The following is a 57,671-nucleotide window of genomic DNA, read 5'->3' as shown; positions in this document are numbered from 1 at the left end:
AGTTGCACATCGAGGTTGCCACTGGTGTGGGATCGATGTGTCGTCCTCCTCGCCAGTCAGTCCTGAACAAGCGACTATACTGCATTGTGACGTACGATCTGGAGTGCCTCAGCGGGTCTTCTGCAAGCTAAACGAATACCTAAAGTAGACCAGTATGAGCGGCTTCGATATGCGACTATCGGATGAAACAAACACCATACTTTACCTTTACGTAAACTTCACTTATATTGGATAAATCAGTTTTGATGTAAGTGCGTAAACGATGCAAGACAACCAAGAACCAACTTATTCAATCAGCGAACTCGCCAAGGAGTTTGATATTACCACCCGAAGTATTCGGTTTTATGAAGATCAGGGATTACTTTCACCTGATCGTCACGGCCAGACCCGCATCTATTCAAAGCGTGACAAAGTCCGCCTCAAACTGATCCTGCGCGGCAAGCGTTTAGGCTTTACTCTGGCAGAAACCGGTCGCTTGTTTGAGCTCTACGACGCTGACAAATCAAGCGCCAAACAGCTTCATACTATGCTGCAACTGATCGAAGAAAAAAAGGCCGATCTGAGTCAGCAAATGGACGACATTAAAGTTGTCCTGATGGAGCTGGTGACAGCAGAACGCCGCTGCCTGGATACTTTAAAGAATTTAGACGAATAGTGATTGAGCAATGTAGCACTTAATGCGAGTCGCGGCGAGTGCTTAATCAAGAATAACTCTCACACAGGATAACTACAGATGAGCACAGTATCACTTTATAAAGAACTTAACTTTGGCCTGGGCGAAACGGCGGACATGATCCGTGACCACGTGAACAGCTTTGCCAGCAGTGAAATTGCCCCACTGGCAGAAAAAACCGACGAAGAAAATGCGTTCCCCAATGAAATGTGGCCAAAGTTTGGTGACATGGGCCTGTTGGGCATCACAGTACCGGAAGAATTTGGTGGTGCAAACATGGGCTATCTGGAACACGTTATCGCGATGGAAGAGATCAGCCGTGCCAGCGCCTCAATCGGATTAAGCTATGGCGCCCATTCAAACTTGTGCGTAAACCAAATCAATCGCAATGGTAATCAGGCACAAAAAGAAAAATATCTGCCTAAACTCATCTCAGGTGAACACATAGGTGCACTGGCGATGAGTGAACCCAACTCAGGCTCAGATGTGGTTTCCATGAAACTCAAAGCGGAGAAAAAAGGCGATAAGTTCATCCTGAACGGTAATAAGATGTGGATCACCAATGGTCCCGACGCCGATGTATTCGTCATCTATGCAAAAACAGACTTAGACGCAGGTCCACGCGGTATCACGGCGTTTATTGTTGAGCGTGACTTCCCGGGGTTCTCTACCGCACAGAAACTCGACAAACTGGGCATGCGTGGTTCAAACACCTGTGAACTGGTATTCGAAGACTGTGAAGTGCCAGAAGAAAACATTCTTGGTAACTATAATGAAGGTGTTAAGGTCCTGATGAGCGGCCTGGATTATGAACGCGTTGTACTGGCCGGTGGCCCACTGGGAATAATGCAGGCCTGTATGGATGTAGTTGTGCCTTATATCCACGAGCGGAAGCAGTTCAATCAGTCTATCGGTGAGTTCCAGCTTGTACAGGGCAAAATCGCTGACATGTACACACAAATGAATGCGGCTCGCTCATACGTATATACCGTTGCCAAAGCCTGCGACCGCGGCGAAACAACCCGTAAAGATGCAGCTGGCGTTATCCTTTATGCCGCAGAGCTGGCAACCAAGATGGCACTTGATGCAATCCAGTTACTTGGCGGCAACGGCTACATCAACGAATATCCGACCGGACGTTTATTGCGTGATGCCAAACTGTATGAAATTGGTGCCGGTACTTCTGAGATCCGCCGTATGCTGATCGGTCGCGAGCTGTTCACCGAGAGCCGCTAAGGAGGCAGCATGACAGTACTAAACTCAAATGTTAATAGTCATGACCCGCAGTTTAAGGCAAACCAGGACGCCATGGCGTCTCTGGTTGCCGATCTTAATGATAAGGTCGCAACATTATCAATGGGCGGCGGCGAAGCCCTGATCGCCCGTCATCAGAGTCGCGGCAAACTCTTTGTTCGCGACAGAATCGAGCATTTGCTCGATGAAGGCTCTCCCTTTTTAGAAATTTCTCAATTCGCAGCCTACGGCGTATATGAACAAGACATCCCTTGTGCTGGCGTGGTTGCTGGCATTGGCCGGGTGAAAGGCATTGAGTGCATGATTGTCGCAAACGATGCGACAGTCAAAGGCGGCACCTATTTCCCACTCACAGTGAAAAAGCACCTTCGCGCACAAGAAATCGCGGAACGTTGTCACCTACCCTGCATCTATTTAGTAGACTCAGGCGGTGCGAACCTGCCAGAGCAGGATGAAGTGTTCCCGGACAAGCTGCATTTTGGCCGTATTTTCTATAACCAGGCACGTATGTCTGCTAAGGGCATCCCACAAATTGCCGTCGTTATGGGCTTGTGTACCGCCGGTGGTGCCTATGTGCCCGCCATGGCCGATGAAAGTATCATAGTCAAGGAACAAGGGACGATTTTCCTCGCAGGTCCCCCGCTCGTAAAAGCGGCAACCGGTGAAGAAGTGAGTGCTGAGGACCTGGGTGGTGCCGATGTACACTGTAAAGTGTCTGGTGTTGCTGACCATTACGCAGAAAACGACGAACACGCGCTGTCTATCGCTCGCCAGTGTGTTTCTCGCCTCAACCACCAACGTCCTGTCCGCCCCGTGTTAAAAGATTTTAAAGCACCAAGATACGATATTGGTGAAATCTACGGCATCGTGGGCACTGACTTAAAGAAACCGTTTGACGTACGAGAAGTCATTGCCCGTATTGTTGACGACTCACAATTTGATGAATTCAAACGTTACTTTGGTGAAACCCTGGTGACCGGCTTTGCAGAGATTTATGGTCACCCGGTTGGTATCGTCGCCAACAACGGCATTTTATTCTCTGAGTCTGCACAAAAAGGCGCACATTTTATACAGCTTTGTGCTCAGCGCAATATCCCGCTGCTATTCTTGCAAAACATCACCGGCTTTATGGTCGGTCAGAAGTATGAAGCTGAAGGCATCGCCAAACACGGTGCCAAGATGGTTACGGCCGTGTCTTGTGCTGACGTACCGAAATTTACTGTTCTGATCGGCGGCTCTTATGGCGCGGGTAACTACGGCATGTGCGGCCGCGCTTATGAACCCACTATGATGTGGATGTGGCCAAACGCCCGTATCTCAGTCATGGGTGGTGAGCAGGCTGCGGGCGTACTGACTCAGGTTCGTCAGGATGGTCTGGCACGTAAAGGCCAGTCAATGAGCGACGAAGAAGTCGCCGAGTTCAAAAAACCCATTGTTGAGCAATATGAAAAACAAGGTCACCCCTACTACGCCAGCGCGCGCTTGTGGGATGATGGCATCATAGATCCTGCTGATACACGCACTGTACTTGGTCTGGCACTTGAAGCGGCCGCCAACGCACCTGAGCAGGATTCAAAATTCGGCATTTTCCGGATGTAAGGAGGCCCTATGACAGTAACCTTAAATATCACTAAAAGTAAGGTGGCCGTGCTGGAACTCAGCCGCCCGGAAAAACACAATGCCTTCAATGCCGAAGTCATTGCTGAATTAATCAAAAGCATTGAGTATGCCAACGAATTGGATATTCGTGCACTTATACTTAAAACCAACGGAAAACACTTCTCTGCTGGTGCCGATCTGGCCTGGATGAAGTCTATGGCTGGCAATAACTACGACGAGAATGTTGCAGACTCCATGGAGCTGGCCAAACTGATGAAGGTGCTGGCAAACAGTCCACACCCCACAGTTTGCCTTGTTCAGGGCGCCGCATTCGGTGGTGCGCTGGGTTTAATCGCATGCTGTGACATCGCCGTTGCGACGCCAGATGCTAAATTCTGCCTGAGCGAAGTGAAACTTGGCCTTATCCCGGCTGTTATTAGCCCTTATGTGATCCGAGCCATTGGTGAGCGTCAGGCGCGCCGTTATTTCCTCAGTGCAGAAATCTTTACTGCAGACAAAGCGCTGAGCATGGGCCTCATCCATGAAGTTGCCGAAGATTTAGCCGGTGCTGAATCTCACTTCATTGAAACCCTGTTGAACAATGGTCCTGTGGCGGTGAAAAGCGCTAAGGCATTGATCGATGAAGTCGCAGGCCACACCATCGATGACACGCTGATAGCCCACACCGCAAAGCGGATCGCAGAAATCCGGGTAAGCGAAGAAGGACAGGAAGGTCTGAGTGCCTTTTTTGAAAAACGTGCCCCCGGCTGGCAAAACGCGGCCAGCAAGTAAGGAGTACACTATGTTAAAGAAAATTCTGATAGCCAACCGAGGCGAAATCGCCTGCCGCGTCATGCGCAGCGCCAAACGCCTGGGTCTGAGCACCGTTGCCGTATACTCCGATGCCGATGCCAATGCGATGCACGTCCAACAGGCTGACGAGGCCTATCACATCGGTCCGGCGCCAAGTAAAGACTCTTACCTGGTGGCCGAACGCATTCTGGACGTTGCCAAGCGCGCCGGCGCGGACTGTATTCATCCGGGTTACGGATTCTTATCTGAAAACGAAGCCTTTGCCAACGCCTGTGAACAGGCCAATATTGCCTTTGTTGGCCCTCTGGCCTCTTCAATAGAAGCCATGGGATCAAAAACCCGCGCCAAAGAGATTATGGCCGAGGCCAATGTGCCGCTGGTGCCAGGCTATTATGGCAAGCAGCAAGATACTGATTTTCTCGCTCAGGAAGCCGAGAAAGTCGGCTACCCAGTGCTGATTAAAGCCGCTTACGGTGGAGGCGGTAAAGGTATGCGCGTGGTGCGTGAGACAGGCGAGTTTATTAGCTCTCTTGAAGGCGCAAAACGTGAAGCCGCAGCCAGCTTTGGTAACGATCTGGTGCTGTTAGAGCGATTTGTTGATAAACCGCGTCATGTTGAAGTCCAAGTTTTCGCAGACAGCCACGGTAACTGCGTGTATCTGGGTGATCGCGACTGTTCATTGCAGCGTCGCCATCAGAAAGTTATCGAAGAAGCCCCAGCGCCGGATCTCAGCGCAGAGCTGCGTCGCGAAATGGGTGAAGCCGCAGTTCGCTGTGCTCAGGCAATTAACTACCGAGGTGCCGGAACTGTCGAATTTTTGTTATGTGGTGATGAGTTCTTCTTTATGGAGATGAACACACGACTTCAAGTGGAACACCCGGTGACCGAAATGGTGACTGGTCAGGATTTGGTTGAATGGCAAATTCGTGTCGCCAACAATGAAGTACTGCCACTGACTCAGGATGAAATTCGCCTCAGTGGGCACAGCTTCGAAGCGCGTATTTATGCCGAAGACCCGCAGGAGAACTTTATGCCTTGCTCAGGCGTATTGTCACACCTGGGTTTCCCCGTAGCGAAAGATGGCGTGCGTATTGACACCGGCGTACAGCAAGGTGACGAGATCAGCCCGTTTTATGACCCAATGATCGCAAAACTGATTGTCCACGGCCGGGACCGTCGCACTGCGTTGTTAAAATTGCGCAGCGCACTGGCTGAAGTGCATCTGGCTGGTCTGAAGAGCAATATTGCCTTCCTACACCACCTCGCAGGTCATCCAGCATTCAGCACTACCGCACCAGATACCCACTTTATTGATACTCAAACCGATACGCTAACGGCATCTCAGGCGCCTAATGGTCTGTTGGTTTGCCTGGCCAGTGCAGCCTACTTGGCACATCAACAAGCGGAAAAAGTGACCTCACCGTGGCAACTGTCAGGCTTTAAGCTCAATCAGCCGCGCCGTCAGGTCTTGCCATTTACTGACCACCTGGTCATCGCTGAAGCCAAGGGCGAGCAGTGGCAGGTCTTTTATCAGGACCTGGATCACACCATGGATGTGCGCCTTGATGGCCACAGCCTGGTTGCCAACCTAGATGGTAAGCGTCTGCTTGCTGATGTGGTGATCACCGAAGATCTCATCACTGTCATGTTTGGTCCTTATCAGTTTGATGTAGCACTTAAATCTAAGCACTACGTCAGTGAGCATGAACACCAGGAAGCGCCTCTGGCTGCACCACTCAATGGTACAGTTGTGAAGCACCTGCAAAGCGTTGGTGCTCATGTGAACAAGGGCGATCCAGTTGTCGTTATCGAGGCGATGAAAATGGAATACACCCTGAATGCGCCATTTGATGGCACACTGACAAGCTACTGCTTTGACGAGGGTGAGCTGGTCAGCCACGGCGCAATGCTCGCCATTGTTGAGGAGGCCTGAAATGGCGAATTACCCTGCTCAGGTTAAAATTGTCGAGGTCGGTGCACGTGATGGTCTGCAAAATGAGTCCAGTGTATCGACCGAAGCCAAAATCACGCTGGTCAATGCATTAGCAGAGGCCGGTTTGAAACACATCGAGACTGGTGCATTTGTGTCACCCAAATGGGTGCCACAAATGGCAGATTCCAGTGACGTGATCCAGGGGTTTGTGCGCCGTGAAGGGGTGGAGATCAGCGCTCTCACACCCAACCTGAAAGGAGCGGAACTGGCACTTACCAATCAGGTCGACGAATTCGCGATTTTCACTGCGGCCAGTGAGGCCTTTACACAAAAAAACATCAACTGTTCGATTGAAGAAAGTATCGAGCGCTTCCGCCCGGTCGTTGAACTTGCGCAAAAAAACAACATCAAAGTCAGAGGCTATGTAAGCTGTGTGGTTGGCTGCCCGTATCAGGGAGAGGTCGAACCAGAACAGGTGCTCGAGGTGTGTAAACAATTATTGGCATTGGGCTGCTATGAGATTAGCCTGGGCGACACCATTGGCGTGGGAACTGCCAATCAGGTCAGGCAACTGCTCACTCTGTTGCTGTCACACATCCCGGCTGAGCGTCTTGCCGTGCACTTTCATGATACCTATGGCCAGGCATTAGCCAACATCCATACGGCACTAGAAATGGGCATTGCCACCATAGATTCGGCCGTCGCCGGCTTGGGTGGTTGTCCCTATGCTAAGGGCGCGTCAGGAAATGTTGCCACTGAGGATGTTGTTTACTTGCTGCAAGGACTTGGCATTGATAGTGGAATTGATTTAGAAAGACTGGCAAAAGCAGGCTGGCAGATTTGTGAGGCGCTTGATAAAGCACCAGTAAGCAAGGTGTCACTGGCGTTGAAAAACAGCTGTCAGTCATAACAACCGAGAACAACGAACAACTAGGAGTGGGCTAATGGCCGGTTTCGATAAAGTAGTTTCAAGCTATGAAGCAGCAATGGAGGGCCTCAAAGACGGCGATACCATTATTGCCGGTGGCTTTGGATTATGTGGTATTCCTGAGGGCTTGATTGCTGAAATTAAACGCAAACAAACTAAAGAACTGACTGTCGTATCTAATAACTGCGGCGTAGACGACTTTGGTCTGGGCATTTTGCTACACGACCGTCAGATCAAAAAAATCATCGCCTCTTATGTGGGCGAAAATGCCCTGTTTGAGCAACAGCTATTAGACGGTATTATCGACGTTGAATTGACGCCTCAGGGCACGCTAGCAGAGAAGATGCGTGCCGGTGGTGCAGGTATCCCAGGTTTTTACACCGCAACGGGTTACGGTACACCGATTGCCGAGGGTAAAGAAGTTAAAGAGTTTGATGGCCGCCCTTACATCCTGGAAGAGTCCATTACCGGTGAATTTGCTATCGTGAAAGCGTGGAAAGCAGATCGCTACGGTAATCTGGTATTCCGCCACACCGCGATGAACTTTAACCCTATGGCCGCAACAGCAGGTAAAATTACCGTTGCCGAGGTGGAAGAAATCGTAGAGCCGGGCGAGCTGGCGCCGAGTGAGATCCACACACCGGGGATCTATGTTAATCGCGTGATTCAGGGTAGCTTTGAAAAACGCATCGAACGTGTCACAACCCGTAAGTAAGGAGATCACCATGGCTTTAACTCGTGAACAAATTGCAATGCGCGTGGCGCAGGAGCTTCAGGACGGATACTACGTGAATCTGGGCATTGGCATCCCTACCCTGGTTGCTAACTACGTACCTCAGGGTATCGAAGTGATGCTGCAATCAGAAAACGGTCTTTTGGGTATGGGTCCTTACCCAACAGAGGACCAGGTTGACGCAGATATGATCAATGCGGGTAAAGAAACCGTGACAGCAGCCACAGGTGCGGCTATTTTTAATAGCGCCGAAAGCTTTGCCATGATCCGCGGTGGTCATGTAGACTTGACGGTACTGGGTGCATTTGAAGTGGATCAGAACGGCAATATTGCCTCGTGGATGATCCCGAAGAAATTAATCAAAGGCATGGGTGGCGCAATGGACTTAGTTGCAGGTGCACAGAATATTGTTGTCACCATGACTCATGCCAGCAAGCACGGCGATTCAAAGTTACTGGAGTCTTGTACTCTGCCGCTTACGGGCGTTAACTGTGTGAAGAAAATCGTCACAGACTTAGCGGTGCTTGAAGTGAAAGACGGTGCGTTTCATTTGCTAGAGCGCGCACCGGGTGTTAGTGTAGACGAAATTATCAGCAAAACGGCCGGTAAGCTTATTGTGAATGGCGACATTCCTGAGATGCAGTTTGCCAGCTAAACAAACACAGTCTGACACGCAAACACCAAACATGTACCGACCTCATTCCCAGTGCCAAAGGCGCTGAGTTACCCAAAATCCCTCGCAAGAGGGATTTTTTTTATCTTTTTCACTCACATTGGTGTGATTTTATTCAGTTAAGCGCGCATTCGTTTACTTTTATATTCTAGCGCTTACACTAATAGACGAAGATCTTTCTTGGCAAGGTGGCCAGAGGACCTCGTTTTGGTTGGTTTATCTTAATTACATCGAAACGGCTTTTTTGATACTAAAAAGGCGATTGTAGTGGCAAGCGATAGGCATCCATTACCGCTGTAACTAACATAAGCCCATCGCATGCAGTTCGCATCAAAGCCAGGTGTTACTACCTTGCCATTTCACTTCTCAACCATGAGGTAACAATGGCAGACAATCACGACAAGTACAGTATTGATAATACTGACTACACAGTGGGCCAGGACAACGTCCAAAAATGGGGATTTGATGTTCATAACCCGGTTTTTGGCGTCAGTGCCGGCCTGATCTTATTATTCCTTATTGCAATCCTGGTAAGCGATGCTGAGTCAGCAAAGGCAACATTAGACGGCCTGAAGTGGAAAATTATCGGCGCATTCGATGCCGTTTTTATGTGGTCGGGCAACTTTTTTGTGCTGTTTTGTCTTGCGCTGGTGCTCTCTCCCTACGGTAAAATCCGCCTTGGTGGCGACTCAGCCAAACCGCAGTACACCACCCTTTCCTGGCTTGCTATGCTGTTCGCTGCTGGTATGGGGATAGGGCTAATGTTCTGGGGTGTTGCCGAGCCGGTGGCCTATTACACAGGCTGGTTTAAAACCCCACTCAATGTGGCCGCAAACACACCCGAAGCGGCAGAGCTTGCCATGGGCGCGACTATGTACCATTGGGGCTTACACCCCTGGGCTATCTATGCCGTTGTGGCACTCTCGTTAGCCTTCTTCGCCTATAACAAGGGTCTCCCGCTGTCTATTCGCTCTATATTCTATCCGCTGCTAGGCGACAGAGCCTGGGGATGGCCGGGTCATGTGATAGACATTCTGGCGGTGCTGGCGACTTTGTTTGGTCTGGCAACATCGCTCGGTTTGGGCGCGCAGCAGGCAAGCGCCGGGATCCAGCACGTATTCGGGATAGAGGCCGGCCTGGGCTTGCAAATCACTGTCATCGCCGGCGTCACTTTGCTGGCTATCATTTCGGTCGTGCGGGGCATTGAAGGAGGTGTCAAAGTACTCAGTAATACCAATATGCTGCTTGCCTTTGCCTTATTGCTGTTTGTTATGCTCGCTGGGTTTGCTGTTGCACTGGGTAACATCCCGACCACTATAATGGCTTATGCAGAGAATATCATTCCGCTGAGTAATCCGCACGGACGTGAAGATGAAGCCTGGTATCAAGGCTGGACGGTATTTTACTGGGCCTGGTGGATCTCCTGGTCTCCGTTTGTAGGTATGTTTATTGCCCGCGTTTCTGAAGGCCGGACTATTCGTGAATTTATCATCGCCGTATTGCTAATCCCAACACTGGTGACGACATTATGGATGTCGGTATACGGTGGTATCGCTATTGACCAAGTGATGTCTGGCGTTGGCTCACTGGGTGAAAATGGCCTGACCCAGGTACCACTGGCAATGTTTGAAATGTTTGAACAACTGCCACTGGGTGATGTCTTGTCGTTTGTCGCCATCGTACTGGTACTGGTGTTCTTTATCACCTCTTCAGATTCGGGCTCTCTGGTGATAGACAGTATTACGGCTGGCGGTAAGATTGACGCCCCAATTCCGCAACGCGTGTTCTGGGCAACAGTTGAAGGTGCCATTGCTGCTGCGCTATTGTGGATCGGCGGTACAGAGGCTATAGAAGCCCTGCAGGCTGGTGCAATCTCGACCGGCTTACCTTTCACTCTGGTGTTATTGTTGATGTGCCTGAGCCTGATCCTGGGCCTTCGCACGGAGCAAACTCAGTCCTGATCCTATATGACACCAGCGCAACACTTCAAAATGGCATGTTCAGTTACAAATTTTGCTATTTAGTTGTTCTAAATGAGAAATTTTTAACGCTGTTAGCGTCCTATTTGCTCCTTCAAATAGACCAGGTATTAAGTGAAATTGGTATAAGGTATGCTGACGAAGTACCAGCAGCACTAAACTGAGCCACTACATCCATAGCGTTTTGATCTCTGTCTGTAATGTATAGTGATGCTGCAATTGCGCCTGCAATAGCTCAGCGGTTGCCAGTGCATCGCTGAGCGCATGATGCGCAATATAGTAAGGTAACCCATAACGTTTACGGCTATCAGCGAGGCGGATTGAGGGGATAGACTGGCGCTTAATTTGCTGCCACCAGGTTAACCGGTTGGTTTCAATACGATGCTCCAGTGCCATAGTATCAATCAAGGGAAATTCGATACCTTCACCCAGGCGCTGCATTAATGCCTGATTAAAGAACGGACGTTCAATGTGTCGATAATGAACCACAATCACTCTGCCTGCCAGGCTCGCCAGTAATTCTTCAAGAATAGTATCCAGATCCGGCGCTTCGCGAACCTGAGAATGGGTAATTTGATGCACCACTACAGACTCTTCATGCAGCGGCGTTGCAGGCTTTAAGATCCAATGTTTAGCGTCACGACAATAGGCCCTGCGAGCATCAAAAGGCACCAAGCCGACGCTGACTATGTCATCAGTTTCATGGTTTAACCCGGTCGTCTCGAAGTCGAGCGCGACAAAACGCGCTTCAGACACTGGTGTGTCGGGCAACTGAACACCTGCGTTATAAAACGCACGCAACCTTTCATCATTACTTTGCCGAGCCAAATGCGCAAAACGGTTTGGCCAGGATAAAATATCGCCTTGTATCGCCATTACTTGAGTATCGCCTTGTTCTGATAACGTATTTTAAGATAGCTTTGGGCTTTATCCAGTACAGCAAAGGCTTCTTTGAGATTGCGCTGTTCAAACTCAGATAGTCGTTTAGGCAAAATGTTATTGTCTGGTTGTTTTCCCTGTTCTATTTTTCTCGCCTGGTGACGAATGCGGATCGTGGCGATATACTCCAGCGCCGCCTCTAAATCTTCCACCTTACCAGGTGGTAATAGCTGAGCTTCTTTAATGTCTTCCAGTCGTTCAAACGAGTTCTGTTTGCGCGAACCGATAGCCAGAGCATGTACACGTACCAGATCAGATAGAGGTGCGGTACCACGTCGCTTGATGTTCAGCGAGTGCTTATGTTCACCATCTTGTTCCAGCACAAAGTCTTTAAAAAAACCAAGCGGTGGCGTTCTGCGCAGCGCATTGTTTGCCATCGCGGCAAGAAAGCGAGGGGCGATTTTCGCTTTTTTAGCCACCAGCTCACTGAGTCGGCTGGCTAATTGAGTACATCCATAGACCCCATCGAGATCAAAAAATATCGAGCTGTGTAATAACGCCTCAGGCTTCGGGTTATCCACCCAGTCTTCAAACTGTGCTTGCCATTCACTAGCCCGTAACCGCCACTGCGGGTTGGTGGCCATAATGCCCCCATCGCAAAGCTTATAGCCACATTGCGCAAGGCCATCACAAACAAACTTAGCGAGCGCGGCAAAATAACCATCATGCTTATCCGGCTCAAAAGTATCATCGAGGATCAGGGCATTGTCCTGATCCGTGACAATCAACTGCTCATCACGCGCCATCGATCCGAGCGCGATAAAACAATAAGGTACAGGCGGTGTGCCCAGCTCGTCCTCTGCCAGTTCCAGTAACCGTTGCTTTATAGTGCGGCCAATCACGGACATTGCCGTTCCAACCATGTGTGAATTGGCGTCTTCATTTACCAGGCGCACAAAGACACTGGCCAGCGACTGTGCATAATGTGCCAGATCCTCAACACTTTGCTGTTCCATAATTCCTTTGACAAACAGTAAGCTACTTTGTGATTCATAACGCAATATATCCGATAGTGCTATGACGCCAATGGGACGGCGTTTATGGACCACAGGTAAATGATGCAGATTATCTCTGAGCATCATCATCATGGCCTCAAACACATAGGCATTGGAATCTACTATTGTGAGCTCACGGGTCATAATAGCGGCAACAGGCTGGTTGGTATCTAAGCCCTCAGCCACCACTTTAATGCGTAAGTCTTTGTCACTCAGGATCCCCACAATTTGTCCGTCATCATCTTCCGGATCGTCACTAACAGGCTTACTGGGGTCGAAGATCAGCAGTGCTGATACTTGCTCCTCAGTCATCAGCCTCGCCGCATCACGAATTGAGCGTGATAACTCAACCGACACTAACTCTCTGAGTAATAATGTTTTTACTTTGGCGGTAGTCAGATCATTATTGTCGGCCTGCTCGGAGACAGCCTGGATCAATCCACCGCTATCGTCCGCTTCAAAAAAGTCGGCAAAGGCCTCATGCTCATCACAAAATGCTTCAAATAACCCCACAGGGATGCAATAAACCAGGGTATCTTCTAACGCCATTACCGGAAAACGGACTTTGCGGTTTGTTAACAAGCCTCGCTGACCAAACAAACCGCCTTCAGAAATTCGGTTATATAACTCGCCATTGCGGCGGTATACCTCAACTGACCCAGCCCGCACCACATACAGGTTGGAGATGGATTCCCCGTAATGCAGAATTTCGCTGCCTGCACGGTAGTACCCTACCTCGACCTCGCTGGCAAGCTGTTGCAATGCGCGCTTGGTGAGCGCATTAAATGGCGGATGTGCAGACAAAAACTGCATGATCTCAAAGTGCTCGATTTGCATAATGACTTTTTTGTGACGCTAATAATCATTATTGTGGGTAATTGCCTGATTGAACGCAAGGCAGTTCATTGCGCATCACGTAAATTCTGTCACACGAATTTTTTAAAGTGTGACTTGTAATACTGGGGGTATGCCATCATATACACAAGGTGCTTTGGAAGCTGACCATACTGCAACTAAATCTATGATAAACCGTCTTGTTGAAGGAAATGGATCCCACAGGGCGCTGTAGGTAAAAGTAAGCAAGTATAAACAGTCCACCTGTCAAAACTAATCCCGGTTTAAGTGGGCTGCACACAATGAGTTGAGTATAAGCTTGAGGTTAAGATGAAACGAATCGTGCTATTTTTGATCACCAACCTGGCAGTCATGCTAGTGCTGGGGATTGTCCTGTCTATCGTCATGTCTGCGTTAGGTCTGTCTAACCGCAGTTACGGCGGTATGTTACTTATTGCCGGTGTATTCGGTTTTGGTGGCGCCTTCATTTCGCTGTTTATGTCGAAATGGATTGCCAAAAAATCAACGGGTGCCTACGTCATTGAGCAACCGCGCAATGAAAGTGAGCACTGGCTGGTGCAAACCGTTGCCAATCAGGCAAAGCAAGCAGGTATTGCAATGCCTGAAGTTGCCATTTACGACAGCCCTGAAATCAATGCGTTCGCAACAGGTCCTAGTAAAAACAACAGTCTGGTAGCGGTTAGTACTGGACTACTTCACAACATGACTCAGGATGAAGCTGAAGCAGTGCTGGCTCATGAAGTATGCCACGTTGCTAACGGTGATATGGTCACGCTGACCCTAATCCAGGGTGTCGTGAATACCTTTGTGATTTTCATCGCCAAAGTGCTGGCGAACTTAGTGGATGGCTTTCTCAATGGCGACGAGGAAAACAATGGCGTAAGCTGGACTTACATCATTTTTGATATGATTTTCCAGATCCTGTTCGGTATTTTGGCATCAGTGATCGTTGCCTACTTCAGCCGTCAGCGAGAGTTTGCTGCTGACAAAGGCGCGGCAGAACTGGTCGGCGCACACAAAATGCGTGCGGCACTGGAACGTTTGCGCAACAACCATGAGTCACAACTTGAAGGTTCTATGATGGCCTTTGGTATCGCCTCAGGTAAGAGTTTGTCGGAGATGTTTGCTTCTCACCCACCACTGGAGCAACGTATTCAGGCGCTGCGCTAAACAGCAGGCTGAGAAAGAAAAAGGCTTCGCAGTGCGAAGCCTTTTTTGTATAAGTGCCATTTCGACTAACGATTCAGATAACCTACAAGCTACTTTTCAATCCAGGGAGTCACCGTCACGACTTCACTTAGCGTGTTAAAGCGCGCAGTATCATTTTCCCAGTCATCGGTTACCTTGAACTGACAAACCTGCTTTTCACAGGTCACGCCGGGTGCCGACAAGTTTGGCTCACTGGCAAATGTTACCTTCACGCCCTGTTGCTCAGGTAACAAAAAGCCCATTAGCTTGCTGACAAAAAAGCCTGACAAGTCAGACAGTAGCTCGTCAAACTCATGATGCAACTGATATAAGCGCTGCTTGGTCAGATGCGTATTCGTGAAGTACGCGGACTCAATCTGAAATTTAATCTGACAGTCATGTTGTGGATCCAATGGTTCAACAACAATAACCGCTTTATCTTTATCGAGTTTTTCACTAAAGGGCAGCAACAATTGTGCTTCTTGCGTATAGTTGAGCGGCTGTTCACTGGTTTCAGTGACAATTTTTCCTGCCTTGATCCCGCACGGGGCCAAAGTCGCAATGTCTACCAGATAAAAATTTACCCGGGCAAATTCAAACTCACCCTTTTCAATCACCTTGAGGCGGTCATAAAACCCATCATACGAAACCACAAACTCTTCTTGTGCCTGTACGTCAGTGGCAACACTTGCCAGTCCCAGCAGCAGTGCCAGTAAATTACTCTTCATCAAAATAAGCCTTGTTGTGTCTTATCATATCGTTAAGTTCTTCAATATAATGCACGCCCCGCTCTGAATATGACAAGAGTCCTGCGGTCAATGCCGTTGCTTCTATCGGCTTTTTTTGCTCGCGTAGCTGAGCACGAGTGGCCCTCAGTTCCTTATACGCATCGTGCGTATTGATATTTCTGAAATAAGATTTGACCGATGCCCGAACCGACTGGAACGCAGCCACTTCGTGTACGGCTTCGTCACTACGGCGTTTTGGGATCATGCCGCACCCTTTTCGATAACACCACTGACCAAAAAAGTTTAGCCCAATACGTGCAAATCGTGACGTGCCCCAGGCAGACTCATTAGCCGCCTGCATTAGCGCCAGCTCTTTAGGGATAATATCCACCCGCGTTAACGCCCGTTTAAGGTTCTCTATGGAAATGGTGTCATCTTCTATTCTGTAGAGTTCAAACACCTGATCAATCCTTTGCTGCTGAATGTCACTGAGCGGCTCTTCAAACTGCAGCATCATCAACGCAATTTCTATGCTTGCACGTTGTTGCAAGATCAGCTCATTCTCCGCTTCAACATGAGGCTTAATAAAATCGAAGAACTGTTTCTTCTTGGTGGCAATATCACGGATTTTCCCAAACTCTGGTAGCTTCACCGAATGTAATGGCTGTTCCACTTCCTTAACCTGCGGCTCAGTCACAACGACTTCCGGCTCGGGCTCAGGCTGTGGGGGGGCTGGGGGTTTGACAATAAATGGATACAAAATCGCGAATATTGAAATCGCGGCAATAATAAACTTCACTAGTAAACGCATGATTCTCCTCACACTAGTACCAACTACCAACTCAAAGTGTCGAAAAAACACTATGATATAGGCATGACTACGCAGGTTTTCTGAAAATCCCTAACAGAATATCCCTGCTGTACTTTGCTCTTTCATTTTCAAATTAGCGAACAATGATACCAAAATTTACCACTAAACGCGAATTTCTGCATTTTATCGTGGCCACCACTACCTGGTGGACACAAACTCACCTAGTGCTTTGATTACTTTTTCTTTTATCCCGACATGTTCAGTGGATATACTGAGCACAGTAGCGCATTGAATAAAGGACACCTATGAGTCAGTCACCCTGGCAACAAAGACAGCTGGATCAGAAAAAATACCGCCCTAATGACAACCGCTCAGCCTGGCAGACAGATCGCTCCCGGATCATTCATGCCGCGGCATTCAGGCGCCTGCAGTCAAAAACACAGATTATGAGTATCGGCGTCAATGACTTTTACCGCACCCGCCTGACTCACTCACTCGAAGTTTCTCAGATAGGTACAGGATTGCTTCGCCATCTCAGAAATCAGCACCCCGAGTTTGCCTGGCTTCCCTCCTCCAGCCTGATGGAAACCATCTGCCTTGCACATGATATTGGCCACCCACCTTTTGGTCACGGCGGAGAAATCGCGCTGAATTATCTATTGCGCGATCATGGCGGCTTTGAAGGCAATGCACAAACTCTACGGATTGTGACTAAATTAGAGCCCTACTCCAAAGGGTATGGTATGAATCTGACCCGCCGAACTTTACTCGGGTTTATAAAATATCCGGCAGTGATCGATGAGCTATGTCTTAGCATGCCACAGCCCGATCCCAGTCAACGCTTTATCTATGCCCAACAATGGCTACCAGCCAAAGGCATTTATCAGTGTGACAAAGACGTACTGGATTGGATCCTCTTACCCTTCAATGAAGACGATCGAACTTTGCTGCAAAGCCATGTACCAGTCAATGAATTTAAAGCCAAGACTCGCTTCAAATCGCTCGATAGCGCCATCATGGAATACGCCGATGATTTCGCCTATGCGGTGCATGATCTGGAAGATGCAATTGCCACCGAGACCCTGAGCGAGCGAGAGTGGCAACGATACGCCCTGCCTGAGTTGCAAAAAATCAATTCCCCATGGCTGGATGAGCATCTCGACAGCATCAGTGAACGACTGTTCTCGCACGATGAATCGCTACGCAAAGATGTGATTGGCGAGCTGGTGAATTTGTTTATCGTCAACTGCGAACTGACTATTCAGGATACTGAATTCAGCGATCCGCTGCTGCGTCATACAGTGAAGCTCTCAGACGAATTTGAAGCTATTCTGGGAGTACTCAAACACTTTGTGTTTTCTCGCCTTATACGCGACCCCAAAATGCAACAAATTGAATTCAGCGGCCAAAACATGTTGATTGATTTATTTGGTGCATTCCAGAGCGATCCGTTGCGATTACTGCCCTATACAACCCAGGCGCATTTCACTCAAGCCTCCGATGAAAGAGCGCAAATGCGTGTACTGGCTGACTATCTTTCCGGCATGACAGATGAGTATGCAAGACGCTGTTATCAGCGTTTGTTCGGTAACACCGGTATGCAATCCCCAATAAAAAGCGGCCCATCTATGTGAGCCGCTTCGCAAAGAAAAAACCAAACTGTTGAAAAATTCAAACGTCTACTCTGGATAAAATATCCGCTGATATAGCGCGGGATCTTTTATACCCAAACCAGAAATATATTCATTTATCTCAATAGTCCGCTTATTACTCAGTTTCTGTACCGCACAGCGCTTCATCATTAACTGATGTAGCTCCATTTGCGCTTTCGCAAAATGGTTTTCTGCACTGGCCAGCGCATCAAGAGACGCTTTTTCCGCTCCTTTGATCCGTGCAATCCCGGCACGTAAACAGTATCCATATCCTCTTGCTGAATGTGCTATCTCTTTCAGCAGGCCCTTTGCATCCTGTTCCGCAACTTTAAGCATTTTGGATGCCATCGACGGGTCGTGTTGTGCGCGAGCAAGTGCCACTCTGCCATGCAAGAACAAGTAGTCCGTCCTGACAGAAATCGAGCCAAATAAGCCGGCACGCTTTGCCTGACGAAGATCTTCACGCAATTTCACCCATGTATCCTCGATGTTCCCCGTCATCAGACCAATTTGAATTAAGGCTTTCGATGCAACCCAATGCTGATAGGTAAACTCGGCAAGCGGCCATGACGCTATCGCGTCATTGATAATACCCCTGCCTTGCTCCATCTCACCATTAGCGGCATGATAAACACCCATAAACATATTCAGCTCAACCAAAGAGAAATGGTCTCCCCGAGATTTTGCATCCAGGATCCATTGTGGCACCAACTCACCGATCTTGTGTACACGACCCATTAACCAAAAAATATGTGTCGCCGTTGTTCGCGCTATCACAGCGTTGTTCTGCGCATCGAAAATTTTGGTAGAAAACTGCTCCTCGGCATGCATTATCATTTCGATACTTGCCTGGTATTCACTCTGGATTGAAAGAGACACTCCCTCTAGGAGAGTTCGGTGCATTTTATACTCGGGTTCTGTGAGGCTCTCTCCCAACTGACTGGCCTGCTCGAAGATCCGCGAACTAATCTTCTTATGTCTTGCCGTACCGCCATAAGACAGGGCAAATGCGTAGATATTTAACCCTTGAACCGTCCGTTTCAAATCCTTTTTATTAATGGCCAAACGCAAGCTCAGTAATGAAAAGTACAATCCCCTGATAGGATCCCAGTTGCTTAAAGAGTTCGCCACAGAAAAGACCAGCTCTATTTTCGGATCTGAGACTTCAGCGCTTAATTTCTCCTTTTTAAGCCACCTGCGCCTAACTTCAAGTACCACGATACTCCAGATTATCCGAAGCATCGCTGTTTTTGTCGAACCCGGATAAGGTAATCGCCATTTTTTTAATAGCGGTTTGAAGAGATCTTCACCCTTTTCAATGTGACCACCATACATAAACTGACTGGCGGCCATGCCATTTAATCGGGCCCGTTCTGAGTCGCAGAGACCGTCTGTTTTTGCCAGTTCAGCAAAAAGTTCTGCAGCCTGAACCCCATAGCCGCCCCTGGATAAAGCGATGGCTCTTCGCTCAGTTAACCCATACGCTTCTGCCTGCCTGCTATCTGGCAACCAGGAAATCACCTGATGACAGATGTCTGCCTCCCGACCAAAAGCCAACGCCAGTTCAGCTTCGTCGGCAGCATGTATCGTGCAATCAATAGCGCGTTGTGTTTGGCCAGACTGGTAAAACAGTTGTCCCAAAAACGCATTATCCGATTTACAATCTTCAGCTAATGCCGCAGCCAATTTGCCTGCTCTGACCCTCAAAAGCGCACTACACTCGATCGACAATATTGATTCTCGAATTTGATCGTGGAAGCACTGCACATGGCCTCCAGCTTGCACGACTAAAAGTCGCTGAGCGCGCAAACAGGTAAAGGTAAAATCATCAATATGGATATCACCTACAATGGAGAGGATCGTATCTGCCTTTACAGGTTGGCCCGCAATGGCAACGAAACTTAGGATTTCTCTCGACTCGGGAGACAACTCATTGAGTCGCAGCTGTATGATCGCATGGCCATCTATCTCATCCATGTCAGATTGCAGGCCAAAATGAAGTAACTGCTCCATTAAAAAAGGGACACCTCTACTGATTCGCACAATATCATGCGCACTTTCAGACTTAGCAGCCTGACTATCCTCAAGTAAAGCCTCCAGCATTTCAGTACTTTGGATTGGTGTTAGTGGATTTACCGTAATGCTCTCGAATGTGACAGGGCAATCTGATGCGTGTTGAAACCGTTCAAGCACAGCAGCAAATCGATTCTCTTCTGAAACTTCGGTACGCTTGCTCAGAATAATAAACGGACACTTTTCAGGTAAATACTCTAAAAAGCTGACCAGCAATTGTGCACTATCTTCATCACCCCATTGAATATCATCCAGGAACAAAATGACTTGCTGCTTATTCACCAACAAGGACAAGCTATTTGCCAGTGCTTTCATTGCCAGCGCACGACAATGCATCGCATCCATATTGGGATCACACTTTTCATGCGAAACAAATCCACGCAGCACAGGAAATAAAATCGCCAAATACTGAAAACCATCGACAATATATCTGCACCGTATCTGAGGAGGGACTGCACTCAGGTATTGCGCAAAATCATCAATCAACATGTCCAACGCTTTGAATGGCACTGTTTCTCGCTCATGACATCGCCCTCGCAATACCACAACGTTGTCTAATGAATTTAGAAACTGCTCTACCAGGCTCGTTTTTCCTATACCTGGAGATCCCTCCACGCATATTAGCTGGTGCTGCCCTCCGGTGTGTGTACAAAACGCCTCATTCAGCATCTCCAGGTCTTTTTCACGGCCTACAAAAACTCTGGTCTCATCGGATACATCCGTCGTTGCTAAAAAGGCATCATTGGCATCAAACGCCGCCAGTACCTCTTTTCCTGTCGGTCGGTCGTGCGGATCGGGTGATAAAGCTCTGGCGAGGATAGCAATCAACGCCTTATGCAGGTGTTGATGCAGGATCGTAGAAACCTGCTTCTCAAACATTCCTTTGTCATCTGGTAAGATAACCAGCTCTTTGGCGCTCCGCCCTGTCACCAGTTCAAGTATCACCACCGCAAAGCTATACCAGTCACTTGCCGCTGTCTGTACTTGCTCTGATAAACACTCAGGTGCCATGTACTTTGGCGTCCCCAACTGTTGCAGCGGTGTGTGGCCCCGTTGCGCGGTTTTCAACTGGGAAACACCGAAATCAAGCAGTTTCAGCTCACCACCTGAGGTGAGAATAATGTTGTTTGGCTTAATATCTAAGTGCAGTACACCCCCACCATGCAAGGCACATATAGCTCTGGCAAGTTGATGGGCAAGACTCAACACATCGAGCCTGAGTGGCGCAATATAGTCCTGTCTCGCAGGTGCACTGGGTATTGGTGAGTCAGTCGCAGACAAAGTACGCGTGGCCACTATGGTGTCGAGCATTGTATCGCTGTGACTTTGCGCGACAAAATGGCTGAGCAAGGAGCCTCTGATCAGCTCCATAACGATATAACACGCCCCTTCTATAAAGGTGAGGCCAAACAGCCCCACTAAGTTTGGATGTGCTATCTGCGCGACTTGTCGATACTCCAGCTTGAACCGATAAAGCGACACAGGCTCAGTGCCCTGGATGGTTTTCAAGGCAACAAATCGATTGTTTGCCTCATCCCAGGCTTCATATACCACCCCCATCCCGCCTCGGCCTAATATGCCTCGAATGACATAATCGCCAATACGGGATGGGTAGTTTACTGTTTGTTTGGAAAACACTGACAAGGTTACGACTCGCGGTTTTGTCCAAATAAACGCTTCAGGAAATCAACCTGGCGCGGATCGTCGCTGGTGAATCCATCCAGAATAGCCTGATACGCCTGCGGCGATACGCGAGCCACTTCAGCCAACACATCAACAGCTATCTCATCATTGCTGTTAAACAACTGTGCTGCCCGTAACTTCAGCTGGGTGCCAATGCCGCCCTTGAGCTCACATTGCCTGGTTTCATCACCGAGTATGGCTGATATCAAACTGTCAATCTGGCTGTCGGAAATGACATGCAAAGCAGTCCCCAACTCTAAGAACGCCTCAATACCTCGGACAAATACGTAAGCGAGTGTTTTCACTTCATTCCAGCTTTTGCTGTAAGAAGACATAGGGTCAGGCTGTGGTACTTCAAACCCGGCGCCCTGGATCCGCTGCTGTGCCGCATATTGGCCTGCATACAAGCCACCGTTCATATAACCCAGGTCGAGTCGATTATCTGAGTACTGTGAAATGGGTACTATCCCAGCTTTTTCAGGCTGGCTGGACATAACAGCGAGGGTCGTTTTCGGGCTCTGATTACCTGCCTTTTCAGACTTCCCTTGCGAGTCTTTATCAACGTCTTTAGGGTTTATAAACGCCATAGCATTCGGCGTTTCTGGGTGCAGGTTACGTGCTACCTCAGACGAGGTAAAATAGATAAGGTCTCGCCATGGCGTATTTGCTAAAGCCATCGCCGACTTGCCATCTTGCACAGGCTCAGTCAGGACGCCAGGCGCGAATACCGTATTTGGTCCGCCTCCTATAAATGCGCCTTTTTCAAAACCACTTTTGTCTGTTTGTTTGGCCCACAGATTAGCCGTGATGGCAATGGGTTCCATTGCGGGTTCATAATCATATTCACCGGTGAACAGATAACTAATGTGTTTAGTCAAAAAGTGCTTTAACGCCTCGTCCGGGTCACTGCCAGATTTAGCGATTGACGCTTCCAGCTCAGTAATTTGATCGCCAATGGTAAAGGTCATTAGACAAGGTCTTGGCTGACCATTCGCATCACAGGCTGTATTGTCCATGGTCCACAAAACCGGATATGACGCACCACCTGAGTAGCCCTGCCACCCGGTACCATCTATGTCATTCCACCAACTGGTCTCATAGAATACTTGTGCCTTCAAAGTTCTGCCCATCTTTTGATTCATGAGTACTTTGTAGGACTCGTCTAAATCTGCTGGCCACTGAATTTTGTTTGCTGTATGAGGTGATACAGCCACAATAAGCTTTTTCGCGCGATGGACGACTCCATCAGACAGGGTCAAACAAACCGGAAATTCAGCCTGCTCATCCACCGAAACAGATTCAATCACCTGCTCATAGTGAATGCTATCCTTGAAATCTTTGCTCATAAATTCCAGGACTTTTCCGAATCCACATCGCAACCAGTATTGCTGGGGGCCGTTTTTCGCATCGTTAACTTCATTGAAAAATCCGCCGTTACACGCACAATACCAGAAGAAATATAACGCTGATATTTCGCTTGGATTAACTGATAACAGGGCCTGAGCCGCGATGGTTATGGAATCAAGCGCCGTTGGTGTCATATAACCACGGCGTGGTTTTTCATTCAGCCATTGCTCGAGTGTAATGGAGTCTAATTGTTTAGCAGTATATAACCCCTTGAAGTCTGACGCCCAGGGCTGGTCCACGTTGATACATGATTCAATATACAGGATATCAAGTGACACCAGGCCTATCGCGGCAACACTGCGTTTGCCGATACCGCTGGGTAACCCGGTAATACAATATGGCGTCTGGAACTTATTGAACGGGAACCGCTTTGGCTCGTTGTTCTCATCTCTGAGAATTAACACTTGCTCTGGAAAATCAAGTCTCTCAGCAAAGTTGTCTACAATATAGGGAGGTAACGTATCCTCATTGTACTCTGTGTCAGGTGTATCCGGATGTACATAATCAGGATAGTGTGTTTTCAGCCAGGTATAAAACGGTTCCCCTTTAACCACAGACCATAAAGGCTCCTGCGACTCACCGATATATTGAGAGCCGTGTTCATATTCCACGCCGGGAGTATCAAGGTGCTGCGTGATTTTGAAACTGAAGTTTCGTCCGCCGAGCCGATTACTTGCCTCGAGAATCGCAAAATCTTGCTGGTTTTTCTGTAGCTCGGCTGCCGCCGCTAAGCCGGTAAATCCTGCACCGATAATAATGGTATCTTTGTTCATGTACGTCTCCCTCTCTTGAAATTGACTGCCAGTGAAACAGACAGCGACTAGTAAGATTTAGGTTAATATTCGCCTTATAAGCGATAGTATAACAACCTTAACAGTGAACAAAATATCTTATAAAGCAAAGGCTTGAGCAACATCAAATGTATTGAATGATTTTCATCATTATTCTGGTTTAGTCTATATATTGGTAGAAATGCAATAATTGAATGAGTTTGATCATTAAAAATATTCAAGTTTATTTAGCGTGTGTTGAAGGATCATTAAATAGAAACTAACTTCAGGAAGGAGTACGGGCCCAGAACAGGCCTCGTACTGTACGACATATGGCAGTTAATCTGACAGACCAGACACAGGCGTGTTGCCCACCACCATCTCTGTCACGGGCATGCTCTGGCGCAGTGCCACAGTATTCGCCGCGGTATTACCCAGGAACACGGTTTGCGCCCCTTTCGTGAAACTATCGTTGTGGATGCACTGAGGACGAATAGCGAGCGCACTCCCATCGTTTGGTACCTCAAACACAGTGAAGTGGTATTGCTCATTGGTGACGGTGCGATAATAGCCATCTTCGTGGCTGCAATTGAGCCTGCGACCGAGCAATATTCTGGAAACTGTCGGTTCTTTAAAGGCCGGATCTATGCCTGTCGCCGGAAGCCAGATATGGGGGAAAGGATGATGCTCGACAAACAAGCCTCCACCTTTAGTTGGGCTAAACTCATACTCTGTCACATACTCAGGTAGTTTCTGATCGTACTGAATGCCCCACAAATCCTGCGTGAAGCCTAAGTCAAACTGCTCGCCCGGCTGAAGCAACGTTCCACCATAGTAAGCGAGCGTCTCAAGGTAATTGCATTGCTCTTGTTCAGTTGAGCCAAATCGCAACAATGGAAATGTAAGCGATACCGGCTCGCCGGCACATTCAGGGTTGAGTATAAGCTGGCCTGTACTACCAAACACGTTAGAGGCGCCGTCCAGGCCAGCGATCCCCGCACCGTCCGTCGCAGCAGTCCAAAAACCGCTTACCGCCAACGCATTGTCGGCCCCTGGCGGCTTACCGGTGCGCACATCGTGAAGCTGGTTAAGACGCGTGATGAGATCCCCCTCTGGGTTAAGTGGTGCCCTGTCGCTTTGAATCACTTGGTTCGCTGCATTTGGATCAAGGTGAACAATTGTGCCTGTCCGAATTGGGCCAAACAATCCGGTGGTAGTTTGCAATAGGTGTGTGCCTACTTTACGGTCAAGCACTGCCCCGTTTAAAAACTCAAAGTTGTTATCCAAATCAGCATCGGACACACCTTGAGTAACATATTGCCAGCGCGGCTCTTTCATCTGCTGAGCCCGATACTCAGCCAGCGTTTCCCCTCCAAACCCCATGACCCTTTTAATTGTAACATGTGACATGTTTGTGCTCCTTAACGCGTAACTTGCTTTGCTCTGTGGTTGTAGGTGCCAAATAGCACCCAATCAGAGTAGAGTCGAAAATTGACTTTTTTGCCATTACGACCCATTACGTGGAAGTGCTTTATGGCTAGGAGATTCTTTGCTAATGTACCTATTTTAATCAGGTTGCTTAGACAATGAGAAATACGGTACCGGAAGCTTGGTATTTGGTGATATTAATCGTGGCGGTAGTTGTACTGCCATTTATTGTTGGTTTGCTCACTATGAAGATATACAGGCACTTCAGGCCTTTTGAGCGGAATGGGCAAGACAGTATCGGCTTGGCTGATCTGACCGAGAACAGAGACGGCTTTTTCAAACTCTTTTTTGTCGGACTGCTTATCTGCCTGCCCGTCTTTTTATTCTTCTATCAAGCCGGCTAAGGTCTGCCGGCTTGATAGGAGATAAAGTGTTGCTGTATTTATAAACCGAACACCACTTTTTCACTTTTCAGCATTCTGCTACTCAGGTAAGTGAACAGCCCAAACAATGCCAAAGTAGACGCCGACGCCACTGCCAGCGGTGCCAATGGTAAGGCGTTACCTTTGATCAGTTCAATCATCGCGTACTGCTGTGCAGCAATCGGCAACCATTGAATTGTCTCCGTGGCGATATCGTAGCTGGTCATCATACTCAGGCCCACTGGTACCATCAGTACCATAGTGACGTAGGACTGTGCCTCTTTAAACGACTTTGCCATAAAAGAGACGAAGATAAGCATACTGGCAGACATGAGTGCGATTGGAATACCGATGATCAGGCTAACCACCATGAAGCGCTGATCCAGGGTAATACTAAATCCCAGCTGCTCCCAGGCCACCATGGCATAAGCAAACTTTGATACGATCAGCACCAGGGCCAGACCCAGAACCGAAAAAGTCGCAATTGCGGCAACTTTGGCCAGCACAATCTGCATACTACTGAGCGGATGACTGAGCAATAGTGCCAGTGAATTACGTTCACGCTCGCCTGCACTGGTATCTATGCCTAAGTTCATCGCCGAATAAAAAACCGCAATGATAATAGACAAAGTGACAATTCCCAGAAACAAACCGCCTTTGGCATCTGGCGTGGCCTGATCCTGCGTTTGTACATCCAGGGCACGCATCAACCCAGGATCAATCCCCCTAGCCACCAAACGTAATCCCGCGACTTCGCTGTTATACCTTAGCAATGCCGTTTCCAGTCGCCGGACCGACTTTATCAGCTTGCTATCAGACTTATCAGCAACAATCACCACTGTTGCACTGCGACCTGTCGCCATATCCTGTTGATATGCTTCATCAATCTCCAGGTGGATAGGTTTTGTATCGGCTTCATCACTGTGGCTTATGTCGACACTGTCAAGATACTGCACGAGATTAGGTGCACGTTCAGCACCAGAAATGGTGATCTTAAGTGCTTCAGGTGAAGCCATTTGTTGTAACAGTATTGAAAACAGCAAACACATCACGATCGGCGCGCCAAACGCATAATAAAGCCCGGCCATGACCGAACGTTTATCGCGATACGCATCAAGTAGCTCTTTCTTGAACAGGATATTGACTTGCTTCATCATGCCGCTATCCCCTCGTCACTGCCGATCAGAGCAATAAAAGCCTCTTCCAGGCTCGATTTGGCCGTTTGTTCACACAACTGCGTAGGTGTGCCTTGCGCAACCACTTTGCCTTTTGCCATGACCACCACATGATCACACAGGGCTGCCACCTCCTGCATCACATGGCTGGAGAACAACACGCAATGTCCCTGCGCCTTGAGCATCAATAATAACTCTCTGAGTACACGGGTACTCATAACATCCAGACCGCGTGTTGGTTCATCAAGAATGATGTTGCGTGGCTGATGAACGATTGCCTGCGCAAGTGCCGTTTTCATTCGCTGGCCCTGGGAAAAGCCCTGACAGCGCCTGTCAGCAATGTCCATCATTTGCAACTGCTCAATCACGCGTTGCGTGGCCGATATGGCCTGTGATTTGGCCATCCCGCTCAGCTCGGCATAAAACTGAATATACTCTCTGGGTGTCAAGCGTTCATACAAACCACACGGGTCCGGAAACAAACCAAGCTGCTGCTTGGCTGCCATGGGATCCTCATGAACTTTAATCCCGTCTATTTCTGCGTATCCCTGATCTGCCTGTAATAATCCAAACACTGTCCTCAGACAGGTTGTTTTGCCTGCACCATTGGGGCCAAGCAACCCAGTGATCTGGCCATTCTCTGCACTGAAACTCAGTCCGTCCAGCGCATTCACCGACGCGATTTGTTTCTGTAGATTATGCACAGTGATCATATTACGGCTCCTCTTTAACTAATACTGGACCATTGGGATTCATAAAATACCGTTTCACTGCTGTTTTACTCAAACAACTGGCATCCAGTCTCTTTAGTTCACCATGATCAATAAATTCAGCGACCAGTTTGTCAGCACAGCTTTGTGCAGCCACACCATGTGTTGCTTCTTCGGCAATCAGATGACGCGCATTAGCCATATTTTCCATCGCCAGCTCTGCCCACTCAGGTGGTGTTGCGGGATCTAACCCGCCAGATAACAATAACGTTGGTATACTAGTCGTTAATGGTTGATAGAAGGTTTTGTCTACGGCATCAACCTGCCAAACAGGACAGCTTGCATCGAGCGACTCTATCATCATGCGACCGAAATAGGTCGCTGAAAACCGCGCTCGTTCTTGAGGTGTCAGCACAGGCCAGTCCTCACCGCACACAATGGCACTGTGCATACCCATAGCCAACGAACCAAACGCCGAATCACTGCCCATCAGGCCCACCAATGGCAAATAGTTTTCTCTGCTAGCTTCGCTGATAGCCAACGGTACCAGAGCGCGCGTAGTATGACTGTAAAGCGCCATGCGAACGGCCGAGCGTACTTTACTCTGTGTCAAAACCAGCGGGATGGGTCGATGTGTTCTGGGATGTGGGATCTGAACGATTGCCGGTTGCGCTTCTAACTGAGTTATTAGAGTTTGATACTGTTGGTCCAGCTTGGGATACTGCTGACGGCAATCTGCTTTTTCAGCACAATCGATAAAAATTGCCTGCAATGACTTATCAATGGCTTCACCTATGGCAACCAGACTTTGCTGCATAGGCACTACCCCGTCCAACGTCGCACTAGCCACTGCTTGCGGATAGCGGCGCATATATTCCTGCGCAATACGTGTCCCATAAGAAGCGCCAAACAGGTGCAGCTTTTGATATCCCAGTGCCAGTCTCACCGCTTCAAAATCACTGGCTGCGGCAACCGTCGTAAAATTGCTCAGATCCGTATTGAGTTTCGTTTTACACTTTTGGGTTTCGTCACGGCTATATTCAAAAATAGGCAAAGCATCATCATTGAAGGCAAACTGTGCCTCAAGTGGGTCCATATCACATTGCAACAAGGTGGACTTTCCCGTGCCCCGTTGATCCACCAGGATGATATCGCGATCTTCGCGAGCATATCGTAAGATACGGGCAAATACGGCTGCAACCTCAATGGCCGACTGGCCCGGGCCTCCTGCAAATGCCAGGATGGCTTCCGATGGATGCACCTGCTTGATGGCCGGGATCACCGCAAAATGAATCCTGATTTTTTCATCGTTACCCTGTTCTGAAAGAGGTTGTTCAACGCTGCCACACATTAACCTGTCTGCCAGACCCTTAGTATAACAAGGTGTCAGATTGGCTGTTTCCAACGTAGTCGCGTAACTACCAGGAGCACCAAGCAGACCTAAAGCAATAAGACTGTGCCTGAACAGTGTGCGGATTCGTCCGCGGTAATTGGTCATTATTCCGTCCTTAATCGCCCTCAAAAAAGGCCATAGATACGTCAAGTCGTTGAAGTATATCACTGTTAGAACAGCAGTTCCCTAATCATAAACACTCGATTTGTTGCAAAATCACATTCACTTATCTTCAGGAGTGATTTATTTCGTTGTTCTTTTTTTGTCTTTTGATTTAAAAACTCACTGTGACGAAACGTGACACTAAACACAAAAGGAAACATCAATGAAACTATTTTCAGCGCTGGCGAGCTTCGTTTTAGCCGCAACTTTAACTTCAATCTCCGCTGTAGCTGATGATGTGCAACAACAAAGCGCACCAGCCAGCCTGATAGCCGAACTGACACAAATGTGTGTTGAATGGGCTCAGGATGACGAAGTGGCAACCGATGCGCTACGCCAGTACGTTTTGCAGTGTGTTAACGAAGAGCTAACTGCCAGTGACTATCTGACCGTGACTGAAGTTGACATCTGATCCTCAAACAGTAAAAAGGCCAGCAAAGCTGGCCTTTTTTGTCATCTCTTGCTTGTCACCCAAGCAGACTCATTAAGATTTGGCGCTCTTGCGCTTTTTCTCTTCTTCGACCCACTTGCCGTTCGCATAAGTCGCTTTCCAGCCTGTGGCTTTGCCTTCCACTTCAGTCATCACGTACTGTGTTTTAGTTTTACGTGAATATCTGACAACGGCCAGGTTGCCATCATTGTCCTGTTCCGGCGCATCCGCCAGATAATAGAACTTAGGCGAGATCCGATCTCTGAAACGCTTTAGCTCGGCCACTTTTGGTGCACGGGTTTCCCTGGATTTAGGGAATGTATGTGCCGCCAGGAAGATACCAGATGCACCGTCACGCAGCACAAAATAAGCTTCAGATTTCTCACAGGGTAGCTCTGGTAAGTGTACCGGATCTTCTTTTGGTGGCGCAGGCTCACCGCTTTTAAGTAGTTTACGCGTGTTCTTACAGTCATCACTGGTACAATCAAAGTACTTGCCGAAACGACCAGACTTAAGCTGCATATCTGAGCCACACTTATCACATTCAATCACCGGGCCATCATAGCCTTTGATTTTAAAGCTGCCTTCTTCAATGACGTAACCACTACAACCCGGGTTGTTACCACACACATGCAACTTGCGCTTTTCATCTATCAGATAGGAATCCATCGCGGTTTCACAGATAGGACAACGTTTCATCTGTCTCAGGCTTTCAGTTTCTGCGTCTTCAACATCAGCATCAACCGCTTCATCTCCGGGGATCAGGTTCATCGTGGTGGTACAGCGCTCTTTTGGTGGCAAGTTGTAGCCTGTACAGCCCAGGAATACCCCAGTGGACGCTGTACGGATCCCCATCTTACGACCACAGGTTGGACAGTCAATGTCAGTCTCAACCATCACATTCTGGCGCATACCACCTTCCGCTTCTTCTTTACCAGCCAGATCGAGCTGGTTAGAGAAATCAGCGTAAAACTTATCAAGTACCTGAGTCCAGACTCGATCGCCTTCTGCGATTTCATCCAGGCGGTTTTCCATTTTGGCCGTAAAGTCAAAGTCCATCAGCTCATCGAAGTTTTCGATCAAGCGGTCAGTAACTATTTCGCCCATTTTCTCGGCATAAAAGCGGCGGTTTTCTACCCGCACATAGCCACGGTCCTGAATGGTCGAAATAATCGACGCATATGTTGAAGGACGACCAATGCCACGCTTTTCGAGCTCTTTAACCAGACTTGCTTCGCTGAAACGCGCCGGTGGCTTGGTAAAGTGCTGCTTCGGATCAAGTGCCTGCAACTGAACGATGTCACCCACTGCCACAGCGGGTAACGCCTGCTCTTCTTCATTTTTCTTACGGACTGCTGGCTGAACGCGTGTCCAACCGTCAAAACGTAACACACGGCCACGTGCCTTAAGTGTGTAATCGCCTGCACCTACGGTGATATTGGTCAGGTCATACTCTGCTGGTGTCATTTGACATGCCACAAACTGACGCCAGATAAGCTCATAGAGCTTCTTAGCGTCGGCATCTACGCCCTCAACATGGCCAGAAAGGATGTTCACATCTGAAGGACGAATTGCTTCGTGCGCTTCCTGTGCATTGTCTTTCGCACTGTATTTAATGGGGGCACCCGGCAAGTACTTATCGCCAAAGTTATCCTGAATATAGCCACGTGCCATTTCAACCGCATCATTCGATAAGTTGGTTGAGTCAGTACGCATATAGGTAATGTAACCCGCTTCGTACAAACGCTGTGCCAGCATCATGGTCTTTTTAACACCATAACCCAATCGGGTGCTGGCGGCCTGTTGCATGGTTGACGTAATAAAGGGTGCACTCGGGCGGCTCTTACTGGGTTTCTCTTCAACCTTAACAACCTGATACTGCGCTTTTTGCAGTTCAGTAACGGCTTTATTGGCTTGCGTTTCGTTCAGCGGCTTAAACGCTTCACCCTGATACTTAGTCACAGCAAAACGAACATCCTGCTCTGCCAGTGCGGTATCTGCGTGAATATCCCAGAACTCTTCCGGAATAAAGGCTTTGATTTCACGTTCACGTTCAACCAACAAGCGCACCGCCACAGACTGAACACGACCCGCTGACAATCCGCGCGCGACTTTTTGCCATAGCAAAGGTGACACCATAAAGCCCACCACGCGGTCCAAAAAGCGTCGTGCCTGCTGCGCATACACCATGTCCGTGTTTAGCTGACCCGGTGCCTCAAACGCCTGTGTGATGGCATTTTTGGTGATTTCGTTAAATACAACACGTTTGTATTTACTTGCATCGGCACCAATCACTTCTTCCAGGTGCCATGCAATGGCCTCTCCCTCTCTATCCAAATCGGTTGCGAGATAGATGGTGTCGGCATTTTCTGCGAGCTTGGCCAGCTCCTGAACCACTTTTTCTTTGCCGGGTAACACTTCATAGTGCGGCTCCCAGCCCTTTTCCGGGTCTATCCCCATCCGGGCAACCAGGTTCGCGTAATCTTTCTTTTTTCTGTACTCAGCTTTTTCCTCTGGCGACATTTTTCTCACTTCAGCAGGAGATTTAGTTGCCAGACCTTTGGTTTTGCCTGCGCCTGAGGTAGGAAGATCACGGATATGACCGACACTGGATTTCACAATGTAGTCTTTACCCAGGTACTTATTGATAGTTTTTGCCTTTGCGGGAGACTCTACGATTACTAGCGATTTGCCCATAGCTGCCTATTTGACTTCTGTCTGGTTGTTGCCCTTCATTGGGCGCGATTAAATATAGGTATATCCACAAATACCTATTGTTACAAGCTTTTCATTCGATCTTTTCGCCAAGCAGTGATTTTATGAACAATTGTTGCTGTTAATTTACCCAGGCGTATAGATTGCTTGATGGAAAGGGCGAATATAGCGGATATAAAAGGAATTTCAAGGGGTAAAGGAAAAGGGCCAATGATTTGGCCCTTTTTTAAGTCTATTAACCCGCGTCTATAATTTGCATACTTTTTGAGACAATCGTCGGATCTTGTCCTTCAAACGGCGATGGAATGGTAAACGTAATCGTCAGATTACCCGTTGTCTTACTGTTTGCGGCCGTTTCCCGGGAGACTTTCACCACGGCTTTTTTGATCCCGTAGATATCAGTGGCACTGACAATAGTATTGACTTCACTAATCGAAATTTCCCCATTATCTGCTGTGATACTGACAGTAGTTCCCGTAGGAAATGCATTACCGAACAGATCTGAATAATAGATCTCAACATCAGCTGACTCAACAATGGTTAAATCAACGACATTCAAATCACAGTAATCCTCGTCTTCCGTCTGCTCCAGGCCACTGAAACCATTGATTGTACCCGTACAGGCGGCACCGCCAATCAAGTTGCTGGCGATGACGAAGCGCGCGTAAGGTACATCGCCTGCGATGATCAACTCCAGATCTCGGCGTACATCAACCAAATCACGCGTACAATGGCCACCTGTCAAAGCTTGTTCACCACATAACAGGCCATTATATTTATTGTCTTCACTGGTGTAAGACAGATCGTTGTTGCCATCCAGGTAGGTCTCATTGTGACCGCCATCACTGAACCTGAACGTACATTTATGTGCTTCAGCCGAATCATTACAATCTATGGCATCAAATGTGCCATTTTTGTTGTGATCTACAAAGGCTTCCGGTAAGTCAAACGCGCTGAAGAACTCACCTTCATCAAATATCCCGTTCGTTCTGCTAATATCTGCGCTGCTTTGCTTGTCTATAAAGCTCTCCTGACCTTTAGCAGTGGCCAATACAGTGATCCGTCCACCTCTGACCACAGGCAACTCAGCAGGTAACGTAACACCATCTACCACCTCGGTCATATCGTTACCATCTTGATCTTGCAAGAAATTACCGTCAGCATCGGTATAACGATAGACAGATGGGAAACCATTGATACAGGGAACAGGTTGACCACCATATGTATCACAGACATCGCCAATGGTGTTACGCCAGGTATCTGTGTCGTTGTATGGGAACTCACCTTGCTTGCGCCATTGCACTGTACACACGCCATCCACAATCGCACACTGATATGAAGGAGAACCGCCCGTACCATCAATACTGCCGACCACGCCCGCTTCGGCTGTGACACTTGCCACCAGGTTATCACCGGTTAACTGGTTGAACTGGTCACCAAAATAAACAGAAATATTGGTTGTCACACCTACGTAGTTTAATGCGTTTAACACTAGGTTATCAGCAGCAATATCAAAGCTATTCTGATCTGGTACACCCGACGATAATACGATACCTGAAGAGACAGCATTGACCTGATCTGCAACGGGGATCAAGCGCAACGTCAAGTTATCGTTCACATCTGGGCATCTCGGGTGAGTATTGTCTGTGGCACATTGATCTATAACAGATTGCCAGCAAGTCGGATACTCATTCGTAGTGGCATAAGACGCAATAACCTCATCAGAGATGTAGCAGGCTTCAACCACGATGGCACCAGGCACAACTCCGGATTGCACGGTTGTCTGCGCAAATCCTTCACTGTCTGTACTGCCTTTGTAGTTGGTAAGATCAGCAGAGCCGGTCAAGTCCGCCAGTCTAAACTCAATTTGCTTCTGTTTTAACGGTCGGTCATCCGTATCCAGTAGCTTAAATTTCACCGTTGAGGTGGTGGGTGTGGCACCCAAGCCGGGCGGTAATGCAATAAAGGCATTAGATGCTTCAATAAACTGGATAGCTTGTACTGGCGCATCGTCAACCGTAAACACATAGCTTTCCGGGTCATTCACACCGCCGCCTGAAGTCACCGTAACCACAATTGTATCATTGCCGCTACAACCCTGAGCACGATATGTTGAAGATGCTTTACCGTCTTTAGAGCGCACCTGTCCATCTATGGTTGCCAACCCTTCATCAGCACAGGTCGAAGTAAACTCCACATCGACGGGCTGACCGTATATCGAATTATCCGGGTCTGCCTCATCAGTAAAAATCGTCGCGGTCAGAATAAAGCTGTCACCGGCGGCCAAACTGTCGCGATTACCACCGGAATCCAGTTCACTGCTTAAGCTTAAGAACAGATCCTGAATACCAACAGAGAAGTTTTTCGTATCGCTCTCATCAAGGTAACTCGCTGTAATCGTACCGGCACCACCTGAGTCACCCGGTTGCAGTTTCAGTAAGCCAACGCCTTGCAGATCAGTCAGAACTTGGCCAGAAGAAGGTAGAATTTGCCCCTTGTTGGTTTGGACACTAACAATCGCATTTTCAATGCCTTTATCCGGATTCGCAGTCGGTGTCAATTTAACATACACTTCGGCCAATTCAGTTGAAGGGACATTAGTCACTTCATCACACTTTGCCAGATCTGCGTCCGTTATCCCTGTTGCATCTCGGTTACTATCCCAATCATCCTGACAATTGATCAGTAACCGGACAACCATCTTATACTCACCCTCATCAACAATCACTGCACCATCAGAGGCAAAGGTGACGCGAGGCGTTGAGAATGTCAGATACTCTGCATACACTTCACCGATCCCTGAAGTATTGGTCGCAAGTAGCTCAACACTCGCAAAGCCATTTTCATCAGTGACAGCACGGCCACTTTGGGGGTTCATAGTAGCAACCGAATCTGTAGTAAACGTCACTAACTTTCCGGATAAGGGCAGACCATTTTCTATTAGCTGCACAGTGGCAATACCATTATGATCCTCAGCGAGTTTATTTCCACCTGAAAGCTGAGTAGAAATGGCATCTCCGTCACTATCCAGAATGCTTACAATGGAAATATTTACCCCGCCGTCTCCGGCACTATTGAAATTAAAATTCTGAGTAACGATAACGCCATTATTGGCTTCATAACGTGCACTTACACGTCCTGCTCCTGAAATAGAATTATCTAATAACTGAATGGTTGCGATCCCCTCGTTATTAGTCAGTACCGAGCCTGACTCAGGGTCCAGGACACCAAATTCATTCACACTCAATTGAATATTTTGATTTTCCTGTACGTTACCATTGAACGTAAGACGTGCCTCAATGGTCAGCGGCATTTGCGCTGACAGTGAATTTGACTCATCACCCTGGGCGTTTTTACCGACCAGTGTCAATTGATAACCACTTGCACCGAAATTAGGATCGCCGCTTGAAAAATACCGGGCTGTTTTCGTTACGGCTGCGCCGCCGTCACCAAACGAAGCGGTGACCTCAGCCCAACCCTCCTCTTGATTCGGGATCAGGGTGACTCTTGCCTCACCGCTTGAGTTTGTATTAGATACGCCATCAGATGGAGAGGTTACCGCCTTTAAACCACCTGATACAGTGATCAATTCATTACTTAGCGGTGTGTCATCTTCGCGCAAGGTCACAACGACCTGACCTGGATTTGTCGCACTGAGCGGATTGCCTTCATTAATAGCATTGCCATTAAGGTCTAAAACAGTCACCGTCAACTGCACTCCAGCCCCTGCTGCAAGACCATTTGAGTAATAGCGGCCAGAACTCACTATTGTATTGGTCGTGTCTGTTTCTGTGTAGGTTACTGTAAACTGCTCCCATCCACGAGAATCGTTGACACTCAATGTCAGCTCAGCATCACCATTGCTGTCAGTCTCAGCGGTGCCATTGTCTGTGATATCAGCCAGCACCAGCTCACTCACAGTAACCAATTGCTTGACCAAAGGCTGACCATCTTTTTTCAAATTAACTTTAAGGAATCCTTCCTTACCAAGACTCAAAGGATTCTCTTTGTTTATTTCTTCATTCTGGGCATCCTCGACACTCACGGTCAGCTGAATACCACCATCGCCCGCACCAACATAGCTGGCAACCGTTCTTGCAGCCTCCTCACCCGCTAACATGTATGTCGCGGTAAAAGCATCGAGTTGTTGCGCAACCGTCGCTGTGCTCGTTGCAAAGAGCTGTATTTCAGCCTGACCAGTGGCATCCGTTCTGACTGATTCTGTCGGCTTGGCAAAGCGCGCACTTTCTTCCGCCTCGACCAGAATGTCGGCATTCGCAACAGGTTGTTCATTTAAAGTCAGCTGAATTTTTGCTGTTAATGGTGTCGCTAAAGAGAGATCTGAAGAGGTTTGATCATTTGCATCAACCAGCTGAACGCTCAGATCATAAATTTCTTTGTCGTAAAAAGGGTTCCCCGCAGACTCGAAACCGATACGTGCATTAATATCTTCGTTGTATGTAACCTGCACATAGCCGGCCCCTATCTCGTCTGTGGCTTGTACCAGTAGGCGGGCGGCACCATTTGCATCAGTTTGCACGTTAGAGTTACCATTGGTAACCAGCAGATTTTCACTATCCGCTTCTCTTGAAAACTCCAACACCTGACCACTCAGAGGTGTACCATTATCCGTGAGAATCGCAGTAACAGTGGCGATTTCTGAACCCGCAATTGGATTGCTCGCATCGATTGCCAGTCCATCTGAACCAGTGATGGTCATCGCAATCTGAATACCACCATCACCATCAGCAGCATATGGCACCGAGCCTGTCACGGTATTTTCACCCACATCTGCGGTGGCAGAAATAGTACCTGCTCCCGCTGCCCGATTGGCAATAATGGTCACTTTGGCCTCACCGTTGCTATCAGTTAACTGAGAACTGACAGAAGCAAAGTCTGAAAACTCATCATTAGTGAAATTAACCAGGTTATTTGCAATGGGCGCACCATCATTGGTGAGCTTGGCCGTAATAGTAATAGGGTTGCTGATACTCAGGCTTCCCCCACTCGCGGAACTAGTAGTAAGTACCAATTCATAGTCGGTATTTGTACCGCCACCTCCCGAGGTGTCTTTTTCAATCGAACCACCGCCACCACAGGCGATCATCAGCAAGCTGAGCAAAGTAATACTAAACCAGCGCATCAGAGACATTTTCGATTCTCCCTTGCAATCTAATAATTTTGAGTTATTTTCACCATGTTAACCCAATTGTGGATCTAAAATCACAAATTTTTAGCGGCCGTCATCGATTTTTTCTGTTCATCTTCAACTATCCTGTTAGGCTATAGCGATTTTGTAAATTAGAAGTGTTAGGACAATGTCAAAGGCTATGTCACAAAACAAAAAAATGAGCCTAACAACCCGTATTATGCTGGGCATGGTATTGGGTGTTATTTTGGGTCTGTTAATACAATCCATACTAGGCGATAAGCCTGAAGTTGCAATCCCTCTGGGCCTGTTCGATTTGCCGGTCAAAGGCTTTTTCGTTGATGGTCTGTTCCACATTGGCGGACAAATTTTCATCGCTAGTCTAAAAATGCTGGTTGTGCCTCTGGTCTTTATTTCTCTCGTTGTCGGCACCTGTAGTCTGAGCGATCCAAAGAAACTCGGTCGTCTGGGTGGTAAGTCCATTTTGCTATATTTATCCACTACGGCTATCGCAATAACAGTGGCTATCTCACTTGCTCTGCTCGTTAGTCCAGGTGGTGGTGTTGAAATTCCAACTACCGCGACATTTAATGCTCAACAAGCACCCACACTCACTCAGGTTATTATCGGGATGTTCCCGACCAACCCGATCAATGCAATGGCAAGTGGCAATATGCTTCAGGTTATTGTGTTTGCACTGTTGTTTGGTATCGCTATGGCATTAAGTGGTGATGCAGGTAAGCGCTGTGCAAAAGTATTCGAAGATTTAAATACCGTAGTGCTAAAGCTGGTAACCCTGTTGATGAACCTGGCACCCTATGGTGTTTTCTGTTTGATGGCCAAACTATTTACCAGTATTGAAATGGACCTGATTGTCGAGCTGGGTAAATACTTCCTCGTTGTTGTTGCAGCCCTGCTGATCCATGCTTTTGTCAATTACAGTATTTTGCTAAAAGTGCTGACAGGCCTGAGCCCACTCACCTTCCTGGCAAAAATGAAAGATGCCTGTATGTTCGCATTCAGCACATCAAGCTCAAGTGCCACTATGCCTGTGACACTGGAAACGGCCACCAAAAAGCTAGGCGCTAATAACTCGGTCGCCTCTTTTACCGTACCTCTGGGTGCAACCATCAACATGGATGGCACCGCCATCATGCAAGGGGTTGCAACTGTCTTTATCGCACAAGTCTTCGCTGTAGATTTAACCCTGAGTGACTATCTGATGGTCATTCTGACCGCCACTTTGGCTTCAGTTGGTACCGCAGGTGTGCCAGGCGTCGGCCTAATCATGCTGGCTATGGTCCTTAATCAGGTTGGCCTGCCTGTTGAAGGGATCGCCATCATAATGGGTGTTGACCGTCTACTGGATATGACTCGTACCGCCGTAAATGTTACCGGTGACTGTATGGTAACTTGTGTGGTGGCCAAGTCTGAGGGTGAACTGGATACCGAAGTATTCAATGATGCCGATGCAGCCAAAGCACTGGAAGAAGACATCGACTTAGACAAGCTGTCGAAAAAAGCTTAAGTGAGTAAATAAATACCAAAAAAGGCAGGTTGCTTAAGCACCTGCCTTTTTTATTTGTCAGCCTCGCCTCACAGAGACAACAAACTACTTCTTGTCATGAATGGCATCAAGACGCGCTAACAAGCTCGAGGTATCAAAGCGACCGCCTCCGAGTGCTTGTACATCGGCATAATATTGGTCGACCATCGCAGTCAGTGACAATGAAGAGCCATTGCTGCGCGCTTCGTCCAGTGCAATGCCCAAATCCTTGCGCATCCAATCAACGGCAAAGCCAAAGTCATACTCTCCCGCTAGCATGGTTTTATAACGGTTTTCCATCTGCCACGAACCCGCTGCACCTTTGGCAATTGTCTCAACCACTTTTTCACCGTCCAGGCCAGCCTGTTTCGCAAAGTGAAGCCCCTCAGCCAATCCCTGTACCACACCAGCAATACAAATCTGATTCACCATTTTGCACAACTGACCTGAGCCCACTTCTCCGAGGAGCTGACTAAAACGACTGAAGGCCGCCATTACGGGTTGCACACGCGCAAATACTTCAGGGTCACCGCCCACCATCACGGTTAATACCCCATTTTCAGCGCCAGCCTGGCCACCTGATACAGGCGCATCCAGAAATGCAACGTTTTGCTCGGCAGCTCGCTGCGCAACCTCTCGTGCTACCTTAGCCGAGGTTGTCGTGTGGTCAATCAAAACGGTATCCGGCTTCATACCAGCCAAAACCCCATTATCGCCATACACAACGGATCTCAGGTCATCATCGTTGCCCACGCACATGAATACCAGCTCAGCATCTGTAACGGCTTCTTTGGGTGTTGCAGCAAATGCCCCCTGATACTGCTGCGCCCAGCACTCTGCTTTTGTGGTTGTACGGTTGTAAACGGTCACCTGATGACCCGCTTGTTGTAAATGACCGGCCATGGGATAGCCCATCACCCCCAATCCGATGAATGCAACTTTGACTGACATAAATTTGTCCTATTTGGCTGTTAAGCTAGAAAGATGGAGTTGTTATACCTGAGCCATCTAGCCATGGCAAATGAAAAATACCAGCTATGAATCAAGTGATTAAAAAGAAAAAACATCAAGGAGCCTGACAGGATGGAGAACATTTATCGTTTCAGCGTGAAACTACTTAACGGCGAGACGCTGGCACTCAGATCCTTACAAGGCAGACCCGTGTTGATCGTCAACATTGCCAGTAAATGTAGCTTTGCACCGCAGCTGAGCGCATTAGAAAAGTTATACAAAAAGTACCACCCTATGGGATTAGAGATTATTGCCTTTCCCTGCCACCAGTTTGGCCGCAATGAGCCACTGGAAAACGAAATGCTAAGGGAGTTTTACCAGTCGCACTTCAATCTGAGCTTTCACATTTCAGAAAAAATACTGGTGAACGGTCCGGATGCTCACCCACTCTTTAATTACCTCAAGGTAAATACACGGGGGATCGCGCAAAACCGCGCTATTAAATGGAATTTTACTAAGTTTTTAGTAAACTCAGAGGGCGTTTTATTGTCCCGCTATGCGCCCAGGACAAAGCCCGAAACCTTAAAATCGATTATAGAGAGTCAAGTGTCCAATGAGAGTCGCCCTATTCAGTTCGCAAAAGTATGAGCTGCCATTTTTTGAGCATGCACTTACCCAGTTTCCTGATATTGAGTTTGAATTTTTTGAGCAAGCACTAAACGACAAGACTGTTGCACTGGCGCAGGGGTTCGATGCCATCTGCGTGTTTGTGAACGATCAGGTTGATGCCAATGTGTTAGCCGAACTGGCTGAGTTAGGTGTTCAAAGTATTGCACTACGCTGTGCAGGCTTTAACAATGTCGACATAGAGGCAGCGCACGCCTTGGGGATCAAAGTAGTACGTGTCCCTGCTTACAGTCCTGAAGCCGTAGCCGAGCATTGTATTGCCCTGATGCTGACACTGAGCCGTAAAACCCATAAAGCCTACAACCGGGTACGTGAAGATAATTTTGACCTCAACGGCTTACTGGGTTTTAACCTACACAACAAAACCGTCGGTATCATCGGCTGTGGTAAAATTGGTCAGGCTCTGGTGGCCATTCTCAACGGCTTTGGCGCGCATGTGCTGGTCTACGACCCAAATATCGGGGAAGGCTCTTATACGCAAGTATCATTAGATATGTTGCTTGAGCAAAGCGACATCATTACCCTGCATTGCCCACTCACAGATGCCACGCATCACATGATCGATGACGCTGCGTTTGACAAAATGAAGCAAGGTGTAATGCTGATCAATACCAGCCGCGGTGCTCTGGTAGACAGCAAGGCCTGCATCCGAGCGCTGAAATCCAGAAAGCTCGGCTACCTTGGCCTGGATGTGTATGAGCAGGAATCTGAACTGTTCTTTAAAAACCGCAGTGATGAAGTGATTCAGGACGATGTTTTTATGCGCCTGGCCAGCTTTCAGAATGTGCTCATTACCGGACACCAGGGGTTTTTCACCAAAGAAGCCTTAACCGAAATCGCCCACACCACAGTGACTAACCTAAACGCCATTCGCACTGGGCAGACGCTGGAAAATCAGGTTTGATTATTTCATTCTTCACCACACCAGCTCTTCTGCGCAGTTAAATAGAGTTGGTGTGGTGATAATAAAACAGCGTTACGTCAGCGCTGTTTTGTCAGCCTCACTGAACCAGTCCAGGTGATTTTGTCTGAACAGCTCCAAACCTCTTTGCCTTATTCGCTCTACCCAGTCTTCGGCAACCATTGCACCTACCTCATAATCATGTACCGCGACCTGCTCAAGGATCCGGTGCTCGTTGTCTATGGTAGTTGGCATAAGTGCCGCGTCATCAGTATTGACGCAAACTGCTACCGGGCCTTTTCGTAACCCAAACTGATTAAATTTTTCTCCCTTTTTTAACCAGTTTTTATTCGGTGGATCCCAACGATAGATGGGGTGTTCTTTGTAATGCTCAAACCGGCCAATAAAGATGTTAGACGTTGGACAGGCTTCGATGACGATACCTAAAGCGGCATAGTGTTCCATCTGCCAATCCTGAATGGCTTCATAGAGCGTCAGTTCTGCCGCAGACACGGAGTCAAAGTACCGCCCATGACTAAAGCCAAAGGTTTGTGCACTTTGCTGAGCGGAACAGTCTACGCTTAACAGCGTACCTCTTCTTTGACTAAATTCAGGGTCTCGGTTTGCAAACAGATACTTCTCCCAAAGCTTTATATGTTTTGTATGGCCTGTCACTTTTGATTGTGCACCAAAGTCCATAACCCAGCCGCTCAATCTCGGGTCAAACTGTCCAACTTCAGGTAATTTAAGCGCCTGCTGCGTATCTGATTTGAGAATGATGGGACAATTGCGCCTGAGCAACCAGGCATCGTATAAACGCTTGGGTGGTTGGGCTTCGCCATACAGGAACTCGCTCCAATAGTGGATTTTCTCCTGCAACAGAGGCAACACACCGACCATCTCAGGTACAGATTGAATGACCGACAGGGCCTTTTGATGGCACCAGACTAAGTTATCTAAATGCTCACCCACGGACAGATAGGCCCTGTCTTGCCTGCAGGCCCACTTTTTAGGACAAACCCCCATGGCCAGTGCATGACCTAATCGGTCGCCCACACCATAATCACAAAATACGACTGCTTCATCTATTGCTCGCATACCAGATAAAAGATGACTAAAGTCCTCGCCAGCATGGACTGTAATAAATGGTTTAGGTAAGCGATTAAACTTCACACCCTGAGTTGGATATTTACTATCACGCAGCACCCGCAGTGCTGGCGCAAAAACTTCCACCGGTAACTCGTTTTCATTTCCAGCCACGTCATAACCACGGATAGCTTTGCGCAGATCCAGGTATGCAAACTTCGCAAGCCCTGATATCGTCTCACACTCTTGCTCAGAAAAGGTAACCGAATGCGTAAAGTCCTGTAATAGTTCCGTCTGCTGCCTGAGGGCATGGCGGCGCGCTTCCTGAAGTTTGTCTTCTCGGCTGCCCGAACGCGTAAAGTGCAACACAAAGTGCGTATTTTCGGCAAACGAGTTCAGATACAACTGCTTTAGCGAGGCAAAAAATGCATCGGGCTTTATTTTTTGATTTTTCCCTTTTAGTAAAGTGTTGGGTGTTGTCCTGAACTCTCGCATCACCCCCTTATCCAGGTCAGCTTCGAGTGATTCATTCACAACACCAGCGCCAAGCGTATGGCTTTCGCCTCGCTGATGTCGAGCGCCAAATCTAGACACCTCAACAAACTGAGATAAACCGACTCCCGACACCAACATATAATTTCGCAAAATATTTGTCAGACGCGCGAGCAAAAGCAAAGATCCTGACTCGATGCGTGACTCCACCAGAAGTCCAGTTAAGTACAACAACCAGCGCTTTGCCGAGGGTTGAGACTCACAAGTGGCTTTGGCAATAAATTGCTGTGGCGCTGTCTCTGCTTCGTAACACTTAATCGCATCCAGCGTTTTGTGCTCAAACTTATCGCCCGATGTTGTGTTGTCACGATACTGAATGGTTTTGTCGTTGGTAAATACACCATGAGCGAGCGCGTCGCCAATCAGGCAGCACTGAGTAGCAATATCTTGTTTATTTAAGTAACCACTTTCATACACAGTGTATTCAGGTCTGACAGGCCAGTGAAACTTGTTTTTAATTTCAGCGCCATACAGGCAAAAGCTCAGTAAGCTTGGGCCAAGATAACCATGCCCACCCAGATGCACGTGATTGTCAGCAAACGACTTACTCATTCGCCTTGGCAGTGCAAATGGGCACTGAAATGACTCAATACAATGCGCTAATTCAGACACCGAGAACTCAAAATTGACGTGCAGATCCGCATAGGCCTGGGCAATGACCCAGCTGCCGTCAAGCAACGACAGTAAAGCTAGCCAGTCACTCAAGCGTTGCGGTTTTACAACAAAACAGTTGCCCTGCCAGTCCAGATACTCGTTTGCCAATGACGACAACAAAGGTCGTAGCGTGGTATTGCCGTTTGATAATTGATACAAACTTATCATCGCCTGTACATCATCTGTACGCAGCTTACGATGCACATAAGGCTGGTAATCGAGGATTGCCTGAGTAAGCAATTCAATATCGTGAACACGTGACTTTACCGGCAATATATCTGGCAACACCAACCTGTCGGAGGATAAAAACGCCGCCAGCACCGCTGTGCTATCAGTGACTTTTATCATCGCCCAGATCCAGCCTTAAAATTGCTTTGATAAGGTTTTGTAATTTTTCGTCTAACTGTTCAAAGTCCTTTGAAAATAAGAAGCCATTGTAGAGTTTATTTAGATGTTGTTTGGCGCTAATAAGTGTACTTAGTAACTGCTCTTTTACCTTAGCCGGTTTATTACGCATATTGAGTGCAGATTCGAGCGAGTCATATATTTTATCTTCTGATTTAACGCGTCCATCAATAATATATAAAAGTAGCCAGCTAAGTGAACTAATTAAGTTGAGCCTGATACCGTCATTGGTAAAATACCCTCCTAATTGCTCCAAAGAATCGTGTAGCGGCTTAGATAATGCTTTAGATGTTTCTTGAAGTGTCACTTTTTCAGTGAGATTTGAAACGTTGAGCAACTTCGGGCTCTTTGGCTTCACCCTGTCACCAAGCGCAAGTCTTGGCTGAACACTCCCCTCTTTATCAAAAAGACAAAGCGCAAATATTGGGTGAACCGCCACAGCATCATGTAATGCTTTGATCAGCTCAACTTGTGCCACTTTGCTCTTTTGTGAGGCTTTTGCAGTACTGAGCTCCTCGTCAAGTAATTTAAGGTTGCGCTGATAGGCGCGTTCATAGTTGATGATATTTTGCTCTGTGCGAACGGTTTGTGATTTTGCACCGACCAGTACATTCGCATAAACCGCTTCACCTGCGATACCGCATCGGATCAGTGCGTTTAGCACATTGTATTTAAAGCGAAGTACCATGTCGGTCAGGTGTTCATCGTTAAAACGATTAACACTATAGTTGGCCTTTATCACATTGATTGCGGTGAATGCACTGTTAAAGCAGTAGGACAAAAGGGGAAGCATACGTGCACCTGCAAACTTCTCGAACAGCGCACTGTGCTCTGCCCTCCAGTGCTGAATTTCTTCACATAGGATCAGGGCGCTCATATGGCGCTGACTATTGGACTCATAAACGTCCTCATCCATATCCGCCTCTCCCTGTAAAGCAATCTTAGTGTCGGTCAGTGCGGGCAAGCTATAGAAAGGTTTTCTTAATAAAACCTGGTAAACGTCTGACAACAAAGCTGGTGCGTCTTTTTCAGTCAGTATAGAGTAAGTCAGCAGCTCGAAAGAGCGGCTGAAAAAAACAAACTTGTAACTATTTCTAAGCTGCGAGTAAAAGCCTGACTCCGTATAAACATCAAGTAAAACGTCTTCGACGTAACACCGTCCGCTTAGCTTCCATCCATTGTCCTTTGCGGCCTTTAATAACGGCTCACTACTCACTGGAATAACATCGGATTTTTCACGCGCTACATCTCCCGTAACGTACAGTTTTTCAAGCAAAAACTCCAGCGGAGGCATGGCTTTTAAGCTCCTGCGCTCCCCACTCACGGTTGCGCCAAGTGCCGCCTGCAATAAGCTTGCGTTATTAATTTTCTCCCCGCCCTGTTTTGCCAGTTCCTTTAACCTGTTTTCTTGTTCTTCCAGCACATGGTACTTTGCCCAGGGGTAAAGATTCGCATCTGTTTGTTGCACCAGATTAAATGCCAGAATTTTGCGAATATCAAAGACCGTTTCGCTGTCGTGTAGTAACGACAAAGCAGACTCGGCAAAGACCAGGGCTTCGCCGTTTTTCTTCTGCATGGCCCAGTTTTTAAAATTGTTGTACAGCACAATCTGGTTGCTGATATCAGCATCCTTTTCAGACTGCTCAAGTGATGTTGGCGGCAAAGAGCGAACCAGCTGAGTTAGCTCCCGGGCCGACTCAGGCATGGTCCAGTTCCTCCTGGCATCACGGTTGCGACAAAGAAAGTAAAACTGATTGAGCACGCTTTCCTGATAATCCAGATATGAAATGCTGAGCGCACTGTCTGGTCCATATTTGAGCTGCATTTTATTGAGCAGGCGCTCCACCGAGAACAGATTAATTCGCATTGGCGAAGGAAAGACCTTGGTCAGATAAGCCATAGTTAAATGTTCACTCAGCTCCTTGCCTTTGTCCGTCAGCTTTGTGTCCTGGCAGCGATTGTCATAGGCTTTGTCATCAAAGTGCTTCTGAGTCATATGCTCATACAGCTTAATTTCACCACTAACTATCGGGATCAAATAAGGGCAGCCCAGAAAACGCCTAACGTCGTCAACCACTTCAAAAGCCCGCTCCATTGCCATATCTACATCGTCGATTGAAACCACAATGGCCTTACAGCCTAATATTTTTATGGCTGATTCAACAAACAAGTGAAAGTAGCTTTCCAGCTGAATACCCGAGCTATATTTCAGGATTTTGTCTATCCCGATTGCGCCGTTAAATTCACAGGTTTTACCCATCGCATCTGCCAGCTTTTTTAATCGGCGGTGGAAGTCATCGCGATCATTTCGGGATTGCTCATCGCAGCAATTAGAGCGTTCAAGTTTGTTGTTAACTGCCTGATATATTTGCGCCACGATGACATTTGCAAAGGAGTCTTGTGCCATCAACATGGTTGGGTCTATCACGTCAAGAAACAACAGAGCGTCTTTCTTATCACTGTTTTCACTACGCCACATTGCTTCGCAATTGCGCAAAAACACCGTTTTTCCTGAGCCCCTCGGGCTGGTAACCAGAATTGCATTGTGCGATAACCAGGTTTCCCTTGGGTTAACTGCCCTGCCTCTTCCATACTGCTCTGCGTCATTTAAAATCGCGGTTAAGTTACTAACCAACTGTTGCCTGGCATATACCTGCCAAAGCTCTCCACTGCCAGTTGACGAACTAAAATCATCATTGAATTCAGCCCGGTTTAAATCAAACACATAACCTTCACTCATTACTACTTCCTTAACCCTTTAATGATATTAAATGCGCTGTCATGGACTTTGTAATGATCCCCCATGATCTCTTTATCCAGTCGCGCTACATTGTCTTTTTCCAGTTGGAATAAACTCGCAAACGCGTCTGCCTGCACGCGCTCCAGCTCAAACCTGCCACAGTTAAAGCTCGCTATTTCATACTCTCGCCGCAATCGTTTAAGGTTATGAATCATGATTTGATTTCGCGTCGTTGCAGAGGTATATCCGAACAGCCGATTAACCATATAAGTGCCAACATAAACAATCACATTTATTATTCCTGCGACCGCGACCATTTGCTGTGTAAAGCAAAATAGGAACAATGACAAAAACAAAACAACTTGCAAAAAAGGTAAGGTATGAAGCAAGTTCTCTTTACGATATGCAAATTTAGGGTTGTATCTTGGGCCTAAAATTATTGCTAAGCAAAGATGGCGCAGGTGCAACTTTTGACGTGTACACACTATCAATGCGACGAGAAATACAGGCAGGCCTAACACAATGGCCATATTGAGATCATAACCATCATGGAGTGTCTGTATCGCAAACAGGTTGAGCTTTGGGAATGCCGCATTCAGCCCAAAATAGCTCAAAAATACAAAAGCAAGAATGGCCGAGTTTGCACTGATAGTGCGGGTCAACTTGCTAAGTTTTTGATATTTGAGATATGCGGGCTGATAAATGTTGTTGATAAACCAGTTAATTTCACTAATCACCGGATCCTGAGGGCTTTTTGGGGGAAGCCTCCCGCTGACTACACAGTTTTCCATCTTATCCTTGTTCCTATGAATACACATCAATTTGATAAACAAGATTCATCAAATTGATACATTAACGTCACAAGATATACAGATTGAAGCGGCTTAGCAACTAATCGCGATCAAAGTTGCATTTGTTTCTAGCGTGCGGTTGAATTGGTCATTACTCGATTGAATAAAACACTAACCCTATGTGTTTAAATACAAAAAAGCCCGGCAATACCGGGCTATTCAGAGCTCAATTTGCCACTGTTACTTAAAGAACGCTACATTAGCAAAGACGGCAGTCATCAGCACCGGGCAAACAAAGCGCACATACTGGGCAAACCAGTACATTTTTCCACTGCACTCCAGAGCAAGCTGGTTACCACGACGCCATATCCAACCGACAGTAATAAAGTAGAACAGGCCCATCAATGGCAGCTGATATTGGGTGAATACCTGTATGACCAGACCAAATAACCAATCAAAATTCATGATAATGGTGCCTGAACAGACGAACAGCACCAGAGTCACCATCCAGGTTGCCTGTGAGCGTTTAAAGCCATGGTTTTCGACCAAAAATGACACCGGAATTTCGGTGGATGAAATGGTTGAAGTCAGCGACGCTATCGACATCAGCACAAAGAAAGTCAACCCGACGAATAAACCAATCTCGCCCATGGTCGCAAATAACTCTGGCAGAATCGCAAAGATAAGCCGACCTTCGCCAACCAGTTTACCATTTTGGAAAACTTCAACCCCGTTGTTCTGAGCGATAAACAAAGCCGGGATGATCAATAGCCCAGCCAGAAATGCTACGCCAGTATCCAGCATCGCCACACTAAATGTGAGTTTTGGCAGGTTTTCGTTTGGTTTCAGATAAGAGCCATAAATCATCATGCAGCCAACGCCCAGAGACAGAGAGAAAAACGCCTGCCCCATCGCTGCAATGATTAATTCAGGATCACCAATTTTGCTAAAGTCTGGCACTAGGTAGGCTTTGAAACCCGCGGCAGCGCCCTCTAACGTGCCCATGTAAGCAATCAAGGCAACAAGCAACAGCAGCAATAGCGGCATTAAACGGCGAGACCAGGCCTCAATACCGGATTTCACCCCTTGCAAAATAATCGCAGCGGTCAACAGCAGCATCAAAGGGGTAAAGATAAAGTTCCGTAAGGTTGAATCGCCCGACAAAAATTGACTGGCGGCATCCCAGCCAGTCAAACGTGCGAGCGGCTCAAGAGAATGCGCCAACATCCAGCCAGCAACAATAGAATAGAAACTGAGCATAACAATGGCACCGGCAAGACCGATGTAACCTGCAGACGCACCGATTTTAGGCTGCCTTTCCTGCCACGCCTGCTTGAGCGCTTTCACCGGGTTGGCTTGCGCCTGATGACCCAGATACAACTCCGTATACAAAGCAGGCAATGCCAGTAAGAATATGACGATAAAGTAGACCAGCAAAAACGCGCCACCACCGTGGTTCGCTGCCTGAGTGGGAAATCCCCAAATATTACCAAGTCCGACTGCCGCACCGGCTGCCGCTAACACAAAGCCCAGACGGCTTTGAAAACCTTCACGCACTTGAGCCATAATCGAATGCCAAGTTAATTATTGTTGTAGACTGGCGATTATACGCACTTGTAAACAAATTGCGAGTGTCAGTTCGGGCAAATCGGAACAGCCAACAGTGACAAGGGGTTATGCCCCCAGAACAGAGCTGGCCTGTCGGCCTTAACCTGGTACAGCAAGCTCGAAAGCACAGCTCAGCAAAGCTTAAAAACTCGAACCAGGGGTTTTCAAAAAAGCCAATTCTTCAACGCTCGACTCACGCCCTAAAATGGCATTGCGATGGGGGTAACGGCCAAACTGTTCAATGATTTTTTTATGCGCCAGCTCAAACTCATAGTTTGGTAATGATTTAAACAAGGCATCCGCCTGCTGATGTACGCTCAGACTTTCACTGTGCATGTAGGGTAAATACAAAAAGGTGCGCTGGGTTTTCTCTAGTTGCTGATCAAACCCTTTTTCAACGGCGTGCTGGGCTAAACACAAAGCCAGCGGATCACTGGCAAACGCTGCCGGCGTGTCGCGGAACATATTGCGCGAAAACTGATCGAGTACAATGATTTCACACAGCGCCCCCACCGCAGTCTTTCGCCATTCAGCCAATTCCCCGGCCACAGCCTGCTGGTGTATGTGGGCAAACCGCGTCGTGATTTTATTGTCGAACTGTATCGACTTTTGCCACCAATCCTGTTCCTGACATTCGACAAACCAGAACTGATAAATTTCCTGATATTCCATGGACACACCTGTGAGTAATTGATTTCGGTATCAGAGCGAGTATTACCCGCTCGTGATAAAGTGTCCAGTCTGACTTGCCAGACCCCTGAATTATGCCGCTTCCAGTAATCGGCTGTGGATCGCCTGCACGACTGCATCCGATTCCGTTTGCTCAACCAAAAAGCACAGATTATGGCGACTTGCACCGTGACAGATCAGGCGAATATTAAAATCTGCCAGTACCTGCATCAGACTCGCTTCACCATGACGCAGCTGGATCTCAGAGCCTATCATAGCCACCAGTGTCAAATTGTTTTCGACACTGACCTGACAAAACTCTCCCAGCTCATCCAGGCAAGCCTGCGCCAGCTCGGGGCGTGCGGCATTTGGCGCATTGTCCAGCGTCAATGCGACGCTAATCTCAGAAGTGGTTACCAAATCAACCGAAATATTATATGCACTCAGAATGGTGAATATACGTGCCAGAAAACCACTTGCAAGTAGCATTTCCGGGCTCTTCAGTGTTAAGAGGATCTGGTTCTTACGTTGTGTAACTGCACGGATCCCAGGTTCCGAGCGGTTGTTCTTTTCAATCCAGGTCCCACCAGCATGCGGGTCTTTACTTGAGCCCACAAACACTGATATTCCGCTGCGGCTGGCAGGTAATATCGTTGCAGGATGTAGCACTTTAGCACCAAAGGTTGCCATTTCTGCGGCTTCATCAAAGCTCAACCGGGCAATTGGCTGCGCTTTTTGGCACAAACGCGGATCTGTACTGAAGATACCTACGACATCCGTCCAGATATGTACACTGCGTGCTGCAATTGCCTCAGCCAGTAGCGCCGCACTGTAATCAGATCCGCCACGTCCCAACGTGGTGGTTTGTCCCTGATTATCACTGCCTATGAACCCTTGCGTGACCACCACTTGCTCCTGCAATAAGGGGATTAAATGAGCCTCGGCGGCTTCACGTGTTGCGTCAATATCTGGCACTGCCTTACCAAACTGGCGGTCCGTTTTAAGCACCTGTCGCACATCAAATCGGCTGCAGGCGACCCCTAAATCTCTCAGTACCTGAGTAAACAGATAAGATGAAAAGCGCTCTCCAAAACTCAGCATTTCGTCACACTGCTGTGCATCCAGCGCAGGTAATTGAGCAAGTGCGTGAAAGGCATTCCGTGTTGCATTAAACCCCGCTTCCAGATCAGCATCGAGCGTTAGACGTGCCAGAATACTCTGTTGAATATCCATAACAGACTGAAACAGTGCCTGGCGTGCCTCTGCGTCGACTTTTTGCTGCGTCAGAGTTACCAGGTGATTCGTCACACCGGCGCTCGCGCTCACGGCCACAACACGCACATTCGGATCATCGTGGACTATCGTGGCGCATCGCTGCATGGCTTCGAAGTTTGCAACACTGGTGCCACCAAATTTAGCAACGACATACTGGGAATTCATTTTATCTCCTTGGGATCACACTGGGCGATCAACATCAATAAGGAGAACTTGGCAATAGGATGGACTAACCATAAAGAAATGACCTCTGCCAGAAGCTCTCCACCTGAAAACGGTGACAGTCCCGAGGATTCAACCTCAAGGACCGAAAAATCACGCTGACGCAACCTGACTTTTCTCGGCGAGTACTTCCCTCACTGATGGTCACGGGTAATCGTCACCTCACATCAGCTACCTAAGCATCGCGCCTCTTCTGTTTATTTTGCCAGGGTTTAACTGAATCCTGGCAAAATAAAAGCCCGCATTTTAAGCGGGCTTGAAAAAGGTATCTTTTAGACGTCTAGGTGTCAAGCACAAAATTGCCCCTGTCACCAAAGTTTAAATAAATTGCCCCATAAAATAGGCGCCCGCATAGCCCGCCGTATAGGCAATTAACAAGTACAGGCTCATTCTTAAGTAGCTAGTAAAAGTTAGTGCTTTTACTTTACTCATGGCAATGATCCCCGCGGCAGAGCCGATAATCAGCATGGAGCCACCGACACCCGTTGCATAAGTAAAAGTCAGCCACTGCTGAGGGCTCATGACAATGTCCGCCTTTAACAACGCAGCCGTCAGAGGTACGTTATCTACCGCAGCACTCATCAGGCCAACGAGGTAACTGGCATACTGAGGATCAATGAATTCATACAACTGGGTAAACATATTCAGGACACCCACCTCTTTCAGTGCCCCAACCAGCAACAATACACCGACGAAAAACAGCAAAGTGTCGTACTCTATCTCACGAATATAATCGATGATCTTTTTGTTGACGTCTTTCTTGCGCATCAGAAACTGCGCCATCAAAAACATCACTGACAGGCCACACAGGAAAGTCAGCATAGGTGGGACTTGATATTGCACGCTCAGGTACAGCGTGGTGAGTACGGTAGTCATAAAGATAACGGCAATCGTGATGTCCGTTTTCTCTATCCGACGCAGCGCTTGCTTTTCGAATACCAGTTGATCTTTCATGCCAATGGACAACAGCGTAGCCAGCAGCAACACACTGACAATCGAAGGCGCAACCAGCAGCAGGAGATCGGGAATGGTGACCTTGCCAGCCAGGAAAATCATCAGTGTCGTGACATCACCGGTGATGAGCGATACACCGCCTGAGTTAACACTAAAGATGATCAGTGTGGCATACTTAATCAGCTTTTTCGGGTCGAGTTTGAGTGACATGACCACAGCGAGCGAAATAAGTGTCGCAGTAATGTTGTCAGAAATCGAAGAAAACAAGAAAGCAAAACCGCCAACCAGGAACATCATTTTACGTTCGCTGATCTGAGTTGGCATCACACGATGCACAATGTTTTGTATAAAACCTTTGGAATTAAGGTAAGCAACAAAGGTCATCGCAGCCATCAGGAATAACCACAATGTGGCGATTTCCAGAATGTTGTGATCGAGCCGATGTTGTATAGTTTCTGAGCTTTCGCCATGGATCGGAGAGATAAATAGGATAATCCAACATAAAGTGCCAAAAAAAAGGGTCGTTTTGGCCTTGTTTACATGGATAATATCCTCTATAACGATAAGCACAAAAGCGACCGCTATCAGGGTTAGGATAATGGGCGTGACCATATGCGTAAACAACCTGTAATTAAAAGTAAAAATTGTGAAGAGTAACGTAATCGGCGCGGAGTCTAACACTTAGCAGCACACTGTGCCATGAGTAGTTACACATTATGACAATTTTCTTACCTGATACCGTCACAAAATTGATACACACTGGAAAGCTATGATCCCAGCCAAAAAAGTATTAAATACGCTGAATGAACACTGGGGCGTCCTGGAGCTGCTTTTTAAACGCTTTAAGATGGCCGATTTCAGCCTAAAAGATGTGCAAAACATCATCAAATTGAAAAACCCAAACTGGTCAAGTGAACGTATTTATAGAGAAACCAATCGGTTACTAAACCAGGAAATAATTATTCCTCTGGCCAAATCATCGCAACTCGAAATTAACCGAGCCGTGGCCGACTTCGCTAGTTTTTTATTACAGGAAGAACACCTTGGCCTGGCTGAAGAAATCACAGTATTAGTTAAAGATCTGCAACGACTGGGAGAACGCTTGGCCCAGGCAGGCGATGAAGGTGATCACAGTGAGCTGCGTCGTTTTAGTCGTATTATGGATGAGCGCGTGCGCAAAATCGTCAAGCTGTATCATCATAATGAAAGCGCCATCATGAACCTGGTGGAACAGGCCAAATCAGATCAAGGTAATCTGTCTTTGCAAAAACGCTATCGCGCCGTGATTGAAGCATTTGATGAATATATCGAGCCAATGCTGGAAATGGTCGATATCCACGGGCCCTTCCAAGCCTGCTTTACGACTATAGAGCATCAGATCAGTGAACAGATCGCGCAAATCGAACAACTTGGCCGTGGTGCACAGGACAAACGAATGCTCGAGCAATTGCGTACCCGGATCCTCGATATGCACCTGATCGGGCGTGAGAGCTTAGGTAAAAGTGCCGATATGCTGATGCCACTGCGCGAAGAACTCAGACGCAACACACTCATTACCCGCCAGGCGGCAAAAGTCCTAGGCTTGGTCCGTAAAAATGGCGTTGATCGTATGCTCAGCCCGGTGCAGCCCTACTTTGTCTCAGACATACAGCGTTTCAGCCTGGGTCAGCAACGTCATATGGTGGCTTATATGGCCAGCCTTAGCGAGTTCGAACACGAGGAATATCAATTGCCGGATCAGCAGGATGTGCCTGCATATCAAAGCCCCAATATTCCGGATTATTCGGACGTGCGTAAATCGTTTAAAGGGTCCGGTAAAAAGCGTACCGCCTTGCTTAGCTTTTTGAGTGATCAATATCCGGCACTGGAAGCGGATGAAATGCTGTTCCTGTACCAAAAGCTGATCAGCGATCCAGAACTCGATATCGCCCAAGACGAGCAACAACAGACAATGCAAATCGCCAATACCCGCATTCGACTTTATCCGTTCAGTGCAACGGACAAGCAATCAGATAACCAGAATTAGTACATACCATGACACACATTAATTTAGACGAACTCAGTCAGTTACAGGCGATCAATAAGAAATTGGTCAGTGGCTATCATATCAGCGAGCAGGACACGACACAGTGGCAAGAGTTGGATCAACACATAGAGTCGTATCAGGCACTGTTCAGCGCCCTTGGCCACGACCTACAACACGACAGTCGTGGCTTCTATTATCTGGCCAGCGATGAAAGCACACCTAACATGGGGAAGATCTCCCGTGCCATTGCCCTGACTGTCTTTATCCTGATCGAGCACTTTGCCAACCAAGGTAAAGACCCGCTACGTGCTTTGTTTGACGAAGTACTGGATTTAGAGCTAATGCAGACTCTGGTTCAACTTAATAAACATCTGTTTGATCAGCTTGAGATTTTCTCAGGGTCCGATCTTCGCAAAGACGTGTGCCTGCGTATGGTTCGCCTGGGCCTGGCTCGCGAAGTAGAGCAAGGTTTCTCGCTGCTGGCACCGATATATCGCTATATCGACGCGTTGATGGAAGTGAACGAAGATAACTACGACACACTTGAGGAAGAAGTATGAACAAGCTGTATGGTCTCAGTAAACTCGCCCTGCTCAACACCGCAGGCTATGCCAAGTGTGTGATCCCGCTGAATAAAAGTGCCTCTATCTGTGCCCCAAACAACACAGGTAAGAGTTCAGTGATCAATGCGCTGCAATTCCCGCTTATCAATGATTTACGCCTGACCGAGTGGGATGGTCACGACCTGGAAGAAACCCGCAAGTTCTACTTTTCAAGTGATCAGTCTTACATTCTGCTAGAAGCGAATCTGCCTCATGGCGACGTCGTCATCGGCGTTGCGGGGTTAGGCAAAATCGCCGGTTATGCGCACCAGTTCTTTTGCTATAACGGCAAACTCAACTTGGATGACTTTACCCAGGGAAAAAGCATCATTAAATACACCAAGTTGTTTAATCACTTGCAGGAAAAAGGCTTTAAGCCCGTTGAGCTTAAAGCGGCCGAACTGAATGCCTTGCTGACGGGTGGAGCAACGCCGTACGATGGTGACATCAACCTCAAGATGATCCCGCTGAACAACGTCCAGGATGCCGCGGTATACAAAGAGATCTTCCGCCGAATTCTGAACCTGCATAAACTGGGTGCCCATGATGTCAAACGCTTTATGCTCAAAGTCTTTGAGCGTCATATGTCCAACTCCAAAGTCGACTTTTATGAAGTGTGGCGCCGTGCGTTTGATAAAGTAAACCGCTCTCGCCGTGAGCTCAATGCCCTGGAGTCCATGCAGGAACCCATTGCCGCGCTGGAGCAAATGATTGAGGGCGAAGCGACCCTCAAAGGCAAACTTGCCGCCTACGCACCTAAGCTCGATAAAGCCATAGTGGAGTTCGATGAGTATCAGCAGAGCCAGATTAGCGAACTCAATGATCAACTTGAGAATATTGAGCAGGAAAAACGCGAGTTTGAAGAAAAACAGCAGCTCTATGTGCAACAGTCGCGTGATATTGAGCGAAAGCAAACACAGATAGAACAATGGTTTACTGACTACCACGCGCTCAAATCTGAGTTCGAGCTCACCAACCATGCAACGCTAAAAACCAACCTGACGCTACTGAAAAAAGAGTACGAACAGCTGTCGTTCTCGATAAACAGTGCACAAGGCCAGAGCCTCCACACACTGGACTACCGTATTGGCGAAACGCAAAAGCAAGTCAAGAGTCTGAAACTTCAGTTGAAAAACCTCGAATTCAACCTCTTTACCCGCATGCGTGAAGACCTGTCACTGAAAGAAGTAGAAGAGATCTCTCGGATTCTGAACCCAGATATTTTGTCTTTTGCCACTACAGGGAAAGGCGAAGTAGAGATCAGTGATGACGACGCTTTTGGCGACTTCCTTGCGCAATTATCTGCGGCAGTCAAAGGCGGTGAACTTAAGCTGCCCGGTGCCACCATTAAGCTTAAAAAGCTGGCGCCGGTGCAAATGCAAAGCGGCGAAAACAAAACCCAGCTACAGGCGCAGCTGGACGCACTGCAACAGTCACTGCTAGAACTTAAACAACAGCGCGAAGTATCTGCCAATGTGGCCGAAAAACAACAAGAGCGTGATGCACTCTACGATGAACTAATGGCCACCGAAGCGGCATTAAAGCGCTTTGAGCAATTTCAGACCATGGCACAGTCGGCTGAAGCACAGCAGGCATTACAGGAACAGCTACAAGCTGAGCGCGAGCAGGTAGACGATTATTTACAGGATGTGCAACGTAATGCCGGGTCAATTTCAGATCGCCGCTCTATTATCAAGAGCAAGCAAGATCTGATCCTGCGCCAGGCGGATCGCCTGAAGCAAGTAAAGTCTGAACGCATCGATCATTCGCTTGACTTATATAGTGGCAAACAAACACCTTACCCGATTGAGATTAAGCTGGACTTCGACAACCTGGCCGAAGTGATCCATCAATTTAACAAAGACTGTCAGGAACTACGTAACCTGGATGTCAATGTGCGCAATACTTACCTGCACATCTACAACGCCGGTATTACTAAGTTCGACAACGAGACAGACGATGCGACCAAATACGCTAAGCTCATCAGCGCCTATCACAACATAGATAATGAGCGTGATGCAGTTGAACGTCAGGCCCGGGTAGCACTCACTGAAGTCGCCGCAACCATCAAAGGTCTGCGTGAAGACTTAGATCGCCTGCGCCGGGAAATGAACAGCTTTAATAAAGGGATCAGTCAGCATCGCATCTCAAACCTCAAGGCATTTAAGATCAACGTGATCCCAAGAAAGATGCTAGTTGAGAGTATAGATACCATCATCGCAACATCCGACTTATACGAACAGGGTGAAAGCTTTGACTTACTCAGCGAGCAACCCGCCGACAGCAATGCAGTCAACGAAGCCAAAGATCACATTATCAAGCTAGCCAGCGACAAAGCTGGTCTGACACTCACCGATCTATTTGATATTCGCTTTGAAGTGGTAAACCGCGCTGGCGATACGGAGCATTTTGACAAAATTGACTCTGCCGGCTCAAATGGTACTCGGATCACCATTAAACTCCTGTGCGGTATGTTGTTTATCCGTTACTTACTGTCGGATCAGGAGCAGGCAATGTATCGCATTCCCATCTATATTGATGAAGCAGCCGATATTGACCCGCAGAACCAAAAGGCGATCATCGAAACCGCCCTCAGCTTTGGCTTTGTGCCAATTTTCGCCTCGGTTAAACCGCAAATAAGCTGTGATTATCTGGTGCCGATCCGCAGCGTCAATCAGGGCAGCCAGAACTGGGTTGACGAAAAAGACTGGATCGAAGTCGAACACAATTAA

The 57,671-nt window shown here is 47.8% G+C and carries 39 protein-coding genes and 1 riboswitch; of the genes, 19 read left to right on the top strand and 20 right to left on the bottom strand.

The window, feature by feature from the left end; translation table 11 throughout:
- Positions 1–262 precede the first annotated feature (262 nt).
- The 9 genes from MHN31_RS21375 (at position 263) to MHN31_RS21335 (ending at position 10,567) form a co-directional block, all read left to right on the top strand.
- Positions 263–655, top strand: a complete 393-nt coding sequence (locus tag MHN31_RS21375) for a MerR family DNA-binding transcriptional regulator (RefSeq protein ID WP_010381509.1) — start codon at positions 263–265, stop codon at positions 653–655.
- Positions 656–733: 78 nt separating this feature from the next.
- Positions 734–1,909 (top strand): isovaleryl-CoA dehydrogenase, encoded by a 1,176-nt coding sequence (locus tag MHN31_RS21370; protein ID WP_010381512.1) that lies wholly within the window; start codon positions 734–736, stop codon positions 1,907–1,909.
- A gap of 9 nt (positions 1,910–1,918) precedes the next feature.
- Positions 1,919–3,526, top strand: a complete 1,608-nt coding sequence (locus MHN31_RS21365; RefSeq protein WP_010381513.1) for a carboxyl transferase domain-containing protein — start codon at positions 1,919–1,921, stop codon at positions 3,524–3,526.
- Between the two features lie 9 nt (positions 3,527–3,535).
- Positions 3,536–4,318: an enoyl-CoA hydratase/isomerase family protein gene (locus tag MHN31_RS21360; RefSeq protein WP_194867417.1), complete on the top strand. Its 783-nt coding sequence runs from the start codon at positions 3,536–3,538 to the stop codon at positions 4,316–4,318.
- A 10-nt stretch (positions 4,319–4,328) separates the two neighbouring features.
- Complete coding sequence (locus tag MHN31_RS21355; RefSeq protein WP_239445270.1) at positions 4,329–6,272, top strand: acetyl/propionyl/methylcrotonyl-CoA carboxylase subunit alpha; 1,944 nt, start codon at positions 4,329–4,331, stop codon at positions 6,270–6,272.
- A 1-nt stretch (position 6,273) separates the two neighbouring features.
- Entirely contained in the window at positions 6,274–7,182 is a 909-nt protein-coding gene (locus MHN31_RS21350; RefSeq protein ID WP_239445269.1) for a hydroxymethylglutaryl-CoA lyase, read from the top strand.
- A gap of 34 nt (positions 7,183–7,216) precedes the next feature.
- A complete protein-coding gene (locus tag MHN31_RS21345; RefSeq protein WP_010381521.1) occupies positions 7,217–7,915 on the top strand; it encodes a CoA transferase subunit A in 699 nt (232 codons plus the stop codon).
- Positions 7,916–7,925: 10 nt separating this feature from the next.
- The gene (locus MHN31_RS21340) at positions 7,926–8,588 is read left to right on the top strand and encodes a CoA transferase subunit B (protein ID WP_010381523.1); all 663 of its coding nucleotides are present in this window, start codon (positions 7,926–7,928) and stop codon (positions 8,586–8,588) included.
- A 401-nt stretch (positions 8,589–8,989) separates the two neighbouring features.
- Entirely contained in the window at positions 8,990–10,567 is a 1,578-nt protein-coding gene (locus tag MHN31_RS21335) for a BCCT family transporter (RefSeq protein WP_239445268.1), read from the top strand.
- 186 nt (positions 10,568–10,753) lie between these two features.
- Here MHN31_RS21335 and MHN31_RS21330 read toward each other — a convergent pair whose 3' ends face one another.
- Positions 10,754–11,461 carry a 3'-5' exonuclease gene (locus tag MHN31_RS21330; protein WP_239445267.1) on the bottom strand — a complete coding sequence of 236 codons (708 nt, stop codon included), beginning with the start codon at positions 11,459–11,461 and terminating at the stop codon, positions 10,754–10,756.
- On the bottom strand, positions 11,461–13,356 hold the full coding sequence (locus tag MHN31_RS21325) for a DUF294 nucleotidyltransferase-like domain-containing protein (protein ID WP_125564246.1): 1,896 nt from the start codon (positions 13,354–13,356) through the stop codon (positions 11,461–11,463). The genes MHN31_RS21330 and MHN31_RS21325 overlap by 1 nt, the downstream gene beginning before the upstream one ends.
- A gap of 327 nt (positions 13,357–13,683) precedes the next feature.
- On the opposite strand from MHN31_RS21325, the gene htpX reads away from it, so the two are divergent.
- Entirely contained in the window at positions 13,684–14,544 is an 861-nt protein-coding gene (gene htpX / locus MHN31_RS21320) for a protease HtpX (protein WP_125564244.1), read from the top strand.
- An 89-nt stretch (positions 14,545–14,633) separates the two neighbouring features.
- Here the strand turns inward: htpX and MHN31_RS21315 are convergent, their stop codons facing one another.
- On the bottom strand, positions 14,634–15,290 hold the full coding sequence (locus MHN31_RS21315; protein ID WP_138536412.1) for a DUF2987 domain-containing protein: 657 nt from the start codon (positions 15,288–15,290) through the stop codon (positions 14,634–14,636).
- The gene (locus MHN31_RS21310; RefSeq protein ID WP_125564305.1) at positions 15,280–16,104 is read right to left on the bottom strand and encodes a glucosaminidase domain-containing protein; all 825 of its coding nucleotides are present in this window, start codon (positions 16,102–16,104) and stop codon (positions 15,280–15,282) included. The genes MHN31_RS21315 and MHN31_RS21310 overlap by 11 nt, the downstream gene beginning before the upstream one ends.
- Before the next feature lie 302 nt (positions 16,105–16,406).
- On the opposite strand from MHN31_RS21310, the gene MHN31_RS21305 reads away from it, so the two are divergent.
- Positions 16,407–17,735 (top strand): anti-phage deoxyguanosine triphosphatase, encoded by a 1,329-nt coding sequence (locus tag MHN31_RS21305; protein WP_239445266.1) that lies wholly within the window; start codon positions 16,407–16,409, stop codon positions 17,733–17,735.
- 45 nt (positions 17,736–17,780) lie between these two features.
- Here the strand turns inward: MHN31_RS21305 and MHN31_RS21300 are convergent, their stop codons facing one another.
- The 3 genes from MHN31_RS21300 to MHN31_RS21290 form a co-directional block, all read right to left on the bottom strand.
- Positions 17,781–21,464, bottom strand: coding sequence for a serine/threonine-protein kinase (locus MHN31_RS21300; RefSeq protein WP_239445265.1), 3,684 nt, complete (start codon positions 21,462–21,464; stop codon positions 17,781–17,783).
- Positions 21,465–21,472: 8 nt separating this feature from the next.
- Complete coding sequence (locus MHN31_RS21295) at positions 21,473–23,689, bottom strand: FAD-dependent oxidoreductase (RefSeq protein ID WP_239445264.1); 2,217 nt, start codon at positions 23,687–23,689, stop codon at positions 21,473–21,475.
- 336 nt (positions 23,690–24,025) lie between these two features.
- Complete coding sequence (locus MHN31_RS21290) at positions 24,026–25,096, bottom strand: hypothetical protein (protein WP_125564235.1); 1,071 nt, start codon at positions 25,094–25,096, stop codon at positions 24,026–24,028.
- A 176-nt stretch (positions 25,097–25,272) separates the two neighbouring features.
- Here MHN31_RS21290 and MHN31_RS21285 point away from each other — a divergent pair, with 176 nt between their 5' ends.
- Complete coding sequence (locus MHN31_RS21285; RefSeq protein ID WP_125564233.1) at positions 25,273–25,518, top strand: hypothetical protein; 246 nt, start codon at positions 25,273–25,275, stop codon at positions 25,516–25,518.
- 38 nt (positions 25,519–25,556) lie between these two features.
- Here MHN31_RS21285 and MHN31_RS21280 read toward each other — a convergent pair whose 3' ends face one another.
- Genes MHN31_RS21280 through MHN31_RS21270 form a run of 3 tightly spaced genes read right to left on the bottom strand, consistent with a single transcriptional unit; the run spans position 25,557 to position 28,919 of the window.
- On the bottom strand, positions 25,557–26,693 hold the full coding sequence (locus MHN31_RS21280) for an ABC transporter permease subunit (RefSeq protein ID WP_125564232.1): 1,137 nt from the start codon (positions 26,691–26,693) through the stop codon (positions 25,557–25,559).
- Positions 26,690–27,424, bottom strand: a complete 735-nt coding sequence (locus tag MHN31_RS21275; RefSeq protein WP_125564230.1) for an ATP-binding cassette domain-containing protein — start codon at positions 27,422–27,424, stop codon at positions 26,690–26,692. Before MHN31_RS21275 ends, MHN31_RS21280 begins: the two co-directional genes overlap by 4 nt.
- A gap of 1 nt (position 27,425) precedes the next feature.
- Positions 27,426–28,919 carry an alpha/beta hydrolase gene (locus MHN31_RS21270; RefSeq protein ID WP_239445263.1) on the bottom strand — a complete coding sequence of 498 codons (1,494 nt, stop codon included), beginning with the start codon at positions 28,917–28,919 and terminating at the stop codon, positions 27,426–27,428.
- A 220-nt stretch (positions 28,920–29,139) separates the two neighbouring features.
- Here MHN31_RS21270 and MHN31_RS21265 point away from each other — a divergent pair, with 220 nt between their 5' ends.
- On the top strand, positions 29,140–29,388 hold the full coding sequence (locus MHN31_RS21265; protein WP_125564226.1) for a hypothetical protein: 249 nt from the start codon (positions 29,140–29,142) through the stop codon (positions 29,386–29,388).
- 72 nt (positions 29,389–29,460) lie between these two features.
- On the opposite strand, the gene topA is transcribed toward MHN31_RS21265, so the two are convergent.
- On the bottom strand, positions 29,461–32,103 hold the full coding sequence (gene topA, locus MHN31_RS21260; RefSeq protein WP_125564027.1) for a type I DNA topoisomerase: 2,643 nt from the start codon (positions 32,101–32,103) through the stop codon (positions 29,461–29,463).
- A gap of 253 nt (positions 32,104–32,356) precedes the next feature.
- Complete coding sequence (locus MHN31_RS21255; RefSeq protein WP_239445262.1) at positions 32,357–37,273, bottom strand: hypothetical protein; 4,917 nt, start codon at positions 37,271–37,273, stop codon at positions 32,357–32,359.
- Positions 37,274–37,451: 178 nt separating this feature from the next.
- On the opposite strand from MHN31_RS21255, the gene MHN31_RS21250 reads away from it, so the two are divergent.
- The gene (locus MHN31_RS21250) at positions 37,452–38,798 is read left to right on the top strand and encodes a dicarboxylate/amino acid:cation symporter (RefSeq protein WP_138536395.1); all 1,347 of its coding nucleotides are present in this window, start codon (positions 37,452–37,454) and stop codon (positions 38,796–38,798) included.
- Between the two features lie 84 nt (positions 38,799–38,882).
- Here the strand turns inward: MHN31_RS21250 and MHN31_RS21245 are convergent, their stop codons facing one another.
- The gene (locus tag MHN31_RS21245; RefSeq protein ID WP_125564020.1) at positions 38,883–39,767 is read right to left on the bottom strand and encodes an NAD(P)-dependent oxidoreductase; all 885 of its coding nucleotides are present in this window, start codon (positions 39,765–39,767) and stop codon (positions 38,883–38,885) included.
- A gap of 132 nt (positions 39,768–39,899) precedes the next feature.
- Between MHN31_RS21245 and MHN31_RS21240 the strand changes: the two genes are divergently transcribed.
- Both MHN31_RS21240 and MHN31_RS21235 read left to right on the top strand, forming a co-directional pair.
- Positions 39,900–40,415, top strand: a complete 516-nt coding sequence (locus MHN31_RS21240) for a glutathione peroxidase (RefSeq protein ID WP_125564019.1) — start codon at positions 39,900–39,902, stop codon at positions 40,413–40,415.
- Positions 40,381–41,358 (top strand): 2-hydroxyacid dehydrogenase, encoded by a 978-nt coding sequence (locus MHN31_RS21235; RefSeq protein WP_125564017.1) that lies wholly within the window; start codon positions 40,381–40,383, stop codon positions 41,356–41,358. The genes MHN31_RS21240 and MHN31_RS21235 overlap by 35 nt, the downstream gene beginning before the upstream one ends.
- Positions 41,359–41,430: 72 nt before the next feature.
- Here the strand turns inward: MHN31_RS21235 and rdrB are convergent, their stop codons facing one another.
- The 7 genes from rdrB to nhaD all read right to left on the bottom strand — a co-directional run bounded on the left by rdrB (position 41,431) and on the right by nhaD (position 52,923).
- A complete protein-coding gene (gene rdrB / locus MHN31_RS21230) occupies positions 41,431–43,995 on the bottom strand; it encodes an antiviral RADAR system adenosine deaminase RdrB (protein ID WP_239445261.1) in 2,565 nt (854 codons plus the stop codon).
- The gene (gene rdrA, locus MHN31_RS21225) at positions 43,979–46,792 is read right to left on the bottom strand and encodes an antiviral RADAR system adenosine triphosphatase RdrA (protein ID WP_239445260.1); all 2,814 of its coding nucleotides are present in this window, start codon (positions 46,790–46,792) and stop codon (positions 43,979–43,981) included. Before rdrA ends, rdrB begins: the two co-directional genes overlap by 17 nt.
- Positions 46,793–46,794: 2 nt before the next feature.
- Positions 46,795–47,583 carry a hypothetical protein gene (locus MHN31_RS21220; RefSeq protein ID WP_239445259.1) on the bottom strand — a complete coding sequence of 263 codons (789 nt, stop codon included), beginning with the start codon at positions 47,581–47,583 and terminating at the stop codon, positions 46,795–46,797.
- A 240-nt stretch (positions 47,584–47,823) separates the two neighbouring features.
- Positions 47,824–49,149 carry a sodium-dependent transporter gene (locus MHN31_RS21215; protein WP_239445258.1) on the bottom strand — a complete coding sequence of 442 codons (1,326 nt, stop codon included), beginning with the start codon at positions 49,147–49,149 and terminating at the stop codon, positions 47,824–47,826.
- Positions 49,150–49,332: 183 nt separating this feature from the next.
- Positions 49,333–49,863, bottom strand: coding sequence for a DUF924 family protein (locus MHN31_RS21210; RefSeq protein ID WP_239445257.1), 531 nt, complete (start codon positions 49,861–49,863; stop codon positions 49,333–49,335).
- Between the two features lie 90 nt (positions 49,864–49,953).
- Complete coding sequence (lysC, locus tag MHN31_RS21205; protein WP_239445256.1) at positions 49,954–51,300, bottom strand: lysine-sensitive aspartokinase 3; 1,347 nt, start codon at positions 51,298–51,300, stop codon at positions 49,954–49,956.
- Between the two features lie 84 nt (positions 51,301–51,384).
- Positions 51,385–51,558: riboswitch (Lysine riboswitch) on the bottom strand.
- A 117-nt stretch (positions 51,559–51,675) separates the two neighbouring features.
- The gene (gene nhaD, locus MHN31_RS21200) at positions 51,676–52,923 is read right to left on the bottom strand and encodes a sodium:proton antiporter NhaD (RefSeq protein WP_125564005.1); all 1,248 of its coding nucleotides are present in this window, start codon (positions 52,921–52,923) and stop codon (positions 51,676–51,678) included.
- A 157-nt stretch (positions 52,924–53,080) separates the two neighbouring features.
- Between nhaD and MHN31_RS21195 the strand changes: the two genes are divergently transcribed.
- From MHN31_RS21195 to MHN31_RS21185, 3 genes are read left to right on the top strand one after another with little or no spacing between them, the layout of a single operon-like run.
- Positions 53,081–54,337, top strand: coding sequence for a hypothetical protein (locus tag MHN31_RS21195; RefSeq protein ID WP_239445255.1), 1,257 nt, complete (start codon positions 53,081–53,083; stop codon positions 54,335–54,337).
- 8 nt (positions 54,338–54,345) lie between these two features.
- Positions 54,346–54,897, top strand: a complete 552-nt coding sequence (locus MHN31_RS21190) for a hypothetical protein (RefSeq protein WP_125564001.1) — start codon at positions 54,346–54,348, stop codon at positions 54,895–54,897.
- The gene (locus MHN31_RS21185) at positions 54,894–57,671 is read left to right on the top strand and encodes an ATPase (protein ID WP_239445254.1); all 2,778 of its coding nucleotides are present in this window, start codon (positions 54,894–54,896) and stop codon (positions 57,669–57,671) included. Before MHN31_RS21190 ends, MHN31_RS21185 begins: the two co-directional genes overlap by 4 nt.

It is taken from the genome of Pseudoalteromonas sp. McH1-42, assembly GCF_022347845.1.
GTDB lineage: Bacteria > Pseudomonadota > Gammaproteobacteria > Enterobacterales > Alteromonadaceae > Pseudoalteromonas > Pseudoalteromonas rubra_D.
This window is presented reverse-complemented; position numbering and strand designations above follow the sequence as displayed.

Excerpts from the sequence above, each read along its gene's own strand:
- MHN31_RS21375 (WP_010381509.1), top strand. The coding sequence starts at position 263 with ATGCAAGACAACCAAGAACCAACTTATTCAATCAGCGAACTCGCCAAG.
- MHN31_RS21370 (WP_010381512.1), top strand. The coding sequence starts at position 734 with ATGAGCACAGTATCACTTTATAAAGAACTTAACTTTGGCCTGGGCGAA.
- MHN31_RS21365 (WP_010381513.1), top strand. The coding sequence starts at position 1,919 with ATGACAGTACTAAACTCAAATGTTAATAGTCATGACCCGCAGTTTAAG.
- MHN31_RS21360 (WP_194867417.1), top strand. The coding sequence starts at position 3,536 with ATGACAGTAACCTTAAATATCACTAAAAGTAAGGTGGCCGTGCTGGAA.
- MHN31_RS21355 (WP_239445270.1), top strand. The coding sequence starts at position 4,329 with ATGTTAAAGAAAATTCTGATAGCCAACCGAGGCGAAATCGCCTGCCGC.
- MHN31_RS21350 (WP_239445269.1), top strand. The coding sequence starts at position 6,274 with ATGGCGAATTACCCTGCTCAGGTTAAAATTGTCGAGGTCGGTGCACGT.
- MHN31_RS21345 (WP_010381521.1), top strand. The coding sequence starts at position 7,217 with ATGGCCGGTTTCGATAAAGTAGTTTCAAGCTATGAAGCAGCAATGGAG.
- MHN31_RS21340 (WP_010381523.1), top strand. The coding sequence starts at position 7,926 with ATGGCTTTAACTCGTGAACAAATTGCAATGCGCGTGGCGCAGGAGCTT.
- MHN31_RS21335 (WP_239445268.1), top strand. The coding sequence starts at position 8,990 with ATGGCAGACAATCACGACAAGTACAGTATTGATAATACTGACTACACA.
- MHN31_RS21330 (WP_239445267.1), bottom strand. The coding sequence starts at position 11,461 with ATGGCGATACAAGGCGATATTTTATCCTGGCCAAACCGTTTTGCGCAT.
- MHN31_RS21325 (WP_125564246.1), bottom strand. The coding sequence starts at position 13,356 with ATGCAAATCGAGCACTTTGAGATCATGCAGTTTTTGTCTGCACATCCG.
- htpX (WP_125564244.1), top strand. The coding sequence starts at position 13,684 with ATGAAACGAATCGTGCTATTTTTGATCACCAACCTGGCAGTCATGCTA.
- MHN31_RS21315 (WP_138536412.1), bottom strand. The coding sequence starts at position 15,290 with ATGAAGAGTAATTTACTGGCACTGCTGCTGGGACTGGCAAGTGTTGCC.
- MHN31_RS21305 (WP_239445266.1), top strand. The coding sequence starts at position 16,407 with ATGAGTCAGTCACCCTGGCAACAAAGACAGCTGGATCAGAAAAAATAC.
- MHN31_RS21295 (WP_239445264.1), bottom strand. The coding sequence starts at position 23,689 with ATGAACAAAGATACCATTATTATCGGTGCAGGATTTACCGGCTTAGCG.
- MHN31_RS21290 (WP_125564235.1), bottom strand. The coding sequence starts at position 25,096 with ATGTCACATGTTACAATTAAAAGGGTCATGGGGTTTGGAGGGGAAACG.
- MHN31_RS21285 (WP_125564233.1), top strand. The coding sequence starts at position 25,273 with ATGAGAAATACGGTACCGGAAGCTTGGTATTTGGTGATATTAATCGTG.
- MHN31_RS21280 (WP_125564232.1), bottom strand. The coding sequence starts at position 26,693 with ATGATGAAGCAAGTCAATATCCTGTTCAAGAAAGAGCTACTTGATGCG.
- MHN31_RS21275 (WP_125564230.1), bottom strand. The coding sequence starts at position 27,424 with ATGATCACTGTGCATAATCTACAGAAACAAATCGCGTCGGTGAATGCG.
- MHN31_RS21270 (WP_239445263.1), bottom strand. The coding sequence starts at position 28,919 with ATGACCAATTACCGCGGACGAATCCGCACACTGTTCAGGCACAGTCTT.
- MHN31_RS21265 (WP_125564226.1), top strand. The coding sequence starts at position 29,140 with ATGAAACTATTTTCAGCGCTGGCGAGCTTCGTTTTAGCCGCAACTTTA.
- topA (WP_125564027.1), bottom strand. The coding sequence starts at position 32,103 with ATGGGCAAATCGCTAGTAATCGTAGAGTCTCCCGCAAAGGCAAAAACT.
- MHN31_RS21255 (WP_239445262.1), bottom strand. The coding sequence starts at position 37,273 with ATGTCTCTGATGCGCTGGTTTAGTATTACTTTGCTCAGCTTGCTGATG.
- MHN31_RS21250 (WP_138536395.1), top strand. The coding sequence starts at position 37,452 with ATGTCACAAAACAAAAAAATGAGCCTAACAACCCGTATTATGCTGGGC.
- MHN31_RS21245 (WP_125564020.1), bottom strand. The coding sequence starts at position 39,767 with ATGTCAGTCAAAGTTGCATTCATCGGATTGGGGGTGATGGGCTATCCC.
- MHN31_RS21240 (WP_125564019.1), top strand. The coding sequence starts at position 39,900 with ATGGAGAACATTTATCGTTTCAGCGTGAAACTACTTAACGGCGAGACG.
- MHN31_RS21235 (WP_125564017.1), top strand. The coding sequence starts at position 40,381 with ATGAGAGTCGCCCTATTCAGTTCGCAAAAGTATGAGCTGCCATTTTTT.
- rdrB (WP_239445261.1), bottom strand. The coding sequence starts at position 43,995 with ATGATAAAAGTCACTGATAGCACAGCGGTGCTGGCGGCGTTTTTATCC.
- rdrA (WP_239445260.1), bottom strand. The coding sequence starts at position 46,792 with ATGAGTGAAGGTTATGTGTTTGATTTAAACCGGGCTGAATTCAATGAT.
- MHN31_RS21220 (WP_239445259.1), bottom strand. The coding sequence starts at position 47,583 with ATGGAAAACTGTGTAGTCAGCGGGAGGCTTCCCCCAAAAAGCCCTCAG.
- MHN31_RS21215 (WP_239445258.1), bottom strand. The coding sequence starts at position 49,149 with ATGGCTCAAGTGCGTGAAGGTTTTCAAAGCCGTCTGGGCTTTGTGTTA.
- MHN31_RS21210 (WP_239445257.1), bottom strand. The coding sequence starts at position 49,863 with ATGGAATATCAGGAAATTTATCAGTTCTGGTTTGTCGAATGTCAGGAA.
- lysC (WP_239445256.1), bottom strand. The coding sequence starts at position 51,300 with ATGAATTCCCAGTATGTCGTTGCTAAATTTGGTGGCACCAGTGTTGCA.
- nhaD (WP_125564005.1), bottom strand. The coding sequence starts at position 52,923 with ATGGTCACGCCCATTATCCTAACCCTGATAGCGGTCGCTTTTGTGCTT.
- MHN31_RS21195 (WP_239445255.1), top strand. The coding sequence starts at position 53,081 with ATGATCCCAGCCAAAAAAGTATTAAATACGCTGAATGAACACTGGGGC.
- MHN31_RS21190 (WP_125564001.1), top strand. The coding sequence starts at position 54,346 with ATGACACACATTAATTTAGACGAACTCAGTCAGTTACAGGCGATCAAT.
- MHN31_RS21185 (WP_239445254.1), top strand. The coding sequence starts at position 54,894 with ATGAACAAGCTGTATGGTCTCAGTAAACTCGCCCTGCTCAACACCGCA.